Origin of the sequence: Siminovitchia jepli (assembly GCF_047228825.1) — a bacterium.
Taxonomy (GTDB): Bacteria; Bacillota; Bacilli; order Bacillales; family Bacillaceae_C; genus Siminovitchia.
Map to the genome: position 1 here is coordinate 167,932 of NZ_JBFEGN010000002.1, position 48,070 is coordinate 216,001.

General features: G+C 34.4%; 75 protein-coding genes and 1 pseudogene (1 of these 76 cut by a window edge). 75 read left to right on the top strand and 1 reads right to left on the bottom strand.

Annotation, left to right across the window (positions count from 1 at the left end):
* From AB1L08_RS02410 to AB1L08_RS02565, 32 genes are all read left to right on the top strand, one after another.
* A protein-coding gene (locus AB1L08_RS02410; protein ID WP_413063150.1) for a DHH family phosphoesterase crosses the window boundary here: on the top strand, nt 1–175 show its end. 1,316 nt of this gene lie to the left of the window's left edge; the window shows 175 of its 1,491 coding nt (coding positions 1,317–1,491); the start codon falls outside the window, past its left edge; it ends in the stop codon at nt 173–175.
* Between the two features lie 40 nt (nt 176–215).
* The gene (dcm, locus tag AB1L08_RS02415) at nt 216–2,237 is read left to right on the top strand and encodes a DNA (cytosine-5-)-methyltransferase (protein WP_413063074.1); all 2,022 of its coding nucleotides are present in this window, start codon (nt 216–218) and stop codon (nt 2,235–2,237) included.
* Between the two features lie 12 nt (nt 2,238–2,249).
* Nucleotides 2,250–3,461, top strand: a complete 1,212-nt coding sequence (dcm, locus tag AB1L08_RS02420; protein WP_413063075.1) for a DNA (cytosine-5-)-methyltransferase — start codon at nt 2,250–2,252, stop codon at nt 3,459–3,461.
* A complete protein-coding gene (locus AB1L08_RS02425; RefSeq protein ID WP_413063151.1) occupies nt 3,409–4,701 on the top strand; it encodes an RNA-guided endonuclease InsQ/TnpB family protein in 1,293 nt (430 codons plus the stop codon). The genes dcm (AB1L08_RS02420) and AB1L08_RS02425 overlap by 53 nt, the downstream gene beginning before the upstream one ends.
* Nucleotides 4,702–4,792: 91 nt before the next feature.
* On the top strand, nt 4,793–5,050 hold the full coding sequence (locus AB1L08_RS02430) for a hypothetical protein (RefSeq protein WP_413063076.1): 258 nt from the start codon (nt 4,793–4,795) through the stop codon (nt 5,048–5,050).
* Between the two features lie 12 nt (nt 5,051–5,062).
* Complete coding sequence (locus AB1L08_RS02435; RefSeq protein ID WP_413063077.1) at nt 5,063–5,377, top strand: hypothetical protein; 315 nt, start codon at nt 5,063–5,065, stop codon at nt 5,375–5,377.
* Between the two features lie 22 nt (nt 5,378–5,399).
* Nucleotides 5,400–5,984, top strand: a complete 585-nt coding sequence (locus AB1L08_RS02440) for a hypothetical protein (RefSeq protein WP_413063078.1) — start codon at nt 5,400–5,402, stop codon at nt 5,982–5,984.
* 197 nt (nt 5,985–6,181) lie between these two features.
* On the top strand, nt 6,182–6,994 hold the full coding sequence (locus tag AB1L08_RS02445; RefSeq protein WP_413063079.1) for a DNA-methyltransferase: 813 nt from the start codon (nt 6,182–6,184) through the stop codon (nt 6,992–6,994).
* A 66-nt stretch (nt 6,995–7,060) separates the two neighbouring features.
* On the top strand, nt 7,061–7,888 hold the full coding sequence (locus AB1L08_RS02450) for a DNA adenine methylase (RefSeq protein WP_413063080.1): 828 nt from the start codon (nt 7,061–7,063) through the stop codon (nt 7,886–7,888).
* Between the two features lie 19 nt (nt 7,889–7,907).
* Nucleotides 7,908–8,636: a DNA-methyltransferase gene (locus tag AB1L08_RS02455; RefSeq protein ID WP_413063081.1), complete on the top strand. Its 729-nt coding sequence runs from the start codon at nt 7,908–7,910 to the stop codon at nt 8,634–8,636.
* Between the two features lie 301 nt (nt 8,637–8,937).
* A complete protein-coding gene (locus tag AB1L08_RS02460) occupies nt 8,938–9,126 on the top strand; it encodes a hypothetical protein (protein ID WP_413063082.1) in 189 nt (62 codons plus the stop codon).
* A 19-nt stretch (nt 9,127–9,145) separates the two neighbouring features.
* Nucleotides 9,146–9,493: a DUF3307 domain-containing protein gene (locus AB1L08_RS02465; RefSeq protein ID WP_413063083.1), complete on the top strand. Its 348-nt coding sequence runs from the start codon at nt 9,146–9,148 to the stop codon at nt 9,491–9,493.
* Nucleotides 9,494–9,709: 216 nt separating this feature from the next.
* Complete coding sequence (locus tag AB1L08_RS02470; protein WP_413063084.1) at nt 9,710–10,354, top strand: HNH endonuclease; 645 nt, start codon at nt 9,710–9,712, stop codon at nt 10,352–10,354.
* A 48-nt stretch (nt 10,355–10,402) separates the two neighbouring features.
* Nucleotides 10,403–10,633, top strand: coding sequence for a hypothetical protein (locus tag AB1L08_RS02475; RefSeq protein ID WP_413063085.1), 231 nt, complete (start codon nt 10,403–10,405; stop codon nt 10,631–10,633).
* A 79-nt stretch (nt 10,634–10,712) separates the two neighbouring features.
* Nucleotides 10,713–10,922: a hypothetical protein gene (locus AB1L08_RS02480; RefSeq protein WP_413063086.1), complete on the top strand. Its 210-nt coding sequence runs from the start codon at nt 10,713–10,715 to the stop codon at nt 10,920–10,922.
* 136 nt (nt 10,923–11,058) lie between these two features.
* Nucleotides 11,059–11,232: a hypothetical protein gene (locus AB1L08_RS02485; RefSeq protein WP_413063087.1), complete on the top strand. Its 174-nt coding sequence runs from the start codon at nt 11,059–11,061 to the stop codon at nt 11,230–11,232.
* Nucleotides 11,233–11,235: 3 nt separating this feature from the next.
* Entirely contained in the window at nt 11,236–11,418 is a 183-nt protein-coding gene (locus AB1L08_RS02490; RefSeq protein WP_413063088.1) for a hypothetical protein, read from the top strand.
* Nucleotides 11,415–12,215 carry a DNA adenine methylase gene (locus AB1L08_RS02495; protein WP_413063089.1) on the top strand — a complete coding sequence of 267 codons (801 nt, stop codon included), beginning with the start codon at nt 11,415–11,417 and terminating at the stop codon, nt 12,213–12,215. Before AB1L08_RS02490 ends, AB1L08_RS02495 begins: the two co-directional genes overlap by 4 nt.
* The gene (locus AB1L08_RS02500) at nt 12,212–12,385 is read left to right on the top strand and encodes a hypothetical protein (protein ID WP_413063090.1); all 174 of its coding nucleotides are present in this window, start codon (nt 12,212–12,214) and stop codon (nt 12,383–12,385) included. The genes AB1L08_RS02495 and AB1L08_RS02500 overlap by 4 nt, the downstream gene beginning before the upstream one ends.
* A 361-nt stretch (nt 12,386–12,746) precedes the next feature.
* Nucleotides 12,747–16,622: a DNA polymerase III subunit alpha gene (gene dnaE / locus AB1L08_RS02505; protein WP_413063152.1), complete on the top strand. Its 3,876-nt coding sequence runs from the start codon at nt 12,747–12,749 to the stop codon at nt 16,620–16,622.
* Between the two features lie 88 nt (nt 16,623–16,710).
* Complete coding sequence (locus AB1L08_RS02510) at nt 16,711–17,424, top strand: 3D domain-containing protein (RefSeq protein ID WP_413063091.1); 714 nt, start codon at nt 16,711–16,713, stop codon at nt 17,422–17,424.
* A gap of 12 nt (nt 17,425–17,436) precedes the next feature.
* Entirely contained in the window at nt 17,437–18,003 is a 567-nt protein-coding gene (locus AB1L08_RS02515) for a guanylate kinase (protein ID WP_413063092.1), read from the top strand.
* Nucleotides 18,004–18,214: 211 nt separating this feature from the next.
* The gene (locus AB1L08_RS02520; RefSeq protein ID WP_413063093.1) at nt 18,215–18,424 is read left to right on the top strand and encodes a hypothetical protein; all 210 of its coding nucleotides are present in this window, start codon (nt 18,215–18,217) and stop codon (nt 18,422–18,424) included.
* 72 nt (nt 18,425–18,496) lie between these two features.
* Nucleotides 18,497–18,703, top strand: coding sequence for a hypothetical protein (locus AB1L08_RS02525; RefSeq protein ID WP_413063094.1), 207 nt, complete (start codon nt 18,497–18,499; stop codon nt 18,701–18,703).
* Nucleotides 18,704–18,778: 75 nt separating this feature from the next.
* A complete protein-coding gene (locus AB1L08_RS02530; RefSeq protein ID WP_413063095.1) occupies nt 18,779–18,931 on the top strand; it encodes a hypothetical protein in 153 nt (50 codons plus the stop codon).
* A gap of 32 nt (nt 18,932–18,963) precedes the next feature.
* On the top strand, nt 18,964–19,272 hold the full coding sequence (locus AB1L08_RS02535; protein WP_413063096.1) for a hypothetical protein: 309 nt from the start codon (nt 18,964–18,966) through the stop codon (nt 19,270–19,272).
* A 211-nt stretch (nt 19,273–19,483) separates the two neighbouring features.
* The gene (locus AB1L08_RS02540; RefSeq protein WP_413063097.1) at nt 19,484–19,717 is read left to right on the top strand and encodes a hypothetical protein; all 234 of its coding nucleotides are present in this window, start codon (nt 19,484–19,486) and stop codon (nt 19,715–19,717) included.
* Between the two features lie 124 nt (nt 19,718–19,841).
* Nucleotides 19,842–20,027 (top strand): hypothetical protein, encoded by a 186-nt coding sequence (locus tag AB1L08_RS02545; RefSeq protein ID WP_413063098.1) that lies wholly within the window; start codon nt 19,842–19,844, stop codon nt 20,025–20,027.
* Nucleotides 20,028–20,053: 26 nt separating this feature from the next.
* A complete protein-coding gene (locus AB1L08_RS02550; protein ID WP_413063099.1) occupies nt 20,054–20,239 on the top strand; it encodes a hypothetical protein in 186 nt (61 codons plus the stop codon).
* A 20-nt stretch (nt 20,240–20,259) separates the two neighbouring features.
* On the top strand, nt 20,260–20,424 hold the full coding sequence (locus AB1L08_RS02555) for a hypothetical protein (protein ID WP_413063100.1): 165 nt from the start codon (nt 20,260–20,262) through the stop codon (nt 20,422–20,424).
* A gap of 162 nt (nt 20,425–20,586) precedes the next feature.
* The gene (locus AB1L08_RS02560; protein WP_413063101.1) at nt 20,587–21,816 is read left to right on the top strand and encodes a DNA polymerase IV; all 1,230 of its coding nucleotides are present in this window, start codon (nt 20,587–20,589) and stop codon (nt 21,814–21,816) included.
* Nucleotides 21,817–21,830: 14 nt separating this feature from the next.
* Nucleotides 21,831–22,175, top strand: coding sequence for a YolD-like family protein (locus tag AB1L08_RS02565; protein WP_413063102.1), 345 nt, complete (start codon nt 21,831–21,833; stop codon nt 22,173–22,175).
* A gap of 27 nt (nt 22,176–22,202) precedes the next feature.
* Here AB1L08_RS02565 and AB1L08_RS02570 read toward each other — a convergent pair whose 3' ends face one another.
* Nucleotides 22,203–23,027 (bottom strand): ATP-dependent DNA ligase, encoded by an 825-nt coding sequence (locus tag AB1L08_RS02570; protein ID WP_413063103.1) that lies wholly within the window; start codon nt 23,025–23,027, stop codon nt 22,203–22,205.
* A 155-nt stretch (nt 23,028–23,182) separates the two neighbouring features.
* On the opposite strand from AB1L08_RS02570, the gene yyaC reads away from it, so the two are divergent.
* The 43 genes and pseudogenes from yyaC to AB1L08_RS02785 form a co-directional block, all read left to right on the top strand.
* A complete protein-coding gene (yyaC, locus tag AB1L08_RS02575; protein ID WP_413063104.1) occupies nt 23,183–23,740 on the top strand; it encodes a spore protease YyaC in 558 nt (185 codons plus the stop codon).
* Between the two features lie 63 nt (nt 23,741–23,803).
* A complete protein-coding gene (locus tag AB1L08_RS02580) occupies nt 23,804–23,950 on the top strand; it encodes a hypothetical protein (RefSeq protein ID WP_413063105.1) in 147 nt (48 codons plus the stop codon).
* Nucleotides 23,951–23,956: 6 nt separating this feature from the next.
* Entirely contained in the window at nt 23,957–24,313 is a 357-nt protein-coding gene (locus AB1L08_RS02585) for a DUF2493 domain-containing protein (RefSeq protein ID WP_413063106.1), read from the top strand.
* Between the two features lie 50 nt (nt 24,314–24,363).
* Nucleotides 24,364–24,708 carry a hypothetical protein gene (locus AB1L08_RS02590; protein WP_413063107.1) on the top strand — a complete coding sequence of 115 codons (345 nt, stop codon included), beginning with the start codon at nt 24,364–24,366 and terminating at the stop codon, nt 24,706–24,708.
* Nucleotides 24,709–25,178: 470 nt separating this feature from the next.
* Nucleotides 25,179–25,553 (top strand): hypothetical protein, encoded by a 375-nt coding sequence (locus AB1L08_RS02595; protein ID WP_413063108.1) that lies wholly within the window; start codon nt 25,179–25,181, stop codon nt 25,551–25,553.
* 73 nt (nt 25,554–25,626) lie between these two features.
* Entirely contained in the window at nt 25,627–25,872 is a 246-nt protein-coding gene (locus AB1L08_RS02600) for a hypothetical protein (RefSeq protein ID WP_413063109.1), read from the top strand.
* A 122-nt stretch (nt 25,873–25,994) separates the two neighbouring features.
* Entirely contained in the window at nt 25,995–26,441 is a 447-nt protein-coding gene (locus AB1L08_RS02605; protein ID WP_413063110.1) for a hypothetical protein, read from the top strand.
* 77 nt (nt 26,442–26,518) lie between these two features.
* Entirely contained in the window at nt 26,519–26,707 is a 189-nt protein-coding gene (locus AB1L08_RS02610) for a hypothetical protein (RefSeq protein WP_413063111.1), read from the top strand.
* A 26-nt stretch (nt 26,708–26,733) separates the two neighbouring features.
* Nucleotides 26,734–27,171, top strand: coding sequence for a hypothetical protein (locus tag AB1L08_RS02615; RefSeq protein WP_413063112.1), 438 nt, complete (start codon nt 26,734–26,736; stop codon nt 27,169–27,171).
* A gap of 107 nt (nt 27,172–27,278) precedes the next feature.
* Nucleotides 27,279–29,216 (top strand): ribonucleoside-diphosphate reductase subunit alpha, encoded by a 1,938-nt coding sequence (locus AB1L08_RS02620; RefSeq protein WP_413063113.1) that lies wholly within the window; start codon nt 27,279–27,281, stop codon nt 29,214–29,216.
* A gap of 193 nt (nt 29,217–29,409) precedes the next feature.
* On the top strand, nt 29,410–30,360 hold the full coding sequence (locus AB1L08_RS02625) for an HNH endonuclease (protein ID WP_413063114.1): 951 nt from the start codon (nt 29,410–29,412) through the stop codon (nt 30,358–30,360).
* A gap of 85 nt (nt 30,361–30,445) precedes the next feature.
* Nucleotides 30,446–30,835 (top strand): glycyl radical enzyme family protein, encoded by a 390-nt coding sequence (locus tag AB1L08_RS02630; protein WP_413063115.1) that lies wholly within the window; start codon nt 30,446–30,448, stop codon nt 30,833–30,835.
* A gap of 21 nt (nt 30,836–30,856) precedes the next feature.
* Nucleotides 30,857–32,089, top strand: a complete 1,233-nt coding sequence (locus AB1L08_RS02635; protein ID WP_413063116.1) for a ribonucleotide-diphosphate reductase subunit beta — start codon at nt 30,857–30,859, stop codon at nt 32,087–32,089.
* Nucleotides 32,079–32,492 (top strand): flavodoxin family protein, encoded by a 414-nt coding sequence (locus AB1L08_RS02640; RefSeq protein ID WP_413063117.1) that lies wholly within the window; start codon nt 32,079–32,081, stop codon nt 32,490–32,492. The genes AB1L08_RS02635 and AB1L08_RS02640 overlap by 11 nt, the downstream gene beginning before the upstream one ends.
* On the top strand, nt 32,479–32,718 hold the full coding sequence (locus AB1L08_RS02645; RefSeq protein WP_413063118.1) for a thioredoxin domain-containing protein: 240 nt from the start codon (nt 32,479–32,481) through the stop codon (nt 32,716–32,718). Before AB1L08_RS02640 ends, AB1L08_RS02645 begins: the two co-directional genes overlap by 14 nt.
* 157 nt (nt 32,719–32,875) lie before the next feature.
* Nucleotides 32,876–33,283 carry a hypothetical protein gene (locus tag AB1L08_RS02650; protein WP_413063119.1) on the top strand — a complete coding sequence of 136 codons (408 nt, stop codon included), beginning with the start codon at nt 32,876–32,878 and terminating at the stop codon, nt 33,281–33,283.
* A gap of 71 nt (nt 33,284–33,354) precedes the next feature.
* Nucleotides 33,355–34,074 (top strand): pyrophosphohydrolase domain-containing protein, encoded by a 720-nt coding sequence (locus tag AB1L08_RS02655; protein WP_413063120.1) that lies wholly within the window; start codon nt 33,355–33,357, stop codon nt 34,072–34,074.
* Between the two features lie 118 nt (nt 34,075–34,192).
* Nucleotides 34,193–34,816 carry a sigma-70 family RNA polymerase sigma factor gene (locus tag AB1L08_RS02660; protein WP_413063121.1) on the top strand — a complete coding sequence of 208 codons (624 nt, stop codon included), beginning with the start codon at nt 34,193–34,195 and terminating at the stop codon, nt 34,814–34,816.
* Nucleotides 34,817–34,878: 62 nt separating this feature from the next.
* Nucleotides 34,879–35,139, top strand: coding sequence for a hypothetical protein (locus tag AB1L08_RS02665; RefSeq protein WP_413063122.1), 261 nt, complete (start codon nt 34,879–34,881; stop codon nt 35,137–35,139).
* A 14-nt stretch (nt 35,140–35,153) separates the two neighbouring features.
* Nucleotides 35,154–35,468 carry a hypothetical protein gene (locus AB1L08_RS02670; protein ID WP_413063123.1) on the top strand — a complete coding sequence of 105 codons (315 nt, stop codon included), beginning with the start codon at nt 35,154–35,156 and terminating at the stop codon, nt 35,466–35,468.
* A 13-nt stretch (nt 35,469–35,481) separates the two neighbouring features.
* Nucleotides 35,482–36,318 (top strand): thymidylate synthase, encoded by an 837-nt coding sequence (locus AB1L08_RS02675; RefSeq protein ID WP_413063124.1) that lies wholly within the window; start codon nt 35,482–35,484, stop codon nt 36,316–36,318.
* 1 nt (nt 36,319) lies between these two features.
* Nucleotides 36,320–36,838 (top strand): HNH endonuclease, encoded by a 519-nt coding sequence (locus AB1L08_RS02680; RefSeq protein WP_413063125.1) that lies wholly within the window; start codon nt 36,320–36,322, stop codon nt 36,836–36,838.
* Nucleotides 36,835–37,110 (top strand): hypothetical protein, encoded by a 276-nt coding sequence (locus tag AB1L08_RS02685; RefSeq protein ID WP_413063126.1) that lies wholly within the window; start codon nt 36,835–36,837, stop codon nt 37,108–37,110. The genes AB1L08_RS02680 and AB1L08_RS02685 overlap by 4 nt, the downstream gene beginning before the upstream one ends.
* Before the next feature lie 60 nt (nt 37,111–37,170).
* Nucleotides 37,171–37,689 carry a dihydrofolate reductase gene (locus AB1L08_RS02690; RefSeq protein ID WP_413063127.1) on the top strand — a complete coding sequence of 173 codons (519 nt, stop codon included), beginning with the start codon at nt 37,171–37,173 and terminating at the stop codon, nt 37,687–37,689.
* Between the two features lie 11 nt (nt 37,690–37,700).
* Nucleotides 37,701–37,868: a hypothetical protein gene (locus AB1L08_RS02695; protein ID WP_413063128.1), complete on the top strand. Its 168-nt coding sequence runs from the start codon at nt 37,701–37,703 to the stop codon at nt 37,866–37,868.
* Between the two features lie 88 nt (nt 37,869–37,956).
* Nucleotides 37,957–38,280: a hypothetical protein gene (locus AB1L08_RS02700; RefSeq protein ID WP_413063129.1), complete on the top strand. Its 324-nt coding sequence runs from the start codon at nt 37,957–37,959 to the stop codon at nt 38,278–38,280.
* A 541-nt stretch (nt 38,281–38,821) separates the two neighbouring features.
* Entirely contained in the window at nt 38,822–39,082 is a 261-nt protein-coding gene (locus tag AB1L08_RS02705) for a hypothetical protein (protein ID WP_413063130.1), read from the top strand.
* 14 nt (nt 39,083–39,096) lie between these two features.
* On the top strand, nt 39,097–39,228 hold the full coding sequence (locus tag AB1L08_RS02710; RefSeq protein WP_413063131.1) for a hypothetical protein: 132 nt from the start codon (nt 39,097–39,099) through the stop codon (nt 39,226–39,228).
* Nucleotides 39,225–39,551, top strand: a complete 327-nt coding sequence (locus tag AB1L08_RS02715; RefSeq protein WP_413063132.1) for a hypothetical protein — start codon at nt 39,225–39,227, stop codon at nt 39,549–39,551. Before AB1L08_RS02710 ends, AB1L08_RS02715 begins: the two co-directional genes overlap by 4 nt.
* Nucleotides 39,551–39,688 (top strand): hypothetical protein, encoded by a 138-nt coding sequence (locus tag AB1L08_RS02720; RefSeq protein WP_413063133.1) that lies wholly within the window; start codon nt 39,551–39,553, stop codon nt 39,686–39,688. The genes AB1L08_RS02715 and AB1L08_RS02720 overlap by 1 nt, the downstream gene beginning before the upstream one ends.
* A complete protein-coding gene (locus AB1L08_RS02725) occupies nt 39,685–40,434 on the top strand; it encodes an ATP synthase subunit B family protein (protein ID WP_413063134.1) in 750 nt (249 codons plus the stop codon). The genes AB1L08_RS02720 and AB1L08_RS02725 overlap by 4 nt, the downstream gene beginning before the upstream one ends.
* Nucleotides 40,434–40,571, top strand: a complete 138-nt coding sequence (locus tag AB1L08_RS02730) for a hypothetical protein (protein WP_413063135.1) — start codon at nt 40,434–40,436, stop codon at nt 40,569–40,571. Before AB1L08_RS02725 ends, AB1L08_RS02730 begins: the two co-directional genes overlap by 1 nt.
* Nucleotides 40,568–40,789 carry a hypothetical protein gene (locus AB1L08_RS02735; protein WP_413063136.1) on the top strand — a complete coding sequence of 74 codons (222 nt, stop codon included), beginning with the start codon at nt 40,568–40,570 and terminating at the stop codon, nt 40,787–40,789. The genes AB1L08_RS02730 and AB1L08_RS02735 overlap by 4 nt, the downstream gene beginning before the upstream one ends.
* Complete coding sequence (locus AB1L08_RS02740) at nt 40,780–40,968, top strand: hypothetical protein (protein WP_413063137.1); 189 nt, start codon at nt 40,780–40,782, stop codon at nt 40,966–40,968. The genes AB1L08_RS02735 and AB1L08_RS02740 overlap by 10 nt, the downstream gene beginning before the upstream one ends.
* A gap of 220 nt (nt 40,969–41,188) precedes the next feature.
* Nucleotides 41,189–41,569 (top strand): hypothetical protein, encoded by a 381-nt coding sequence (locus AB1L08_RS02745; protein ID WP_413063138.1) that lies wholly within the window; start codon nt 41,189–41,191, stop codon nt 41,567–41,569.
* Entirely contained in the window at nt 41,566–41,928 is a 363-nt protein-coding gene (locus AB1L08_RS02750; protein WP_413063139.1) for a BC1872 family protein, read from the top strand. The genes AB1L08_RS02745 and AB1L08_RS02750 overlap by 4 nt, the downstream gene beginning before the upstream one ends.
* Entirely contained in the window at nt 41,921–42,340 is a 420-nt protein-coding gene (locus AB1L08_RS02755) for a hypothetical protein (RefSeq protein WP_413063140.1), read from the top strand. Before AB1L08_RS02750 ends, AB1L08_RS02755 begins: the two co-directional genes overlap by 8 nt.
* Nucleotides 42,341–42,355: 15 nt before the next feature.
* Complete coding sequence (locus tag AB1L08_RS02760) at nt 42,356–42,505, top strand: hypothetical protein (RefSeq protein WP_413063141.1); 150 nt, start codon at nt 42,356–42,358, stop codon at nt 42,503–42,505.
* Between the two features lie 302 nt (nt 42,506–42,807).
* Complete coding sequence (locus tag AB1L08_RS02765; RefSeq protein ID WP_413063142.1) at nt 42,808–43,344, top strand: GIY-YIG nuclease family protein; 537 nt, start codon at nt 42,808–42,810, stop codon at nt 43,342–43,344.
* Between the two features lie 288 nt (nt 43,345–43,632).
* A pseudogene (locus AB1L08_RS02770) lies at nt 43,633–44,739 on the top strand (recombinase family protein); the annotation flags it as partial.
* Nucleotides 44,740–45,069: 330 nt separating this feature from the next.
* Nucleotides 45,070–46,299, top strand: coding sequence for a thymidine phosphorylase (locus tag AB1L08_RS02775; RefSeq protein ID WP_413063153.1), 1,230 nt, complete (start codon nt 45,070–45,072; stop codon nt 46,297–46,299).
* 85 nt (nt 46,300–46,384) lie between these two features.
* Entirely contained in the window at nt 46,385–46,939 is a 555-nt protein-coding gene (locus tag AB1L08_RS02780) for a nitroreductase family protein (RefSeq protein ID WP_413063143.1), read from the top strand.
* A 688-nt stretch (nt 46,940–47,627) separates the two neighbouring features.
* Nucleotides 47,628–48,070: transposase zinc-binding domain-containing protein (locus AB1L08_RS02785; protein WP_413063144.1), on the top strand; the 443-nt coding region annotated here is incomplete at its 3' end.

Consider the following 48,070-nt stretch of genomic DNA (forward strand, 5'->3'; position numbering starts at 1 on the left):
CGTGTTATTCAATGGACACAAAGAGATTAATAAACTGATAGGACAGAATAAAGTGGCTACGTTAGATGTTGTCGGAAGTGTGAAGGAGAACAATTGGCAAGGAAGGAAGTCTTATCAGTTTGTGATTGAAGAGTTGCAGGTTAAAGAACTGAAAAATGTAGGCTTTGTTTTTTAATTCAACAAGAGTAACTTAAAATTATACAAGGGAGAACTATATGAAATTTACATATTTTGAACTGTTTGCTGGTAGTGGTGTTGGTGGTATGGCACTGGATAGATATGGTGGAGAATGCATTGGCTACTCTGAAATTGATCCATATGCCATTAAGAATTATAACGCAAATTTTCCAGGGAGAACAAACTTCGGAAGTATTACTGAGATTAATGAAAAGGAGCTTCCTGACTTTGATTTAGTTATCGGTGGAAGCCCTTGTTTTGAAGCAGGAACATTAGTCATGACAGACAAAGGTTATAAAAAGATAGAAGATATTAAAAAAGGAGACCGTGTACTCACACATTCAAACACATTTCAAAGAGTGGTTATACCTATGATGAAGTACACTGAAGAAATCTACGAGGTGAAAACCTTTGGCACTCATGGATTTAAGGTTACAGAGGAGCATCCTTTTTATACTAGGGAAAGATACACAGAATGGAACAATACTAATCGTACATATGAACGAAAATTTCATGAACCAAAATGGATTAACACTAATGAATTAAATGAAAATCATTATATAGGAGTTGCAATAAATAATAAATCTGAAATACCAAATTGGAGTGGAGTTGTATACGAACAGAATCAATTCACAAATAAACTTCGTAACAACTTAGACTTATCAAATGAAAAGTTTTGGTGGTTTGTAGGCAGGTTCATAGGAGACGGGTGGCTGTCCTTGCATAAAAGAAAGAATAGACAAAATTCATTTATATATAAAACAGTATTATGTTGTGCAAAAAGTGAGATTGATGAAGTAAAGCCTATATTAGATGATTTATTTAATTATACATTAGTAGAAGAAAGAACAGTATATAAATTTCAAATTACAAACCTGGAGCTTTTTAAGTATCTAGAGCAGTTTGGAAAAGGAGCCAAAAATAAAAAGTTAACATCCGATGTTTTTAACTTGCCTATTGATTTACTTAAATCTTTTTTGGATGGCTATATTAGCGCTGATGGCAGCAAGAAAGAAAAACACATTTCAGCTACAACTGTAAGTAAAGAACTAGCGTATGGAATTCAGGCGTGTGTTAATAAAGCATATAAAAGACCTTGTTCGCTGTATGAGTATACACCCCCATCAACAACAGTTATTGAGGGGAGAGTTGTGAATCAAAGCCCCGGATATATAGTGAGATTTAAACAAGAAACAAGTAAGCAAGATAAGGCGTTTTATGAGAATGGTTTTATTTGGATTCCATTTAAAGAAAAAAGAAAAATTCCTTATGATGGCTATGTGTACAACATGGAGGTTGAACATGACAACTCTTATACAGTTTACAATTTAATAGTTCATAATTGTCAAAATATCAGTATAGCCAATAACACAAATGGTGTCACTGGATTAAAAGGAGAAGAGTCAAAACTGTTTTATGACTATTTGAGAATACTAAACCACAAGAAACCTAAGTGGTTCATTTTCGAGAATGTAAGAAACCTCTTTAGCTCAAATGGCGGAGAAGATTGGAAAATAGTCAAGCAGTCCTTTGGAGAAAACTACAACATTAAATTTAAATTGATGAACACTGCTGATTATGGACTTCCTCAAACACGCCAAAGAATTTATGTCGTAGGACAAAGAAAAGATTTAGGGGAGTTTAATTACACTTTTCCAAAAGAGGAAGGTTTAACAATTACAGTCTTTGATTTACTAGAAAATAAGGTTGATGATAAATACTATTTATCAGAAAAAATGTACAACTATGCAATGGGAACTGGCACTAAGAGCTTTAAACATAAGCCGAAGACTGATTTAGAGATTGCATGTCCTCTGCTTGCAACCATGCACAAAATGCACAGAGCAGGAATCAGTAATTATTATCACACTGACTATAGACCCCAAAATAAAACAAATCTTAGAAAACTAACTCCGAGAGAGTGTGCAAGATTGCAAGGTTTGCCTGATACATATGAATTTGTTGTAAGTAACACACAAGCCTATAGGCTCATGGGGAATGCAATGAGTCTGAATGTTGTTGAAAAAATTGTTAAACAGCTCTTCAAGAGCAACTTATAATTATATTTGAGGGTGATTAATATAGAAAAACTAAGAGTGCTCTCCCTGTTTAGCGGGATTGGATCATTTGAGAAGGCCCTGACTAACCTGGGGGCAGATTACAATATAGTTGGTTTTAGCGAGATTGATGAATATGCAATTGAAGCCTATTGCGCCATTCATAAGGGGGTAAAAAGAGAGTTAAATTTAGGAGATATTAGTGCAATTGAAGCGAGCGATATTCCCGATTTTGATTTAATGACATACGGATTTCCTTGTCAAGATGTGTCTGCTGCTGGTCTACAAAAAGGATTCTCAGAGGGAAGTGAGACAAGATCAAGTCTGCTATGGGAAGCAATGAGAGTTGCGAGAGAGAAAATGCCTAAGTATATGATTGCTGAAAATGTAAAGAATCTTGTCAGTAAGAAATTTAAGCCTGACTTTGATAAGTGGTTAGAAGAATTAGATGGAATGGGTTATAACTCATATTGGAAGGTATTGAACGCCAAGGACTACAAAATCCCTCAGAATAGAGAACGTGTTTTTGTGGTAAGCGTGAGAAAAGATGTTGACCAAGGATTCGAATTTCCTAAGCCGTTTTCAACCACAGGAAACTTAGCGGATTTTCTTGAAGAGGATGCAACACTACCAATCTTACATAATATTTATGGTGGGTTTAAAGAATCGAAAGCAAGAGTGTTTAATGAGTATTCTCCTACTATTAGGACATCATCAGGAGGAGGTCACATCCCATCTGTAGTCGTTAAAGGATGTAGCTTGAGAACAAGAAGTTACATGGGCCAGCCTCAGAAATTAGAAGTTAGAAAAGATGACTTTAGCAATACAGTTACTACAGTGCCTAAAGATTTTATGGTAGCTGTCTTCAATGGCAAAGACCCTGTTGAATTGAGCGAGATAATTGAAAATGCCTCAAAGATTGACATTAAGGGGTTAAAACTTGCTGTTAAAGCCGATGGAAACTATAGGTTGGTTAAAGATGAGTCAGACTTGATTGAGAATGGGGAATATCTTTTTATCAGAGAAATGACCAATAAGGAAGCTTTTAGGTTGATGGGTTTCACAGATGAGGACTATGAAATAGCAAGAAAAGCAGTAAACGATAAATTTTATAAAGGCAGAGACAGATCAAAGACTAGGCTTTATGGTATGGCTGGTAATTCTATTGTGGTCAATGTATGCGAAGAGCTTTTTAAAAGCTTGCTTGATTTTTATCCACATAAGTAACTTAGAATTATTGAATTATAACAGAGAGGAGGTGAGAGCTATTCAAATTCTTAGATCGGAAATTCATATTATCAACAAAAAACACAGGTTATTCAACTACTGTGATGAAGTGTGTCTTCACTCAAAGAATTTATACAACCATGCTAACTATCTTATGCGAAAATTATTTATAAGTGAAGGCAGAGCACTTAGTGCGTTTGATTTAAACAAAATCCTAAAGGATGAAGAAGTTTTTAAGGCATTACCAGCAAAAACATCGCAGCAAATTATTATAGCACTTGGGCGCAATTGGAAATCATTCTTTATTTCTATAAAAGACTGGTCTAAAAATAAGAGTAAATATACTGGAAAGCCGAGACTGCCTAGGTATAAAAAGAAAGATGGACGGAATATTGTGTTCTATGACTACCAACAAGGAACTTTAAAAGATGGGAAATATAAGTTTCCTAAAACAGATTACTTTATAGAAACAAGTGTTACAAAAGATATGTTTAGACAAGTTCAAATCATTCCTTATGGATCATGTTATAAAATTGCTGTGGTGTATAGAAAAGAATTAGAAATAAAGAAAAATATAAACAGCAGTTATCTTTCGATTGATTTAGGAATAGACAATCTTGCTACGTTGACTAATAACATAGGAAAGCAATCTATTGTTATAAACGGCAGGATATTAAAATCCATTAATCAATACTATAACAAGAAATTGGCAAAATTGAGATCATATGTAGGTAGAAGAACCAGCAATAGAATAAAGAAGTTAAACATAAAACGGAACAATATTGTTGAGACTCAATTTCATAAGATTAGCAGACATATTATCAATTATTGCCTGAAGAATGATATTGACAACATTGCAATTGGAAGGAATAAAGATTGGCAAAGAAACAGCAAAATGAGCAGAAAGACCAATCAAAAATTTGTCCAAATACCATTCGAAAAACTGATAGATCAATTGAAATACAAGGGAGAAGAATGTGGCATTAAAGTGATAGTCATTGAGGAGCAATATACAAGCGCAGCAAGCTTTATAGATAATGATTTTCTCCCATTTAAATTTGGTAATTATGAATTCAGTGGAAGGCGAGTTAAAAGAGGATTATATAAAAGTAAAAACGGAACATTGATCAACGCTGATGTAAATGGAAGTTACAACATTCTCAGAAAATGTAATCCTGAATTTTCGTATGACAGGATAGAGGGTGTATCATTGCACCCAGTTAGGATAAATATTGCCTAGTAAAGATTTTAAATCACAATGCAAGATAAGTTTTATCGCAATACCGAAATTAAAAAACGAAAAGAATATATGAAATAAAGGAGGTGACTCCATGAATTCAATTCCTGGAGTTTATAGATACGAGTCATCTAGAAATAGAGAAACTGGAGAACCAACAGAAAGAGAGTATAGACGAAAGGGACACTTACTAACTATCGCTTTACTAAAAATTGATTATTGTATGCTTATTGAATATGTAGATGGTAGTGGTGTATTAAGAACAAGTGCTGTTGAAAGTATTGATGAGACTGATGATCTTTTAATTGTTACTACACTGAATACTATTTATACATTTGAAAGAGTTGGATAAAGGAGAGATATCATGAAAGAGAAAGACTACATCAATCTAATAAATATTATTCTAATGCTCGTGTTGGCCTTTGTAGCGACACCATTTACAATTATGTTTGTTTGGAATGTACTGGTTACATATCTAGTTCCAGTTGAATCTATTGGATATGGTGGTGCGTTTGCAGTGATTTTTGTGAGAGCTTTGTTTATGAAAACGGGGAATATGAAAGAGGCTATGAATAAAACTCCTAAAGAATCACTTATGGATACCATAACAAGTTTTGTGAAATTAGGAACTTTGGCTTTGGCAACATTGATTGTCGGATACTTTATTGGTGCATTATAAAAATCAACAAGGATGTGATCACATGAAAGGCAATTTCTTTGAAGGATTTAAAGAGTATTTGTTGAGTCGTCACAAAGATAATATAAAAACATTTATACCCTATTATGAGACCTTAAAGCAAATAGAAGTTTCATTGAAAGAGTTGATTGATGACACTGAAAAGTATCATTGGGATATTGATTATGACGCAGATAAAACTGGTGGGTACACTAACGGAATTTTTACAGTCAACTTATATAATGAAGACCCCTCTAATGATTACGGATGGCAATCAATACTTGATCATGAATATAAGATTGATTTACTTACGGATGAAAGATATTGGGGATATTGCGTTTGTACTCCTGAAATGAAAGGTTATGATCCTGTACATAGATGCTGTGGCGATGGATGTGATTGGATTGCTCCAAGTATTTATGTGACTAAAATAAGAAAGGTTGCCTCTCATTCATTTGATGGAGTTGAGCGTGATATGTGGAAACTAGAAAGAGAATGGATTAAAGAGGGCATAGATCATGACGAAGAATTAAAGAAAAGAAGATTGCAAGAAATTGAAGAAGAACTTGAGCGCTTGAAAAATGAGAAATTAAGACTTTTAAATACTTAAATAAAATCACCGTTTTATCGTAAAAACGGCTTTGAAAAACAGAGTAAACAAGAGTAAAACAGAGAAAACGAGAGATTGATTTTAGGAGTGATGAAGTTGTATAAAGATAACGTTAAATGTTGTAATTGCAACTTTGATGGACTGGTAAGTGTTGGAGAAGAAAAGTGTCCTGAATGCAAATCCGTTGGAGTATTGGCATGGAAAGAGGGGCAAGATCAAGAGGTGTTAGATTGCTAACAAACAAGATATACAATGTAGACTGCATAGAGGGCATGAAGGAACTGTATGAAGAGCATGGTGAGTGTATTGATTTATGTGTAACCGATCCTCCATACGGTATTGACTATCAGAGTAATGGAAGTTTAAAAAAGAAAAGTAAATTAGTAAATGATGATATACCTAATTATAAGACATTCGGAGGACTAGTTTATAAGCTGCTAAAGCCTAATTCACACGCCTACTTCTTTACACGGTTTGATGTATATCCTGAGCACCATAAACAGCTTACAGAAGTTGGTTTTAATATTAAAAATTTGATTGTGGCAGAGAAAATGCAAGCAGGAGGACTAGGTGATCTAAAGGGTTCGTTTGCTAACAATATAGAAATGGTAATTTTCGCACATAAGGGAAGACGAATTTTTAATAAAACTAAATTAATTAAAAATGAAAAACCTGCTGGTAAAAGACTAAATAGATATGCCAATCCAACAAATGAATACAAAACTAGGTTTCCAGTATTGTGGAAGGTTTCAGATGGATATCCGCCAGCAGTTTTAAATAGCTCACAAAATAAAGGAAACCCACATCCAACCCCAAAAAACCCTAAGTTCTTAGAATGGCTACTACAGCTTTCTAGTGATGTAGGGGATGTAGTTATTGATCCTTTTATTGGTGGAGGTAGTTTGGCAGAAGCATGTGTCAATACAGGACGAAACTACATAGGGTATGAGCTAGATGAAAGCTTCTACAATTATGCTAATGAGCGTATTAGCAACTTATTAGTAAATTAAATACATATTAATAAATTTTAGATTTTATCGCAACAAAAGTAAAATAAAACAATATGAGGTGATTAATTGCCAGCGTTACAACCAGCAATTAAATGGAGTGGAAGTAAGAGAAGTCAAGCCAAAAACATTGTGTCTCTCATGCCAAAGAAAATTGATACATATTATGAGCCATTCGTAGGTGGAGCTAGTGTATTGTTCCGCCTACTACATAGTGATATTAAGGTAAATAAATACATATGCAGCGACATTAATGGTGATCTAATTGCGTTGTGGAATGAGATTAAAAGCAACCCAGATAGTTTGCTAGAGACTTATGAGAGACTATGGAATGAACTTAATGCAGATGATGATGTTGAAAGAAGAAAAGAGTATTTTTACACAATTAGAGCAAGATTTAACAAAGAAAAGAATCCTCACGACTTTCTGTTCTTGTCTAGAACCTGCACAAATGGATTGATCAGATATAACTCTAAAGGAGAATTTAATACTTCATTACACTTTAGCAGAAAAGGAATTGTACCTAACACATTAAAGAAAATCATCTTTGACTGGTCTACTAAGTTAAATGAGAATAACGTGCAATTTATTCAACAAAGCTATGAAGAGATTGAATCTAAAGAAGGTGATTTTATTTATCTCGACCCTCCATATGCAAACACAAAAGGAATGTATTATGGTCAGTTGGATTATGATAATTTTTTTGAGTGGCTAGGAAAACAAAACGCTGATTATTTATTAAGCTTTGACGGCAAAAGAGACGAGATTGATAATACATACGAAGTACCAAAGGAACTATACAGCAAGCACATATACTTGCATAGTGGAAGAAGTAGCTTTAAAGATTTAAAGAATCAAGTAGTACAACAGGTTCAAGAAAGCTTATATATAAAATAAATTAATACGAGGTGACATATTGGTTAAGTTAAATCAAATTTATAATGAAGATTGTTTAGAGACTATGAAGAGGCTGCCTACAGGAAGCGTGGATCTGATACTTGCTGACCCTCCGTATTTTGGAATTGTAAAAGATAGTTGGGATAACCAATGGAGTACAGAAATTCATTATCTAGAATGGTTTGAAGAGAGAATCAAAGAATTTAAAAGAATTTTAAAACCAGATGGTTCAATCTATTGTTGGGGGTGTTTTGGAGAAAATAATTTAGTTTTTGCAAAATTAGCACTGATATTTGATAAATATTTTGAATTTAAAAACTGGATAAATTGGAGAAGAGAGTATGGTTTTAGAGGAAAAACAAACTTCTCATATAAAAAAGAAGAACTGCTGTATTTTGTCAATGATAGAAAAAACTATAAATTTAACCATGAAGACATCAGAGAGCAAGCAACCAGACAAGGGGCAAAAGAAGGAGACACTAGAATTCCTTCAAATATATGGGAGTTTAAATGGAATAATATGAGCAAAGAAAGAATAAAGGGGTTTCCGTCACAAAAACCATTAGCAAGCTCTAATAGAATAATTAGAGCGAGTAGTGACATAAACGATTTAGTTTATGTGCCTTTTGCTGGCTCTGGAACTGATATAGTTTCATGCATAACTAATAACAGGAATTATATTGCTAGTGAATTAAGCACTGAGTACATAAGAGAAATAATAGAACCTAGAATAAAAGAATTGGTCTAAATACAATAAATTTTCAGTTTTAATGAGAAGGGGAGATGGTGTTTTAAATGTTTACTATATGTATTAAGAGTGGCACATGTGGCTATTTCGATCATGATGGTTGTGATATGGAAGTCGCAGAAATCAATAGCAGCAACATACCAAGAAAAGATGACGTTCTAGTAATTTATGAAAACGGCAAAAGTAAGAGATTGTTAGTTACAGAGGTTGAGTACACTTACACAGAGAGAAAAAATGAATGGATAACAGTATATGTAATTTATATTTAAAATAAAAGCTGAATTTTATTGAGGTGAGTACAGTGAAATATATTGATATACGATTAACTAAATCAAAAGCAAAAGAAATTATTGACATGTTTGAAGATTGGGATAGCGAGTTTGCGGTGGACGATCCTGATTACAAACAAGGCTACATAAACTCTACAAAAGATTTTCTATCAATATTGCAGCTGTCTAGATGGGAAATTGAGGCTATTGCTAACCAATAGAAATGACAGGAGGAATTAAATGGAGACTACAATTTTAATATTTTTAGGGTTAATGTTTGCACACTTATTAGCAGATTATCCCTTGCAGGGAGATTTTCTAGCCAACATGAAAGGTAAGAATCATATTATCCTAGTTTCACACGCAGGGATTTGGACAGGTTGCATTGCAATTGCTGGAGTGTTATTAGGCTTAGATATTGGTTTGATTGATGTAATATTGCTTTTTGTTGTCCATACAATTGCTGACTATCTCAAAGCAACAAATAAACTTTGGTATAAGAAATTGGATGCTTTAAAAGGTGGATTGCTTTCAGATCAATTGATTCATGTGGGGCAGATTGTTGTGTTAATGACAATGACATATTGATAAAGGAGAGATGAAATGGAATCAACTTCAATTATGGAAGCAATAGATGTAATAGAAAGGATTCTCGAACAACCAAGCTTGCTAGATGAACATCGTATTTACCTAGAATCTTTGCTAAAGGTTTATAAGGCAACTGAGATTATGAACTATTCAATTAGTCGATTAAGTGGGAATGTAGAGCACTAAATAAATGTTTGATTTTATTGATATTGAGAGGTGAGAAGAATAGATGTAAAAGAGTGCAATGAATGCGGAGAGGAAAAGACGCTAGAGGAATTTTACTCTCAGAACAAAACAAATAAAAATGGAAATAGCTATACATACTATAACCCAAAATGCAAAGATTGCGTTAAAGAAAATGTTCAAATATGGAGAGACACAAATCGAGAAAGGTTCAGAGAGTGGGATAACAATTATGCAAAAACCCCAAAGAGAAAAGAAACTTTGAGAAAAATTTCAATAAATCAAAAACTAAAAGGCAACGAGCGAAGATGGAGACAAAACAACAAAGATAAGTTAAAACTATATGCCCAAAGATACAATAGCAAGAAACACAATATTTCTGAAGAAGAATGGGATCGCTGTAAGAAATATTTTAACCATGAATGTGCTTATTGCGGGATGAGTGAAGAGGCCCATAGGTTAACTTATAAGCAGCAACTACACAAGGAGCATGTCATACACGATGGTAGAGAAGACATAAAAAATTGCGTGCCGAGCTGTAAAAGTTGCAACTCAAGCAAACGCACATCAACGCTAAACCAGTGGTACAACGTTGAGCATCCTAATTACTCGAGAGAAAGATATTTAAAAATTTATTACTGGATGAGGTATGACTGTAAGAACAGTAATGCGATATAAGTTCTGATTTATTACATATAAGACACAAAAAGCGAAGGAGTGAAGATTGTGGATTTGGATAATTTTATCAAAAACAGTATCAAAAATCCCAAACAAGTCGGAAGTAAGGTCTTTGTTTATAACGGCAACGGTGAATTAGTAGAAACCTATGATGCTGTTGAGTTAGGGAAAGCGTACTTTTCAATGAGTAACGATATTTTCTTCGATATTTACGGATTCAACTTTGTTCCAAAAGGGATATGGTGGGAGCGTTCTAAAAGAGCCGCAGGGAAAATGTAATGGCACAGTACGAAAATTAAATGAAATAAAAGAAGAGTTTTAATGAGTTAAACTTAATAATTATAAGGAGGAACAAAAAATGGGCAATAAAATTGATATAGATATTCTTAATGACAAAATTAACGACCTTCAAGGTCAAATCAACACTTTAACATCGGAGATGCAGAGTAAAGCTAGTAAAGATGACATCATTTCAGTTATTAATGTTAGTGAAGAAGGTGTTCGTATCAAAGGAGATAAAATTAATATATCATCTGAAACCTTAATTGAAAAAGATGCTATTAAATAAAATTATGTTTTTATGGGTATGCAACTTTCAGGGTGGTAGAGTAAGAAGTTTATAAATAGATAGACAAGTAGTTTCTTTAACTTTCAGTGTGAAAATAAATTAAAAATAAATTAAACAAATATGAGGAGAATCAAATGTGAGAGATGATTTGTTTGAAAAAATGACAATGTTGAAAGACGAAGAAAAAACAATGCTCCTATGTAGGCTTTTTGGTCTAATGGAAACTTACGAGTCAGATAGCAAAACACTAACTCCAAGCGTATTCTTCGAGATGGTTGAAAGTAAATTATATAAAAGTTCGGGTGGGTGAATTATGAATAAACGAATTAGAAAAAAGAAAGAAAAACAGCTCTATAAAGGTGAGAATTTCTTCTGCGATAAATGTGATTGTTTCACAGAATGGTATAAGGAAGTAGATACAATGGAACTTTGTCCGAGTTGTTTTGCTGAATATGTTGGATTGGATACAGAAGAAGTTTGGAGGTGTATCGGATGAAAACTCCTCTAAGATGGGTCGGCGGAAAAGTTCGACTTTCAAAAGAAATTGTCCAAATAATGCCTGAGCATAAGTGCTATGTAGAGGTATTTGGTGGAGGATTATCAACCTTATTCTCCAAGCATAAAGCTACACAAGAAGTAGTAAATGACATTAATTCAGAGTTAATAAACTTTTGGAAAGTAATTCAAATTGATTTTGATAATTTTAAAGAGAAATGTAACTATCTGATACCTTCAAGAGAAATTTTTATGGAGTATAAACTCCAAAACGTAAGCGAACTAACCGATTTGGATAGAGCTGTAAGGTTTTTTTACCTAAATAGAACTTGTTTTGGTGGAGATATGAACAATCCAAGGTTTGGCACGAGTAATTCAAGAAGAAATAGACTTTGCTCTTTAACGGATGATTTTCAAGGTTTTATGACTCCAATTTATGAAAGATTAAAAGACGTTACGATTGAAAATTTAGATTGGAAAAATTGTATAGCAAAGTATGACCAAAGAAAAACATCTAAAGAAACCCAAGAAGTGTTATTTTATCTTGACCCACCGTATTTAAACCAATATGGATACGAAAGTGAATTTACTATTGAAGACCATATTAAATTAGCTGATACATTATCAAACATTAATGGTAAATTTATTTTGAGTATAAATCAAGATACTCAAATTACAGAGCTATATAAAGGATATTACTTCATTGATAAGGAACTTAAATGCACATTAAACAAGGATTCAGATAAAGTGTCCAGTCGAAAAGAATATATAATAACAAACTTCGAGGTGAAACAATGATACATTATATGCTTGAACACGAGATGGAAAAGTTTTTAATAATGAATGGTTATGATATATATGATTCGGAAAAATGTGTTGATTCGGTTAAAGTTAGTGATTTAGCGATTGAAGAATTTGGATTTAAAAGTCAAATGGATGCTAATGGAACAATAACTTATTTTAAATAGAAATAATTTCACCCTGATAGTTCATACGAACCACACATTTTAAATTTTAATAGATAGGGTGTTTTGAATGAAAAATTATCAAGATTTCACACTGAAAGTTCAATACCCGTTTTTATTGAAAAGCAAATTTTAATTTTTATTTGACATAAATAATCTAATAACATATAATAAAAGGGTGTAGAGATTAATCTGCATCCTTGTTTTGTAAGGATGAGGAGAATAGATTGGAGAGCTTATTAAAATATGGAGGAGCATGTGGCTAGTGGTATACTATTGATCTACCAAAGTAGACAAAAGACTTCTGGGGGCTATAAATGGTTGTATATAGAGGACTATGAAGGGAGGATTGGTAAACTTGTGCATGATTGAGCTACATAATCATACTGATAGATCGAACATTCGACTTCTCGATAGCACCAATTTTGTAGATGAGTTAATTTTAACAGCAGCTAAATTGGGGAAGAAGGGTGTGTGTATTACGGATCATGAGTGCATTTCGGCTCACCCCATCGCAGATAAGTATGTAAAACAATTTAAAAAAGAAGAAAAAATACCAAGCGACTTCCGCCTTTTATACGGGAACGAAATATACCTTGTAAATTCCTTAGAAGAAGTAAGGGACAATTACAAATCAGGAGAAACAAAATTTCCCCATTTTCTTTTAATAAGTAAGTCAAAATTAGGTCATGAGTGCTTGCGTGTTTTAAGTTCACAAGCTTGGAGTCAATCATTTTATACAGGACTCATGGAGCGCACACCAACAACAAAGAAGCAATTAGAAGAAGTATTGCAAAAGTATCCTAATACACTTATAGGAACAAGTGCTTGTCTCGGTTCGGAAAGTTCAATACATATTTTAAATGGTGATTATGATAAAGCCCGTGATTTTCTCAGGTGGTGTTCCAATATTTTTGGAAAAGGAAATTTCTTTTTGGAGTTACAACCTGGTGCAGATGGAGAACAGAAAATAGTCAATGAATGGCTAGTTAAGTTTTCACAGGAGTTAAATTTACCATTGGTTCTGACATCAGATACACATTACCTGAGACCCGAAGACGCACCAATACATGAAGCTTTCTTAAATGCTAAAGAAGGTGAAAGAGAAGTTGCAAGCTTCTACGCTAACACGTATCTTCACACAACAGAAGAAATTTACGAGAAACTTTTTTATTTAAATAGTGAAATTATTGATGAAGCTATGCAAAACACTCTAAAAATTGGTGACATGTGTGAAGATTATAGCTTAGAAAACCCAACTATCATTCCACGTATAGAGCTGCCTGAGTTTAAATTAAAGCATTTATTTGAGCCAGGATATGAACAATATGAATATATTAAATTAATTAGTCAATCTGAAAGTGAACAAGATCGCTATCTTCTTCATTTAATTGAAGAAGGGTTTATTGAATTAATCTACTCACCTGAAATGTCAAAGGAAAAATTTCACGAAGTCCTTGCTCGAATAAACATAGAGCTTGAAGAAATATGGCATATCTCCCAAGAATTAGGACAGTCAATGTCCAGTTACTACAATACTATGCAAAAAATTGTTAGCCTAATGTGGGCAGATGAATGTGGAAACGATAGTCTAACTGAAGGAAGTGTAGTGGGCGTTGGACGGGGTAGTGCTGCTGGATTCTTAATTTGTTATTTATTGAAGATAACAATGATTAATCCTTTAGAGATGGGTGTTGAAATGCCTCATTGGAGACATTTGCATAAGTCACGAGGGGATATTTCAGCCATTGATATTGACGTTGATCAATCACCTGAAAAACGTGCACACACGTTTCAGCGTATGCGAGAAGAATTTGGTGAGGATAGGGTTGCACAAGTAGCAACATTTGGAACAACTGGATCAAAATCAGCAATTAAAACTGCCTGTCGTGGTTTAGGGATTGATCTTGAAACTGCAAATTACATAGCCTCTTTAATACCAGTGAGCAGGGGTCAAAACTATTCAATCTCTGATTGCTTATATGGGAATGAAGAAGAAGGACGCAAAAAGGTTCCTGAGTTTATTCGTGAAATTGAAAAATATCCAAGACTACGTGAAGTTGCAGAAAAAATTGAAGGTCTTTGTGATAAGAGAAGTATCCATGCTGGTGGAGTGCTAGTCGGTGATGAAAGCTTACTAAAAACAGGCGCATTCATGAGAGCACCAAATGGAACTCTTATTACTCAGTATTCACTCGATGATGCTCAATACTGCGGAAATATTAAATACGATATTTTGGGTGTCAACAACATCTCAAAGATTCAAAAATCTATGGAGATAATGTTAGATGAAGGATTAATTGAATGGCAAGGAACACTCAGAAAAACATTCACAAAATACTTTAGTCCTGACAATATGAATTTAAATAAACCAGAGTATTATGAGTGGCTTTCGAGTGGAAAAATTCCTGATTTATTTCAGTTTGATACTAGTGTAATGACACAGGCGTTATACAAGGCCAAACCTTCTAATCTCGTTGAAATGGCTACTGTGAACAGTTTAGTCAGACTGATGACTGAAGATGGCGAGTCTCCAATTGATGCCTTTGTTAAGCATAAGCAAAACATTGATACATGGTACGAGGAAATGAAAAAATGGGGCTTAAATCAAGAAGATATTGCGATTATGGAAGAACATGTCCAACATATTGCAGGTGTTGCTGCTGAACAAGAGACAGCAATGAACCTTGCTATGGATGAAAGGATTGCTGGTCTATCAGTAGCAGGAGCGAACAGGCTTAGGAAATCAATTGCCAAGAAGTCTCCAAAGGCATATGAATCAGCAAAGAAGGAGTTTTATGAAGGTGGTAAAAAATTAGGAACACGAAAAGAACTTCTTGATTATGTGTGGAATGTGCAAATAGGGAGAATGAGAGGGTATGGTTTTAGTGTGCTTCACACGATCTCATATTCTGTTGTAGGACTCCAGAATATTCTAATATGTGCAGACTATTCACCTATTATTTGGTACACAGCTTGTCTTACAATCAATAGTGGATCAACAGAGGTTGAAGAAGGAGAAAAAACTAAAAGTACAGATTATGGAAAAATCGCTACGGCTATTGGTGATCTTAAAGGTTACGATGTAAAAGTTGAACTTCCTTTAATTAATAGTGCAAACTTTGATTTTACTCCTGATATTAATAATAATCGTATCATTTATTCACTAAAAGGCATCGTAGGTATCGGTGACGACATAGTACGCACAATCATTACCAATCGTCCATACACGTCATTTGAAGATTTCTATGAGCGTTTATACAAAACTAAATTAATCCAACGTCAACATATTTTACAGTTAATTAAGGCAGGGTGTTTCAATGAATTCGATACACCTATTGAAATCATGAAACAATTTTTGGTCAAAGAAGTTGATGTAAAGGATTCACTTAATGGACAGAATCTTTCTAGAGTGATTAATCTAGGACTACTTGATACGCCTGAGTTAAATAAGTTTAAGGAGTATTATAACTTTAGAAATTACATCAAGAAACATGTTCATCAAAAAGTTGATAAGCCAAAGAATAGGATACTCATTCTCAATGAAAGTTTCGCTAAGGAGTTCTTCCAAAATGAGTTTACAGATGAATGTATTCATGACTATTTAGGTAATCATATCTTAGTCGATGAGAAGAAATTTGAAAAAGAATACAAAGAAAAAATGGCTCCCTTGATGGAACTATTAAAAGACAAAGATTTTGTGAGACGGTTTAACATTGCCCAATTTCATGAGTTGTGGAATCAACACGCACAAGGTACTAAAGAAAGTTGGGAAATGGACTCAGTTTCTTTTTACAGTGAAAAACATGAACTCGAAGATATTGATTATAAGCGATATGGGATAAGCGATTTTAATGAATTGCCTGAAGAACCTGTTGTGATCAATGAACGTGAATGGCAAGGTAGAATAATTAAAGATTATCAATTGCACACAATTGTCGGTACGGTAATAGATAAAAATAAAAACTCTCATACTATTACAGTTTTAACTCCAACAGGGATTGTGTTAGCGAAGACATACGCAGGATCGTTCGCTCATTATGATAAACAAATCAAGATTAATGGAAAAATCGAAGAAAAATCTTGGTGGAGTCGTGGAAATTTAGTCTTAATGCGTGGATTTAGACGTGGAGATCAATTTGTTTTAAAAGCACCAAAAGGCCAACACACGGTCAATTTGATCACAGAAGTACGCTCAGATGGCAGTATCGGAATCCAATCAGAAAGAGCAAAAGTGTAAATAAATCTAACAACGAAAGGATGGTAGCTTTGGACTGATTGCTAGATGTACACACTATTCAGCTAGTAATAGTCGAAGTATTAACTTTATGAATTTACCTAAAATAAAAAACAATAAAAAACACTTTCTTGTTATATCGCTGGTTATAGCAGTGTTGCTATGTGGAATCATCCAACAAAGACAACTTAATGTTATTAAAAAGGAAAAAGAGGAAACCGAGCAACAATCAAGAAAAACACAAAGAAAAAACGAGTCTTTGATGGATGAAATATTTGATAAAAACAACCAACTGGAGAAGCAAGAAGGTGAGTTAAACAAACTTAAAGAGAGTGAGAAAATACTAAACAAGAAGAACAGTGATCTGCAAGAACAGTTAAAGAAAAAAGACACTGAGATTAACCAACTAAACGACAAAATTAAAAAAATGAGTAGCAAACCTGAACAGGCTGTTGCTCAGTCTGACAACAGTAAAAACAACAATCAAGAAGAATGGATGACATTTGAAGCAACTTACTATGACGCATTTTGTAATACCGGCTGCACGGGAAAAACTGCTCTAGGATGGAATGTAAGCAATACAGTTTATCATCAAGGACATCGGGTTGTGGCAGTTGATCCAAATGTAATTTCACTAGGATCATTATTAGAAATTAAAACACCTTATAAATCATTTACAGCATTGGCTGGTGACACAGGTGGTGATATTAAAAATCACAGAATTGATATTCTTGTAGAGAGTAAAAGTAAGGCATATAAGTTAGGAAGACACAACGTTAAGGTAAGAGTTATCAAAGAAGGTTAAGGAAGTGATTCAATGAAGTTATTCATTTTCATGGGAGCCAGTGGTTCTGGCAAATCATCAATTCAACATTCTCTTCCTATTAGTTTTATGACAAATTACACCACAAGACCTCTTAGAGAAGGAGAAATTGATGGATACCACATTAACCAAATCAGTCACGAAGAATTTATTAAATATCAACGAGAAGGTCTTTTTTATGAAACAACAGAATATGCGGGAAACTTGTATGGCACACCACAACACTCCATTGAAAACCTGTTAAGTGGCACTCCTTATCATTGCACAAAGGATATTAATGGTGCTAAGACATTAAAAGAAGGACTTGGAGATAGATCTGTGATTATATACATAAAGCCACCGAGTCTAGATGTATTTGCTACGAGAATGTTAAAACGTGGAGACAACGAATCAAATATCAAAAGAAGGCTAGAGTACCTGAAAAAAACGAATGAGATTGAAAATGAAAAATATGCTGATTATGTAATTATTAATGATGACTTGAAAAAGGCACAGATTGAAGCACATCAAATAGTTATTAAAGAATTACTTAAAGCAAAGGGAACTTATCATGAACAATAAAATTCAAAAGCAAGTTAAATATATATTAGACAATTATGGAAATAAGATTAAAACAGAAAGGCAGGTAGTGCTACTTTATTGGAAAATATTTGACAAAGTGGAGATGAATAAAGAAAACATCTCTACACCTGACTTTCTTAATAAGGCCACTAATATGAGTGACATAACCAATGCAATATTTTTAATAAAAAACTATAGGAGATGATTGTTAATGAATGTATTTGAGGCTGTAAGTAAATGTGAGGAAATAAAAGATATTATTGCTGCACTTAATTTAGCGAATGCCAGGTTAGATCCTCATGAGTTTTCTCAAGAAAAACAAATCCTTGCTAAAGTTGAACAAGGATATGTCAAAGAGTTAAAAGAACTAGAAGATCGCATGAAGAATACTCATATTAAACCGCAAGTAGCTATTAGATAAAACAGGGATTTTATTGAGAAATAGTTGATACAAAAGAAAAATAAATAAACTAAATTAAAGGAGAGTGTGCACATGGGTATTTTAGAAATATTAACAATTGTATTTATTGTACTGAAGCTTATCGGAACAATTGATTGGAGTTGGTGGTTAGTATTATTACCAACTATTGTCTCACTATCAATTTATATTATTTGGTTTGTATTTGCCAGTTCTATTATTGGAAGGACAAATAAGAAGATAAGTAAAGGTTTTAATGATGACTTCTTCAAAAGATTTTAATCACATTGATGAAGGCATGTGATAAAAGGATAATTTTATTGAGTAATTAATACAAAATTCGAAGGAGTGGGAATTGTGAGTGCAATGAAAAGAATGATAGAAAAATTTTGTAAAGTAAATAAAGCTAAGTTTGTCGGGTACTCTGGAACATACAATTTTGTTGACGAAAACGGTATGACTTATTTCCTAAGTCAAAGAGATTTAGTCGATTTTATGAAAAGACAGTAGTTCGCAGTTCGGAGATGAAAGGTGATAACATGGTGAAAGTTATAGAGACAAATATTTCTGTAGATACAGGTTTTCAAATATATCTTGAAGAGATGGAGAGGCATTTTGATTTTCAGTCAAGAGTAATCGAAGTTGAAAGTTGGGACAAATATATTAACGAAGCAAAGGGAAGAAGGTCAATTACTAGAAATAGTATAATCGGAAACTTATATGGAGAGTCTTTCCCAAGATATGCAAGTGAACTATCTGATTTAAAATATGATAATTCACATTTGTCATATTCATTCACAAATGGAGCAGGGTTCAGAATGATTAAGTTAGCATATTTAGTTAATGAATAAAATGAATAATTTATAAAACAGAGGAATGATTCATTGAGAATAAATGACGGAAGTATATGCTCAAGTTGTAGACATTTTGAACATAATTTGTACTGAATATGGATATATAAAGAATTGGCTAAATGAAATGGAAAGTATTTGGGACAAATTTTTATGATGATAGCTTAATTTTAAAATACATTGGCTTTTAAAAATTGAGGAAGTGAAGGAATTGACTTTTGGATACTATCTTGGAATTAGCTTAATAATTTGGTTGGTCGTAGGATTTACTGTGGGGTTAAAAACAGTTTATATAGACAAAGTATTATTTAAGGTTGATCCAAATGACTATGATGAACCATATGCAATTAGAGATTTTATCGAAAATCAGTGGTTATATATAGCAATTTGTACTTTATTGGGACTGATAGCATTAATTGCTGATTTGTATGGTTCATCTAAATAAAAAATATAGACACAATGGCACAGGCTTATATGGAATGAGTAAACATATAAGCCTTTTTTAAAGATTATTGTTTACATTAACAACATAATGTTATAAAATATAATTAATGGTGAGGAGAATAAACATGACAAAAAAATTAAAGTATTCAATTGAATTTATTGAAGAAGTAGCAGATGACATTAATGAACTTGATGATAGTGAATTGGGGGGAATTAAGAAAATCATAGACAAAGAGATTGAGTGGATGTTAAGCAAACATATTAAGATTGAAGATAAAAGCTTTAACTTATTACTTGAACTTATTGATTAAAAAGAAAAAGGAGATGAACAGAGACAATGTATGCATTTGAGGCTGTCGAACGTATTAACAAAATTGATGAATTAATAAATCTTTTAAGTGTAAGAAGGACAGAGGGGGTTATTACATCTAAAGAAGTGGAAGAAATTACCCAAGAGTATCAAGAAGAGAAGAGAACATTGGTTGATGCATTATATAATACAAAACTGATATTTGAAGAATGAACAGGACAGGAGGAGTTTCTGTGAAATCTAAAAAATTTAAAGTTAATGGAGAAATGAATGTTGATGAAAATATTGAGTCTGAATTATTTATAGTTAGACTTATGAGAGCATTAAAAAGTGAAGGTATACACTATGAAGGATCAACAGAACCAGAAAAGACAATTGAAAATGATAAACATGAATGATTTTGAACAGCAGGTAAATTTAAACACATTATAAGTAACTTAAAGTCATTATATGTTAAACAAGACATAGATTTTATTTCCAGTTAAAATCGCCTTGCATAAAAATATTTGCCTCGTGTATAATATATAGGGAACAAGTGTTCCGATTAGAGGTGATTAAAATTGGCAAATAAAGTGATTTTCTTAGTTGACATGCAGTCTTTTTATGCTTCAGTTGAAAAAGTCTGTAATAATTCATTAAAAAATAAGCCCGTGATTGTTGCGGGAGATCCTGAGCGCAGAAGTGGCATTGTCCTTGCTGCATGTCCATTAGCAAAAAATTATGGAATTACCACCGCCGAGACTTTAGGATCTGCAAAAATAAAATGTCCACATGTTGAAGTAGTACGACCACATATGGAATTATATATTGAAGTATCAATACGGATTAAAGAGATCATGGAGCAATTTACTGATTTAGTTGAACCATTTAGTATTGATGAGCAATTTATGGATGTTACTGGAAGTCTAAAGTTGTTTGGAAATCAATTTGAAATTGCTCAGAAAGTCCAAGCAAAAATTATGGAGGATACGGGGATATATGCTAGGATTGGAATTGGCCCTAATAAAATACTTGCAAAAATGGCATGTGATAACTTTGCTAAAAAGAAAAGAGACGGCATATTCCGGTTAGATCATAGCAACATAGACCAACTTTGGAAGTTGCCAGTTGGAAAAATGTTTGGTGTAGGAAGTCGAATGAAACGAAATTTAAATGGAATGGGAATTTCCACAATTGGAGGACTGGCTAAATTTCCAGTTGAATCACTGAAGAAAAGATGGGGAATAAACGGAGAAGTCCTTTGGCAAACAGCAAACGGGATAGATTATTCACCCGTTACCGTCAAGACGCATAATCAACAAAAATCAGTTGGCCATCATATGACTTTGCCCAGAGATTATATGGATTTAGACGAAATAAAGGTTGTACTATTAGAACTATGTACCGAAGTTGCTAGAAGATGCAGAAAGAAAGGCTATATGGGAGTAACAATTTCCTGTGGCGTCAGAGGTGCAGATTTTGATTATCCTACTGGTTTTAATCGTCAAATTACTTTATCAGTGCCGACAAATTATGACCTGGATATTTTTAATGCGGCTTACAAATTGTTGCTACAATTTTGGAATGGAGAACCAATACGCAGTTTAAGTGTTGGTATTTCCAACTTACAGCCAGCAGACAATTATCAGATTGATTTATTTAATAATTACTTGCGTAGAGAGCAATTAAACAAAGCTATTGATTCTATTTGGGATAAGTATGGACGCACTGCATTATATAGAGCATCATCCTTAACTGTTGCTGGTCAGGCTACAGAAAGAGCCTCAAAAATTGGTGGTCACTATAAATAAAGGAGACTTTAGATATGAAAATCAATAAATTAACAAAAAATCAAAATCTAAGGTGGGAATCAAGCAGGATGATGTTGCCTGAGCACACAGAGAAAATTATTTCCCATAACTCCCGTAAAGAGTTGATTGATAAGCCAATTTTAGATGAACAAAAATGGATGGAAATAAATGATTTATTGACAATTGCCATTGAAGACTATGTTCCTGTATATTTGTCCATTTATCATTTGGGGAATGTTATTGAGAAGAAGTGTTATATTAACAAATTTAATCCGATAACCAAGAACCTGAGTGTGATCTTAGATACAGATACCGAAGAAATTTCAATAAAAAATATTGTTGATGTAAGGATGGCTTAAGCAATGACTTATTATGTATGTGAGGGGTTATGATACCCACTCCACGAAACTAGGAATTCTAAGCAAACCTTTACTTGTATAATTACGAAACTTGACCTTTATCTTAATTTTTGGATCTAAGTAAAGATACTTGTCATTTTCTTTAATAATGTAATCTCTATAGATTCTATAAAATTGTTTCCGGTTTTGCGGTGGCATGAACTCTAATAAGCCAGCATATTTACCATTCTCATAACTCAACAGAAGTCCAAATTTATCCTTTCGCAAGCCGGAGATTAACACATTTCCATATTTGTAATTAATTATTTTTATCCAATCTTGCGAACGTCTGTTTATTTGGTAGGTTGAGTTTGACTTCTTGAGTACAATACCTTCAAGGTCATACTGTTTTATTAGGTCAAAATAAGCAACACCATTACCATTTAGCCAGCTAACTTTTGTGAGTAACTGTGTATCTTCTGCGATTAAACTATCAATGATTTCCTTCCTTTCAATAAGAGGGAGTTTACATAGATTATCTTTATTTAAATAAACAATATCAAACACGCAAAATGTTATTCTATGTTGTGATTTTTTGGATTTGAAACGCTCCATAACATACTCAAAGTTCGGTTTACCTTGATGATCTGTAACAACTATTTCACCGTCAAGGATAGTATTATCAGGGATAGCAAGAGTGTGAAGCTCAGGAAACATTGCAGTTATCTCATTGTTGTGTCGCGTATAAATTTTTACTTTGCCATTAAATTTAGTCCAAATGCATCGAAAACCATCTAGTTTGAGTTCAGTGATCCATGAGTCGTCATCAAATGGTAGGTTAGATTTATGTAGCAGCATTGGAGAAATGAACATATTTAACACCTCAAATAAATTTTAGCATGGTGAGATTAGCCGAGTCATGTGTGGTGAGGTTGGTAAGTCTTGTAAAAGAACAAAAAACAAGCATAAGGCATAAATAACATAAATAACATAAAACAATTATTTAATTAAAGGGAGGAAGATCAGAGATGGCAGGAAACGAAGAGATTTTTGAAGGTGTAAGACTGGGAAGATATAGTAATGAGCCAAATAAGTTGGCAAAAGATTTAAGTAAATACATAAATGATGAAGTGTTTTTCGTTTGTATAGGGACAGACAGGAATATAGGAGATTCATTTGGGCCATTTGTTGGAACGTTTCTTAAAGAGAAAGGCTACGACAATGTAATTGGAACAATAGACGATCCTGTTCACGCAAAAAACTTAGAAGATAGAATGAAGGAGGTTCCGAAAAATAGGACTGTAATAGCTATTGACGCGAGTGTAAGTAGTGAAAAAAATATTGGATTACTCTCTTTCCACAGTGGAAAATTGTTTCCAGGGAGTGGAGTAGGAAAAAATTTACCGTCTGTTGGGGATTTTCATATTAATGGAATTGTGAGCGGTGATACGAAGGACTCTTATATGAATTTAATGAGAATGGCAAATTTAAGATTATCTGATGTTATTGAGCTTTCTAAACAATGTGTAGCGGCTATTGAGAGTGCCTTTCCTTTAAAGTGTAACAATATTGTAGCAGTAGTATAAGAATAAAAATTGTAAGCATATATAACTAAATAAAAGACCGGGTTTATAAGGAGGAATTTAAAAATGGAAGATGTAAATACCCTTCTTCATCGAAGACTAATTGCATGTTATAAGACACTTGGTGATATCGGATTTTTAAGACACACAATCAAAGATGAAAAAGTAAAAAGAGGTTTGAAGACATTTTTAAAAATCATCATGAGGATATGAGTAAAATTGTATAAAGTTATTGTAGCTGGTAGTAGAGATTTTGACGATTATCCATTACTAGAACGAGAGTTAATTCACTTTTTATTTGGTAGACATCCTAATGAAGTTGAAATTATTTCGGGAACTGCCAGGGGAGCAGATCAATTAGGTGAAAGATTTGCTAAAGAAAAAGGATGTGCATTAAAACTGTTTCCGGCTGATTGGAACAAAAATGGGAAAGCAGCAGGTCCAATTAGAAACAAAGAAATGAGTGAGTATGCTGATGCATGCGTAGTTTTTTGGGACGGAGTGAGCCGTGGAACAAAGAATATGATAGACAATGCAAAGAGAAAAGGATTGAAATTGAAGATTGTTAGATATTAAATAAAATATGGAGTTTATTGCGAGAAATATACTTAAAAAGGAGTGATTTTGTGAATTTAATGGAATTGAAAACAATAATTGACACAACAATAGAGCATTTATGCTATGAAAAACCTGAAAATGTGCCAGTTTTAATTACACTTTCAGAAAGTTCAGTGGGTGCAAGGGCATCAAGTGCTGTTAGATATGCAGGTCTTGGTTTTGACTGGGAACATAACCAGTTTCGAATTGAGCCAAGTAAGACTTTAGTTACTAAAGGCAACAGTCTTACTGACGTAAAAGAAGTTACATGCAGACAATACGAAGGTAGGAATTATTATTTTTGCTCAAGATGTCAGCAGAAAATATCAAAAAATGATTCTTTTTGCAGATATTGCAGCCAAAAATTGAAATAAATTGTAATAAAATCATTTTACTTGAAATGAGGTGGATTTATTTATACTGAAGGGATAATTTTTATAATTGAAGGCCAGGAATATAGGTTACGTTTTATTAATGAATATGGTACTTGTTGGCTGGAACCAGTTATACATAGAGAAGGTACTTATTGCGTATCAGGTGGATTGAACAAGATTTACCATTTGACAGATTTAGATGACCTAGAGGAAGTAATTATTGAATAAATCTCTTGTTTCATTGATTGTGGAGGAGAGAGGAAGAGTGATGAAAAAATCAGAGTATTATTAGTGAAGATTCTTGTTTTTTCATTCACCTATATCAAAAAGGATAACCAATAAGTCATCCTTTTCCCTCTTTTTCCTCTCTCGTGTCAATAGTATGACCAAGTTTAAAAAAATAATGCGTATGATTATAAATTTTTAATAAGGAAATTAGAACCAAATTTAGAACAGGGAAGTGAAGGTGAATGGATAAAGTTTATCCAGATACATTTTATATGACAGTATACGAGGATTTTAAAAGAAAAGATGGGTCAGGATCTCTTTACTCAAGAATGATGTTCAATCCATCAACATGGAAAGTAATGGATGGTTGGCGGACAACTAGAAAAGAAGAATTAAAAAAGAAAGTAGAAGAAAACTTATCTCGTTTCATCAACTTAAATGATTTTACAATAACTGAAACAAAACACGGTTGGAAGTACGAACGATTTGTTAAATGGTTAGATGAGGAAGACAACTATGAGCTTGTAGAAGAAGGTCAACATACTGACCATGAAGTCTACACTGTTGATATTAGCTATTACGAGGATGTCACAAATATCTTTGAAAAGTTGGGCTAATTCATATTGCAAACACACTATGAAATAAATAATAATGAAACACTCTTTTTAAAATAAAAGGAGGCGACAGTCTATGTTAAAGGCTATTTATATTGGAGATGTAAATTATAAAGAAGCTCCAGTATTTACATTTGATCAAAAGAGTGGATTCTTTGTTCATGAGACAGAAGAAGACATACATGAGTACAAATACAGTTTTTATATTGTCATGAATGATCCTGACTGGATTGTGTTTGCCACAAATGGAGAATCAGTATATCCGATAGAAAATAAAAATCGAGTTCCTGAAGATCAAATATATAATCTAAATAACAATTAAATAAAAGTCTAATTTTATTTAGATAAGAAGGGGTGAAAAATGAATAATGGGTTGGCTTTACTAGTCCTGTTTCTCTTATGTTTTTTGCTTATGTTATTTACCAAGGTTTTATTGCACCGAAGATGATTGAACGACAAAAGGAATTGGCTCACAATAATACACTTTATGAATGTCATAGCTGCTCAAAATTACATAGAAAGTATCAGTTCGATTTGTACAAAGAGCTACATGAAAAAGAAGCATGTCCTCATTGTGAAAAAGAAATATCTTATGAAGAAATGAGATGGCTACAGATAACCACTTTAGCTCCCGAATATAAAAGCATTATACATCACAAGTTCACTATAGAAAAATTAATACAAGAGGATAAATGGATGGAGACTCATCCTGATTGTCCAAAACTAAGTGCAAAACAGTTCAAAGATATCAAGAAGACGATACAGACTATTAGAAAGAATAAAGAAGAACAAGCAGCAATGGATAGGTTTATGGAATACAACAATTTAAAAACTGATCTTAGTTGGGTCGACAATTTAAATAGTTCCTTTTACAAGAGTAACATAATGTAATAATATAATTAACAGGAGTTACATATGCAAATTTTTAGAAGGGATTGAGAGGTGAACATGAGATGTGGAGAAGTGCAATGAATGAAGAAGTAAGAAGTGATCTTTATTACTTATCTGATGAAATTTCAAGTTGTGTGGGTAGCTTACATAGAGAATTAGAAGATTCTGAGAGTCTTAGTACAGAAGAGTGGGAAAACCTCTCAAAATTGCTGACAAAAATTCTTCTTAAAATAGATGATATGAAATCGAAAATAAGTCTAATTTAACTTATTGCTGAGGGGGAGAAGAAAAAATGAAACCAAAAACTATAAAAGATGAAATCGTTGATTTTGAGTCAAACCTACAGAAAGTAAGAGATTTTTTAGTTGAACTTCCAAAATTGAGAAATCACCTAAAAGAAGAGCTGAAGCTACTTGAAGACGAGAGACAGGACTTACTCCATTATGCTGAACTGGGCAGATTTAATGCATGTGAGGGATTTAAAATTGCCAAAGACATACAAGAAGTGCAACTAAAAAGAAGAGACGTGAAAGATCTTTTGGAGTTAGTTCAGCTAACTTGTAATAAAATCGAGGGTAAATATAACACTAATTTGTTAAATGAAGCTTTGGGCGAAATTAGGAAAGCAAGTAACTATCGGAGAAATAGAACATATCGAACAAGAATAAGAGAAGATTTAAAAGACAAAATCAATACTGGAAACAAAAATCGGCTTACAAAAACAACATAAAAATATATAATAATAAGTGTGATAAAAATATGGAGGTGAAACTTAGCTATCGAGATTAATCTCTCTTAAATGAAATTAAAATAATAAAATGAAAAGGGTGGTATTAATTGACGATTATTACTAAAGACAGAAAGTCGCACATACAAAAATCAGAATTCATGGAGGAAAGATTCGATAGATTCTTCAATGAGATTATAATCGACTCAGAAAAACAGTATGACAAAGAGCTATTAAAAACAATTAGAGACAATGTTTTTGACTATGTATACTCTAGAGAAGAATTAGAAGCAGACCGTTTATTTGATTTAATTATACGCTATTCAAACGATTGCATTTCTCCTAAACATCCAGACTTTACCTATTTAAGTGCTTCAGCATTAAGGAGAAAACTTTATAAGCAAGCATCTAAAAATAGAGGATTTGATTACAAACAAGGATATGGTGATTACTATTCATTCGTAGTTCAAATGGTTGAACAGGGTATTTATGATGAAAGTTTGTTAGAAAAATACACTGAGCAAGAAATTAGAAAAGCAGGAAGAATGATTGATAAAAATAAGGATAAAAAGTTTAGCTATGCAGGATTGTATATGCTTGTGAATTCTTATCTTAAAAAAGGCTACAATGGTGAGATTTTAGAATTACCACAGGAAAGATTTTTATCGACAGCGCTGTATCTCATGAAAGATGAAGTAAAGTCTAGACGTATGAAGCATGTCGAAGAATCTTATTGGGCTTTATCTAATCACTATATTGGATTAGCTACACCAACACTAATGAACGCAGGTTCTCCACATGGGACATTATCATCTTGTCATATTGTAACACCAGATGATGATTTGATCAGTATAATGAAATCTCTAGAACAGACAGCAAGATTTTCTCAAAACGGTGCTGGCATCGGGATTTTTCTTGGCTTCCTTCGTGCCAGTGGTTCGTGGATTAGAGGGTATAAAGGAAGAGCAACAGGAATTTTACATCCTTCACGTCTTAATAGTGTTTTAGCTGAGTATGTAAATCAGCTTGGAGCGAGGGTTGCTGGAATAAGTTTGTATTTACCTGTATGGCACTATGATATTTTTGATTTCTTAGATTTACGTTTAAAGACAGGCTCACAAGAGCTTAGAGCACACTCAATTAAAACTGCTGTAACATTGCCAGATGAGTTCATGAGAAGATTAGAGTCCAAGCAAAACTGGACAATCTTTGATCCTTATGAATTTAGGAAGAAGATGGGCGTTGATTTGAATCGTCTTTATGATAAGAAAAAGTTGATGGCTGACGAAGAACCGAATGAAGAAGATCATGCTTTTACATATTGGTATCGGAAAGCTGAAAAAGATATGTCTTTTGAGATTAAAAGAGTAGTAAATGCTACAGATGTTTATCGCTCTATTTTTACATCTAGAAAAACAGGTGGTACACCTTATCTATATTTCCATGATACGGCAGCAAGATATAATCCTAATCCACATAAAGGGATGCCGTTTGGATCGAACTTATGTTCTGAGATAATCCAGAATATGGACGTAGATAAGCACATATCAGAAGATTTAGATGAAAATGGTTTTGTAGTGACAAAGGTTCAAGGTGAAGGATTAGTTACATGTAACTTGTCATCCTTAGTACTGAACAACGTATTTAATGAAGAGGAGAGTGTTGATCTGCAACGTGTGGTAGATATTCAATTCCGTATGCTAGACAATGTAATCTCTCTTAATCGTACAGTTGTTCCTCAAGCCACTTATACAAATCAGCAGTATAGAGCTGTTGGAGCAGGTGCGATGGGGTTAGTTACACTAATGACATCAAGAGGAATTAGATGGGAATCAGAAGAGGCTTCTGAGTTTACAGGAAATATATTCAAACAATATCTTAAAGCTATGATTAAAGCTTCCGCTAAATTAGCGCAAGAAAAAGGGTCATATCCTTTATTTGAAGGATCAGATTGGCAAACAGGAGAATTCTTTGATAAACGTGGCTTTGTTTCAGATGAGTGGAATGAAGTGAGAGAATTAGCAAGTAAAGGTATGAGAAATGCATAAATAATGTGCCGTATACTAGCGATAGTGTACTGAAAAGAGATTTATATGCTGGAACACCCTAAAGCTGAACGCACCAAAACAATTGCTCGTAAGAGAAAGTGGAAAGGTTGTCGAAAGACAGAAAGAAGCGTTTAGATGGTATATGCTGAAAAAAATCTTGTTTAATAACTTATAAGCAAGGCGCTAAGTACCGTTGCAATGGGCAATCAGCAGGGAAACTATCTTAAAAAAAGATAGACCCTCAACGACTACCATATCTCGATCTGAAAGTGTCCAATTAAGTTTGGGGATGGTTAGATTACATTTATTTGATACATTTGAGGGAGAAGAATTTAAGATCTACTCTAAAAAAGGTCAGTACAAAGACAAACCGCATCTATGGATGACAGCAGAATGTATAATCTGCTATAGAGAATACCATAAACTTAAAAAATATAGAGATGAAAAAAGAATGACGTGCTGTGATTATTGCTCAAAATATATACAAAGCCTAAAAAGAACAAAAGGATATTACTCTCTTTGTTTGGTGTGTGATAAAGCAATTTGGAATATTCCTTCTGCACCAAAAAAACTTTGCAGCAAGGAATGTGCTAACTTAGCAAATTCAATATTCGCCCATAAAAGAAACGTAAAAAACAAAGCACTGCAAACTGGAAGAAAAAAATATTACGGATCAAACTGGAGAGCACAAAGAAACAAAAGAAGAGAGATTGACAATTACACTTGTCAAAGATGCGGAGTAACCGAAAAGGAGTATGGTAAAGAATTGTCTGTTCATCATGTAGAACCATTTGTTTATTTTGATAGCTATTTAGAAGCAAATAAGACAGATAATCTACTTTCTCTATGCGAACCTTGTCACAGGAAAGAGCACTCTGGAGATGAGCATCATTACAATTTTGACAAAAGTAAAATAAAATATGAAAAAGTTTTATCACCCACATACATCAAACAAATCAATAATGCAAAGAAAATTGTAAATCTCCTTCTTACGACTGACATGTCAATGAGACAGATTTCAATGAATTTGGGCGTATGTCATGGAACTATAAGAAATATATACCATGGTAAAACATGGAAGAGCTTATATGATAAACCAATTAAATACATAAGACCAAGAAAACATTGGAAGAAAAACAATTAAAAATATAATGGACACTTTCAGATTATTGTATAGTCTACTCCGACTTCTAAAAGAAGTGTTAAAGTATCTCGAAAGAGACGGTAGAATGGATATCTCAGCAATTGCTCCTACAAGCTCAAATTCGTTAATTATGAACTCTTCACCTTCTATTGATCCACCTTATGAAGTAATTTATCGTGAAGAGAAGTCTGGACTTAACGTAATTTATGTTCCATCAAACTACAACAATCAAACAAAATGGTTTTATAAATCGGGATTTGAAATGGATGAAATGTGGGCTATCAATGTTATTGCTGCTGCTCAAAAATATATTGACCAAGGAATTAGTCACAATATGCATGTACCTAAATCAATCAAAGGCTCAGAGCTTCTTAGATTAGACTTAGGCGCATGGAAAAAACAACTTAAAACAATATACTATACTTACACTGAAGAATATGAGCGTAACGAGGATTGTGTAATGTGTGAAGCATAAAGAAGGGAATAGATAGAAGCAATGGCAAACTTTCGGATTTATGATGGGGAAGCAAACAATGTAGCAACTAAAGTGTTTGGAGGGAAATCAAGTGGGATACGAGATTGGGACAATATCAAGTATCCCAGCATGCTTGATTTCAACAAAGCATTATTTGCAGAATACTGGAATGAAGATGAAGTAAAACTTGGAAAAGACGTAGAAGAATACAGAGAGAAACTAACACCTAGAGAAAGAGAAGTTTACAATATCATCTCTGGGAAATTAAATTGGCTTGACTCAATTGCTACCGATTTTAACTTTGTTTTGGGGTATTTATGCACTGACTCATCTGTAAGATCGGTAATTTCTATGATTGCATCATTTGAGCAATTACATAATCGTAGCTACCAATACCTAACATCAACTGTTTTGAATCAACAAGAAAAAGAACAAGCATTTGAGTACACAAGAAGAATTCCTGAACTAGTGCATCGAAACGAGCATGTTATCAAACCAATTCAAGAAATGGTAGATGCTGCTAAGGACTACATGCTTCAAATGGACAGTGATGGTTACAAAGCATATGCAAGAGATATGTTTAATTTGGTTCAGAAATTTAACAAAAAAGAACAAACAGCAGAAAGTCATACAAAGTTTATCCAAGATATTATTGATCTTACTTACAAATACTCCGTTCAAGACAGGGACATCAAAATTTCAGATGAATTGTTGTTGACAATCCTAAAAGGGATTGTTGGAAACATTGTCTTAGAGGGTCTGTATTTTAGTGGTGGGTTTGTATATTTTCATTCATTGGCTAGAGATCAAAAAATGATTGGGTCAAATAACATGATTTCACTCATCAAGACTGATGAGAATATGCATTCAACTTTCTATGGAATGTTAATTCAAATTATCATGAAAGAAGAACCTCAATTGGCTACAAAAGAAAACTATGATTATATTATGGCTTATATAAAAGAAGCGGTTGCTCGTGAAAAAGATTGGGCCAACTACATATTTGAGGGAATCGATACATTGTCCATCAAAGAGTACCACGACTATGTAGAATACCTGGCTAATTTAATTTGCAGAAATGCGGGACTTGAAGAACCCTATCCTGAGAATCAAGAATTAAAATCAAAGTGGATTGCCACTTATGGAAGCAAGAAACGCACAGGTGGAGAAGACGAAATTGTAACAAGAACAGATTTCCTTCAAGGAAATGCTATTAATTACACTCATGAAAGTGGCGAGGATTTTGACCTCTAAAGTTATTGTTTACTACTCTGCTACTGGAAATACAAGTGCAATGCTTAAGTGTTTCAATGAAGATGAGTTTGACATTATAAACATCAGAAAAGATAAAACTGTTGACTTCGACAAGTACGACATAATAATTTTTGGAACATCTACTTGGGGGAGAGGTATTCCCCCAAGACCTTTCTTTAATATTAGAGATGACTTAGTAAGAATTAAAAATAAAAAAATAGGCTTGTTTGGAAGTGGAAGGACAGAGTTTGAATTCTTTTGTGGAGCATTGGATTTACTTGAAGAGTTGCTTAAGAAAGACAATGAAATAATCTTCAAGTTTAAATACGAAGGCTACCCTAAAGATATTGATTTTGACAAATTCAGTAAATTAGTAAAGGAGACTTTTTATGAAACTAATTAAATTCGAATTACCAGGATGTAATCCATGTCAAATGGTTCAAAACTTTTTAGACAGCAAAGAAGTTAGAGTTGAAAAGATCAATCCAATGGATCAACCGGAAACGGCTGCTAAGTTTGATATCGCCTCTGTTCCAGTGACAATTTTGCTAAATGAAGAAGGAAGTGAAGTAGATCGCTGTGTGGGTTTTAATCCTGAAAAACTAGATGAATTAATCTCAAAACTTTAGAGGTGAAATATGACATACGAAGTCTTTGATGACCGTACGAATGAAGTTGTTTTTTCAAGTGAAGATAAACAGGACTGTATTAATTTCATGACTAAGACAGCAATTGACGATGAGAAATTTTTACACTATTGGTTAAGAGAAGTAAGGAGGAGTAAAAATGAGCCAAACACCAACTAAAGAACAGTATAAGACTGCATTAGAAACTGTAAGAAAATATGAAAAGCGTCAACGACAACTGAATGCATTAGGAGAAGAGTTGTCAAAGAAACTACAGAAATTTGATCAGATCAAATTTGACATCAACAAAGATGTTAAAGAGATTATTTTTACTGGTCTACACAAAACTAAAGGTAAATTGATGATCGGCAAGTCTGTGTGCCAAAGAGGAGATAAATATGAACCTGTAATTGGTAAATTGATTGCCGTAAAAAAAGCATTGAACGAGAATGTTGAAGATGTAGTTAAGCTTGTTGAATCAGATGTTCACACTCTTATCTTAAATGGCACTATATCAGGTATTACCAGTGATAAGATTAATAGTCGCAGATGTCCAAACGGTTGCTAAATAAAACAACGATTTTATAAGCTCGTAATTTAACAAGAAAAATAGACTAAAAAATGGGAGAGAAACAATAAATGACAACCTTTGTAAAAATCAATGTGAATGATATTGTTTACGACAAACAAGCTAAAGTTGAAGGAAAAGTTAAGTTTATCGACAACCGTACAAAAACTGCAAAAGTAGAGGTGATTATACATTTTAATGAAGAAACATCCGAACGTACAACTAAGTTAATTGAATCAAAGCTATTCAATCTTCTTGTTGTTAAGAAAGCGAAGCAACAACCAACACATGATCCAAATAAATGGTGGTCAGCAGTAAGAAAGTTTCATTTAGCGTTTGGTCATCCGGTTGCAGATAAACCTACATCACTTACCTTAGAGCGTATGACTTCCAGGAAGGTTTGGGAAGCAGAAGAAAGTGTTGAGGCTATTCATGCATCCTGTAGTAACGTGGATGAGTTTAATTGGGCCGTAGACAAACTTATTCAAGGAATTGAAAATGCCCGCAAAAAGTCTCTAAAAGAAGAATTTCCAACTGACGACCTGTCTCGTATTGTGGCCCAAGCAGATGCAATTACAGATGGCACATACTTTCTACAAGGTGATTTTGTGGAAATGGGGATTAAGCCTGATAAAGTGTTTGATGCAGTTCAAGCAAGTAATCTATCAAAACTGTTTAGCGATGGAAGACCAAGATACCGTGAATCAGACGGCAAAATTATTAAATCTGAAAACTTCTTTCCGCCTGAAGAAAAAATCAAAGAGGAGATTCAACGTCAATTAGATCAATAGGCATCAAGGGAGATTTTATTCTCCCTTTTCCTATACCTAAAAATTTTTTTAAATAATCCTTGACGACATGAATAACTTATTGTAATATTTAATTACAACATTGAAGGGAGTTATGAAATTGAAAAAATTTAATGCAGAAGCTTTTAAAAACACTGAGCTTGAAGGACTAACAGAGGATGAAATTATTGAGAAATACTTTCACTATATACCAGCAACAATCAATCGTAGGTTTCCGAACAATGAAAAATTTTTAGAATTTCATGGACTAGAACTTGATGATTTAATTCAATTTGGTCGTATTGCGTTAATGAAAGCTATTCGGACTTTTGATCCGAACAAAAGCAACTTTAAAACATATGCCATTAATTATATTTATTGGGATATAAATATTGAGACTAACAAAAATTCTTTATACAGCAAAACCAACAATTCTTTTGAGTTAGCAGAAATTTGCAGTTTAAATCGTGAATTTCAAAATGAAAATGAAGAAGGAGGGATTGAATTAACCGATCTGATAGCGTGTGAAAGAGACCACATAAAAGAAAAGGAAGAAGATCTATTAATTCAATCTCTTAAAAACTATTTACCTAAAAAGATTTACGATATTATTGAGTTAAGAGTTCAAGGCTATACATTACAAGAAATTGGTGAAAAATATGGAGTAACAAGACAATATATACATTCAATTATAAAAAGTCATGAGAACAGAATCCGAACGCTTATTGACTCATTAAGAGGATAGGCTAACAAAAAATCCACAAAAGTAATTTAGAATAATATTTTCGCAAAAAAGGAGTTACCTGTATGTTTGATCAGCTTCCAAAATATCCTAATGATTTTTTTAGATATGGCGGTGATTACCGATATTCTTATGAGTTATCAAATAAAGAAGTAAATCAATTAATTAAAAAAGCAATGGACACTATGCTTAGCAATATTGAATGCGAGACAATTTCAGTGTCAAAAGGTGATACAAAAGTTATGGTCAAAAAAGGAGAGTTAGAGGGAGACTATTTCATTGAAATATATAAAGGATATTATAGTGAATTTATCAGTTTCAGATAAGAGGAGTGAAAACTATGCGATTTGACTTGGGTGATGAAGTTATTGTTAAAAAGACTCTAGAAACTGGAAGAATTAAGCACTGTAGATTTGAAAAATATGAAGCAAATGGACAGATTATTGAAAAGACTACTTATGCAGTGTCCACAGGGAAATATTATAGCGACTGGCATGAGGAAAGCTCTTTGCGACATGTTGATGATTATAAATTGGAGTTTGAAATTGGACTTTTAGATTTGCGAATAAGTGCTGCTATAAACGAAAATAAACCAGACGTAGCAAAGAGATTATATGAGGAGAAACAAAAAATATTAAACAAAAAGAATATATAAAAGGGTGATTTTATTGAGTTATGTTGATGAGATATTCATTAGTGATTTAAAAGAGATTTTGAATGAGGACTGGGAAATTGATAATCGAGCAAAATGGGATGGAAGCAAGAAACCGCAGACGAAGCGAATTTTACAAGTTTCTCATAAGTATGATCTATCCAAAGGATTTCCAATTAATACTTTGCGTGAGATTAATTACAAAGCAGCCATTGAAGAGATGCGATGGATTTACATTCAAATGTCCAATAATATTCAAGACTTTAAAAGCAAGATTTGGAATTCATGGGCAAACGAAGAAGGGTACATAGAAAAAGCTTACGGATACCAAATAGCTAAACCGACAATGGGGTTTGAATCACAGGTTCACTATATACTAAATGAAATTAAAACAAATCCAACAAGCAGACGCATACAGATGAACATGTTTAACGCAAAAGATCAAGAAACTAAATCTAAAAAATCATTGATTGAATGTGCTTTTGGTACAATTTTTTCAGTAAAGAATGGAAAATTACACATGACATTAACTCAAAGATCAGGCGATAAAATTACAGCAGCAGGAGCTGGTGGGTGGAACGTTGTACAGTATGCTGCTTTAATGCACGCAATCGCTATGGAATGTGGCTTAGAGGTTGGAACATTAAAGCATGACATTCAAGACTTACACGTTTACGACAAACACTTGCATCAAGCAGAAGAAATGATTAGACGCTATGAAGAGCTAGGTTCATATGGCTTACCACAATTAAAAGTAAATAAGAAACCATTTTTTGAATTAACTGCTGATGATTTTGAGTTAGTTGGATATAAGAATCATGGAGGAATTGGTCGAATTGAGGTGGCGACTTAAGATGGCAAGAAGAGTTAGAAATATATACATAGAGAAAGAAAATCATGTCGAGATTTTAATATTTGACAAAAAAGACAACTATAAACACACGGTTTTCATATCGAAAAACAGATTAAACGATGTTAAGAAATATAGCTGGTCAACTTACAAAAGTAGAAAAAGACATTATGCTCATGCTCATATTGGTGAAGGTAAATATATAAAAATGCATAGACTAATAGCAGAGAAACTTTACGGAAAGTCAAAAAAGACGGTTGATCATATCAATAAAAATGGACTAGATAACAGGGATGTCAATCTTAGGTATGCTTGTAATAGCACACAAGGACACAATAAGGGCATGTTTGGACACAACACATCAGGGGTGAAAGGAGTCAATTTTAATAAGTTAAATAATAGATGGAGAGCTGAAATAGACTACAAAAAGAAAAGATACTCAAAATCATTCAAAACATTCGAAGAAGCGGTAAAACAAAGAAAAGAGTGGGAAAGCAAAATACAAAAGGGAGAATTTTTATGAGTGTTTACTTTATATCTGATACACACTTTTCGCATAGAAAAATATTAGATTTTGAAAATCGACTTTATTCATCAGTAGAAGAAATGGATGAATGCATGATTGAAAATTGGAGTTCTACAATCACAGACAATGACATTGTATATCATCTAGGTGATTTCTGTTTGAGTAATCAAGACCTAAATCAATTAAATGTAGGTGTTGATAGTGACTTAATGTTAAATACATTTAAACTGAAGTATGGTCAACCTACTTCCTTAGAACAATTAATTTAAACACATAGATAAGATCAATCCATTACTAGAAGAAATATTTATTAGAGAAAGAGGTAGTAAATGAGTATCAAGATTATAGCATGTTTTGATAGAAGTCGTGCCATCGGTTACAAAAATAAACTATTATACAAACTTCCGAATGACTTGAAGAGATTTAAGGAGTTAACAACAGGACACTTTGTTCTCTTTGGAAGGAAAACTTTTCAGAGTGTCTTGAAATATAACAACGGAAACCCTTTATCAAAAAGAGAGAGTATTGTGCTAACTAAAAATGAAAATTTTGAAGCGCCTTTAGGTGTCCATGTTTTTAATAATATAGAGAGTATAATCAATCATTACACAAAAACAGGAAACCAAGATAGAGACCTATGGATTTGTGGTGGAGAGCAGATATATAGACAAGCGATGCCGTATGCAGATGAAATCTATGCAACTCTTGTTGATACTGTTGCACCAAAAGCAGATTCTATGTTTCCTGTTATTGATGAAAAACACTGGGAGCTTGTTGATAGTATAACTAATAAAGCAGATGAAAAACACAAATATGACTATGTTTATTTAACTTATAGAAGAAGGTGAGTGTGAATAATATGGACACAATTCAAGAAATGAACTGTATCACAACTGAAAAAACAATTAAAGACATAGATGAAAGAGAAGGAGAGTTAGTGCTGGTATTTAAAGATGGGTCAGAAATTCATATAGATAAAAGAAACAATCACTGGACTTATCGTTTCTTTATGAGGCCATGTGGATAAATAAAAGGAGGATTTTATTTAGATTTAAATCCTGAAGAAAGGAATAGTGAATAAGATGTCATTAAATTTCAATGAAGTAGTTGAATTTATGAAAGAATTTAAGGTTGATTTATTAAATAGATTTGGTGAATTAATTATTGATGAACCAACAAATACCTATGTATCCATTGACAATTGTAAAGACATAGACGATGTAAAAACATACGTAGTGTATGCTCTTTGTCGCCCTATTTATAAAGGATTAGACGATAAACCTGCGTCCCGATTATTAAAACGAGTAAATGACTATTTCAAAGTGAGTCTAACCAAAGAAGATGTGGGATTAATGTATCGAGAGCTGTGCTACACAACAAAACTAGAAGAATTTAAGGGATTTATAAAGCGTGGTTTTCCAATTAATGAATTAAAATAAGTATTTTAATAAGAAAGGCAGGTGTTCAATATCAACTTATATAGAGAGGTTGAGTTAGAAGAAGTAGAAGAAGAGATTAGTAGGCAGGTGAATACGGTTATGCATTTTATGAGCGCAGAAAAAGAGAAATTCTTGAATCTTTTTGATCGTGGGTTTTACGAAGAAGCACATAGAGTCGCGTTAAGTAATATAAATTTACACTATTCTTATCTATCGTATGAACTACTTAAATTCATCGAGGCAAGAGACATAATTGCAAGTGGAGAAAAAGTATATACCGACTTGGTAATTACAAATTACTATTAGAAAACCTCAAGATTGGAAGTGAAATTATGAAAGTAAGGGTAATATTCATTCATCCAACAAAAGGGATTAACGATGCAACTATTGAATATGCATCTTGCGTTGAAGATGTAGTCAATAAACTTAACGAAGTTGGTTGCTCCGTCCTATCAGTAGAAGAAGAAAAGTAGTTCACAGATCGAGAAAATAGTGAAATAAATTATGTCTTTTATTATGAGCAATAAAGGAGAGCGAATAAATGAGATATTTCGAAGTACACGATCCATACTATGCTTTAATTAAGGCTGAATGTAAAGAAGACGCTATGAAAAAGTATATTAAATATGTATGTAATGAAGAAGATGGTTGCGATTTAAAAGAAGTCAGTAGAGATTATGCCCTTGCTGCTTTCTCCAGAGTTCCAAGCGAGAACAGAGTTTTGTTGCCGATAAGTCAGGTAGTAGATGAGTTTTTATGCCAAGAAAACGAGGTTCTTATAATTGACGGAGCCTTACTTTAAAGGAGAGTGAAGGTGTGACAAAAATACACGTACTAGCCGACGAAACATTAGGTGGAGTCGAGCGCGAGTATGTTGAAGCAAACTGCAAAACGGAAGTCGGCGACAATAGAGATTTTAAGCGAATAGCCGGAGGCGATAGCGAATGATTAACGAAATTATCGAAAGGTTGTGCATGGAAATCAGAAGAAGCGACGGTGACTTATGGACGTTCGATGTTGAAGATGTTTCGAAAGTTTTGGCGGAGATTGAACGACTCCAATCCGAAGTAACATATTGGCGAATGGAACGCAATCATGAACGAAGGCAAGCGGACTTATACATCGAAAAGTACAAGAGGGAACGTGCGGAGGTTGTTAAACTCGAAGATTTTCTTCAAGAGATCGACACGCACCTACGGTCGACACCGGACGCATTGCCGCATGTTTTCGGAACTATACGTAAGTATTGGAATTATCGGGAGGCGGAGTAATGAACTCCGCAGAATTACGTAAGCAATACGACGAAGGTAAACTGACGCCCGAGCAATTTCTTGACAGGTTATTTGAATCGGAAGAAGCGGACAGAGTTCGAAGAAGAATAATTAAAAAAATGGAGGATACAAAATGATGAAAGAATTAAACGAAATGTCTTATGACCAATTAATCAAATATTCGTTGCAAGTATTTAAAGAAGTAAGGCGGAGGGCATACGAAGAAGGATATGAACAGGGCAAATTTTCCGCTGAAATGATGGGGAAGACCAAGGGGCTTGCAGACGATGTTTTAAAAGAAATACAGCAACAATCTATCGGTTTTAAAACACTTGACAGATCAAAACCGTTTATTGAACGCTCACGTAAAGTGGCTCAAGAGCAGCGTGATCGTATCATTGAGCAGGCGAAGGCTGATATTACCGGCCTTATACCTAGCGAAGATGAATTCTACGGAAAATACTACTGTTTAAAACTCGAACACGGAGTTAAGGTCTGCGAAGCTGAATTCGTTATAAATAAAGACAAACGTACGGTTGTCGCAATTATGCGAGGATGGGTTTCCAATGAAATTTACGCGCGAGGAATCGCCAAATGTGCACCTGACGATTGCTTTAACGTACACATCGGCAAGGCTATTGCGTTAAGGCGAGCGCTTGGACTCGAAGTGCCAGCGGAATATTTAAACGCGCCACAGCCGACGGAAGTGCGCGTTGGCGATGTAATTAGAAACGAATATTTAAATTACCGCGGAGAGTATTATTCGAGAATTGTAACGGATATTGGCGATGAAAAGGTTCGATACAGCAGCGGAGGATTCGATTATGCCGACGTATTGGAGAGCTGTGAAATCGTCGACGACAGCCGGGAGGTGTCCGAATAATGCGCCAAGACCACGAATTAAGCGTACCGGAATTGCTCGCCAAGATCGAAAAGTTGATTGGTATATTACGTGTAAAGGCATACATCGAAGGTTTTGAAGAAGGACGTGCTTTCGAAAGGGAAGGGAACGAGGAATGAGTTACGAGCAAAGTGTAAAAGGACTGACGTGGGGAACATCAAAGTTTACCGAAATAGCTAAGCGCGGCGAGTGTGAAGGCGAAGCAAAGCACGAAGTTAATCGTTTGCTGTCCGAAATCGAATTGTTAGATATGCCGCCCAAGGTTTTCGAAGAAGCGCGGGCTGATGCTGCCATTATATTCGAATTGTGCGGAGGTGAGTGTCAAAATTGGGACTAACTGAAGCAATCCACGCAATAATTGATGAAAGGACAAATGCGATCGTAAGTGTAGTAGGCAAACGATATACCAAAGCGGAATTGCAACCAAAGAAGTTATGGAAATATGCTGCGGTTATAAAAGATCTTGGTATGACAAAAGAAGAACAAAAAGGAATGTGGCGCGTTGAAAATTTGTGAACATGGCTCATTAAAAAGACAATGTTATACATGTGAATTAGAAGAGGAGGTCGATCGTCTAACTAAGGCCATAGAGTTAGTTATGGATAACACTTGGGACGATGATGCTCATGAATTCCTAAACAGGGTATTGGATTACAAAGAAAATGAAGGCCCTGATTATAGATGGAAATTAAAATAATAGTTATTTTTTAAAAAGCATAAATGGGAGGCATAGAAAATGAAAAGAGAATGGTTAACCACAGGGGAAATGATAGATAAATTGCAGGTCGGGGAAGTAGCGGAAAGCAGCAACCATGACAAGGTAACGAAAAGCAAAGATGGAGGAATATGCTTTACATCAAGTGGAATGAATTTAATCCTAAACACGCACTTTACCAATTTACGATGGCGCATCCTTCCGAATTTCGTATCGTTTGAAGAAGCTATGAAGGCTATCGTAAAAGGCAAAAAAGTTAAATTTCATATTGATAATGGTAAGAATTTTGAAATAGACCATTTTTCGGTTGGAGTTATGAGGATTGATGCAACACCATTAGGAAAATTTTCTCTACAAACATTATATAATGGCAAGTGGGCGATAGAAGGTGATTCGGAATGAGCAACCTAAGAGAAATAGACCGCCTCATCGCTGAAAAGGTGATGGGGTGGGATACAGAGGAATTTAAAAATATTTGCATTATTAGGGCTTACGCAGAAGATGAAGTGATATCTATACCCGATGACTTTTGTCCGTCAGAAGACATAAAAGATGCTTGGGTGGTAGTTGAAAATCTCAAAAGAGAGGGCACTTACTTGGTTGTATGCCCGGAAAAGGAGAAATACGCTGTCAACGTATGGGTAGATGATGGCAAGGATAGATGTATCCCATACACTTCGGTCGAAGCTGATACTGCACCAATGGCAATATGTTTGGTAGCACTAAAGGCTGTTGGGGTGGAGGTAGAGGTCGGTGAATAAGGAACACGACTTAAGCCTCAAGGTTGACCATATCGAATGGCACCAGGTTTCACAGGAGGATAAAAGAGGATGCGGGGTGAGTGGTGTGGAACGGTTGGAAAGAGCGAAAAAGATAATAAAAGACATGGTGGAATTTATAGAAAACGTATCTCACATTGGGAAAGAGGATACAGAGTATCTTGATTGGCTTGTCTCCACTGTGGAGGAACAGCAGAAGGAAATAGAACGATTGGATAACGAAATGGATGGATTGTTAACGATTGTAGAGGATAGAAACCCTAAAGCGCATGATTTATTCATTAAACTAAAGCAAGAAAACTCCAAGTTACGAAAAGCGTTGGAGGGAGTATTAAAATACAGACACGTAGATGAAGGATTAAAGGATCAGCTTAGAAAGGTGCTAAAGAAATGACAGGAGAGTAATGAAATGTGGATAGTATTTAAGAATTGGGATGGTTGCGAAGCAGATGTTAAGAAGTTTGATCAAGAAAATGAAGAAAAAGAATATTATGAATCTCAGATTGGATTTACGAGTGCAACAATGTACATGGCTAAAGTAGAAGAAAAATATGGTTAAATAAAACACTGAGTTTATTATTGTGATCGCATTTAGGTTTTCCGTCTTCTTCTCAGCGCTTTCTTATTTCTTTAGTTTCTTTGGGAGTTAGGTGATAAGCCATTTATTCTCACCACCGTTCTATCTGTTTATTACATTATACCCGTTTTGCATGATTATAATAATTGATTAAATCAGATTCATAGGTAAATAAAAAGCAAGTTTTATTGAAATTCATCAAGAACAAAATAAAACAATATATGGAGAACTGTACAGTTACATAAGCGTTGCAACGGCTCCTACTGATCATGGGAGAGATAGTTTTGATAAAATTTGAAACGCCAAAATTTACCGAGCTTCTTGCAGTAGATGACGAGACCTACAAGCGCTTGAATTTTGGAGGAATTTATAAATTTTATTGCACCAGTAAGAATTTGTTATATATAGGAAAAACCAAAAATTTTAATTCAAGGATTAGAAGCCATTTCTCGGGAACTAGTAATACATCAGGTTTTATTGATGAAGTCGCCTACTATTCGTATGCAAAGATTGATAGCCTTGCCGAACAAGACATTATAGAAACCTATTTAATAAACAAGCTTATGCCAAAATATAATTTTTATAAAACATATTTTGATTTAGATGTAAGTACATATAATGATTATTTAAAAGAAACTTTTATAGATTTCACAGTGAGGTTAATAAAGGCTAACAAGGGGATCGAGATAGGCATAGCAACACTTAAATATTTTTGTAAATTGCAGAATGTTGAATACCTAAGTGTTACTGATACATATGTAAAAGAACGTCTCAGTCAAGAGGGCATCTATTTTCAAAAGAATGCCTTAGTCATGCGATAAAAGGTAAATTTTATTCAACCAGATAAAAGTAACTTAGAATAATAAATGAAAGGGGGATTACATGTCAAAACGCAACATTCCAAAAGGAGTTAAGTTCATACAACCAACTAACGAAGATCAAGAGTCAATTGATAATCTTATGAGCCTCATTAGAGAGGCTGTAATACATAAATTAAATAATAGATAGAGACTACCGATTGATTTATTGGTAGTCTTTTCTTATAATGTTAATAACCAACAACTCCAATGAAAATAAATAATAATTAATATATGGGAGGAATATTTTTAATGAAAGATATCTATGCTGTATATGTACGTGTATCAACTGGCAAACAAGCCGAAGAAGGTGATTCAATTGAAATGCAGATTAACTTGGCTAGAAAATATGTTAAAGAAAATGATGGAATTCTACCTGAAGAAAATATTTTTATTGAGCCAGCAGTCTCAGCAAGTAAGACAGAACTAAGCAAAAGATCAGTATTACTTCAATGTCTGATAAAAGGTGAAAAGGGTGGATTCAATAAACTGTTAGCATACAAGAGAGATAGGCTTGCACGAAAAGCAGAAGACTCCCTTATAATTCGAGGTAAACTACAAAAAGCAGGAATTGATTTAATATTTACTTCAACAGGAGATGGCGGCGAAGTTGATTTAAACGATCCCTATCAGAAAATGATTGAGAATATTAGATCATCTATAGATGAGCTTGAATCTGTAAACACCTCAATTCGTGTCTCAGACACTATGAAAGATAAAGCTAAAAGAGGAGAGTTTTCAGGTGGAAATCTTCCTTATGGATATATGCTAGACAAAGACAGAAATATCATATTTATCGAGTCTCAGAGAGAATTAATCAAAGAGATAGAGGATTTATATTTAAATGGACAAGGAATTGCTGCCATTGCAAGATGGTTAAACGGTGAATCAATCAGAGGATTAGGATATAGACCAACAGGGAAAGCAGAGAAGATTAAACAATTTAAAACGAGCTCACCTGATTGGACTAGGGATGCTATAAAAGGAATTTTATTTAATCATTTTTATGCAGGATATCTTACTTACAGACCCAAAAGCAAACCAGGTGAAGAAAAAGAAGAACCAATTATTGAAAAAGGAACTCATGAAGCAGTTAGAACTGAAGAAAAACAAGCGCTTATAGATAAAACAAAAAACAAAAGAGCTAGTAAAATTGTTCCACCTAGATTTTACACCACCACTTTTTTATTAAGTGGACTTTTATTCTGTAAGGAATGTGGACAAAAGTATTATACCAGAAACTCAACTAGAAGCACTGGTTCATATAGTTACTATGTATGTTCATCTCGTCAGACACATATACCAATAGAGAGATGCCCATCTCCATCTTTTAGTAGAGAAATATTAGAAGAGTACGTAGTAAATAATATTATGCAACGGATTAAAAAAGTCGATCTTTTAGGACTGCAAGAATCTATTAAGAAAGAGTTAAACAAAAAAATTAAGAACAGAAACAGTGATTTGGAAGAAGTTGAAAAGAAAATTTTGAAATTAGAAAAAAACATGGAGGCGATACAAAGGCTTCTTTTAGAGCTAGACCCAACAGACGAGTTCTATGAAATGATGAGAGACTCTTATCAAGACAGTCAGAAAAAAATTCTAACAGATTTAAAACAAGCAAAGGTTTTAAGAGAAACATTAAAAGAAAAATCTGAAGAGACAGTTGATACTTTTCAACAAGCTAAAACCATTTACGAGAGCCTAATTCATTTTGATGAAACGTTTTATGATAATCCATTTCATAGACAAAAAGCAATCTTAGAAAGCATTATTGAAAGAATCGAAATCAATAAAGAGGGAAAGCTTGATATTATTCTAAAAATCCCTCTCGATGATAAAGTGAGTGAAGAAATTAGTGAGGTTTCATTTATTAGCTTTGGAGGAGTGGGAGATACGACCACGTTGATTTTGGCACCTCTTGTCGCAGCACTCGGCATTCCCGTTGCCAAAATGTCCGGCAGGGGTCTGGGACATACGGGTGGAACGATTGATAAATTGGAGGCAATTCCGGGATATCGTGCCGAAGTGTCGGAAGATGAATTCATCCGGCTGGTAAATAAAAACAAGCTGGCGATCGTCGGGCAATCGGGGAACCTTGCACCGGCCGACAAAAAAATATATGGACTTAGGGATGTAACGGCAACTGTAAATGCGATCCCGCTCATTGCAAGCTCCATTATGAGCAAAAAAATCGCCGCGGGTGCCGACGCCATTGTGCTGGATGTAAAAGTGGGTTCTGGCGCTTTTATGAAAACAATGGAAGATGCAAGCGCGCTTGCGGATACAATGGTGGAAATCGGCAACCTGGTGGGCAGAAAAACGATGGCTGTCATTTCGGATATGAGCCAGCCGCTCGGCTATGCAATCGGCAATGCGCTGGAAGTAAAGGAAGCCATCGAAACGCTGCAAGGGAGAGGACCCGCCGACTTGACGGAATTATGCCTCGTTTTGGGCAGCAAAATGGCCGTGCTTGCACAAAAAGCAGCGTCGGAACAGGAAGCGCGCGGAATGCTGGAAGCAGTCATTAAAAACGGGAAGGCATTTCATGTATTTAAACAGTTTTTGGCTGCACGGGGAGCCGATGTTTCTGTCGTAGATGAACCGGATAAATTTCCGAAAGCCGCCTATCAAATTCCGGTCGAGTCCCCTGAAAACGGATATGTTTCAGCGATCACAGCCGACGAAATTGGGACAGCCGCGATGCTGCTTGGTGCGGGCCGGGCAACGAAGGAGTCTGTCATTGATGTAAGCGTCGGGGTTATTTTACATAAAAAAATCGGGGATGAGGTAAGCGCAGGGGAGCCGATTGCGACAATCCACAGTAATTCGCGAGATGTTAAGGAAGTAACGGAAAAAATTGTTCGGGCGTACAGTTTTTCAAAAAAAAGACCTGCTCCCGTGCCATTAATCAGGAGGTGAATGATGGAATTTACTTTCAACATTTTCCGCTTCGTGTTATGATAATTGATAGTGATTCTCATTTATGATACATGGGGGTAAAGATATGTTGGCTGTAAACTCGATTGCCGAAATCATTCGGGAAAGAACTTCCATTAAAAAAGGTTTTATTAATAAAGAAATCAGTCGTGAGCAAATTTTATCATTGCTGGAGGACGCTGTTTGGGCCCCGAACCATGGCGTGCGGGAGCCTTGGCGTTTTATCTTTATATCCGGAGAACGGAAGGAAGCGTTTATTGAGGAGGTGCTTACATGCGTTGAACCGGCAAAGCATGAAAGCACCCGCAGCAAACTGGGGGAAGTCCCCGCAATGCTTGTTGCGGTAGTGAACGACGATCCGCGCCAAAAAATACGCGAAGAAGATGTTGCAGCTACGAGCTGCCTTTTGCAAAATTTCCAGCTTCTCGCATGGGAACGTGAAATCGGCGTCTGCTGGAAAACACCTGCCTATATTCATGATCCGCGCTTGCGTTCGGCGCTCGGTGTTGAGCCCGGGGAAAAAATTATCGGCCTCATGCAAGTGGGATATTTTGATAAAGAAACTGTGGCAAAAAGGAGCCGGAACCGGACGAATCCCGCTGAAAAATGGACGGATTATTAAGCGGAAGGGACCCATGGCGGTCCTTTATTTAAAGATAGGCGTATATCATTTGGGTCTGCCACGGTCGTTTGGATCGTGGTATTTCCATTTTGTGGAGAGGAATGTAAGTAAAGAAATCTTTTTGGAGTACCGATATATTGTGCCGCGTCCTTGATTGTGAATATGTTGTGAGTGATAGACATGTGCTGTTGATTTTCTGTAAACGATCATGCAAAGACATTCTTTTCCCGTAATCTGCATTTTTTACTTCTCTTGTGTCAATGGAGTGGCTTTCCTTTTACCGCCTGATATTTGTTTTGACTTTTACGGTTAATGGAAGGACGATGCTTTGACCGTCAACTCACATTTTCTCTGTTTGCGGGCAATGGAAAGGCGCCAATGGCACCTAAAACATATCGGCCCCTTTCATATTGTTGTATAAAGGTTGTTTGCGTGTTAAAAACAACAGGGAAAACCGGACGCTGTGAAAAAACAGATGGAGTATAAATTGACGGTTCGCCAATTTATTCCAATCCGATCTCCTACTCCTAACTTTTAAGAAAGCATAAATTGGCATGTCGCCAATTTAATCAAATCCAACCTCCCACCTCTCACCTCTAAGAAAAGACGCGCCAGCGTCTTTCTTAAAGATAAGAAAGTATAAAATTTGGGTCTACCACGGTCATTTTGACTGTGGTATTTTTGTTTTATGGAGAGGAATATTCTTAGAGAAATCTTTTTTGATAACCACCAACATTGGGAAGCCTTCAAGCGCAAACATGGAGCTAAAATCCGTCCAATCGTAATCAAGGAGGTTGAGAAGTTTCGCGATTGTGGAGATATTATGAAAGGGTTTAAACTCTTTGTGTGCGAGGGCTGCCATGACGTTCGTAAAGTCCCCTATCGCTGTAAGGGACGCTTCTGTACCACTTGCTCCGTAGGGGAGAGCGAAGAGTGGAGCAGACTGCTGACTGAAGATGTCCTTCAGGTGAATCACCGCCATGTGATTTTTACGATTGATGAAGGACTGCGTGATGTCTTTCTTCTTCATCGTCATTTATTAAAGGATTTGATGGATGAGGCTGCGAAATTAATAATGGACTTCTTTAAAAAGAAAGCAAAGGTAACTCCCGGAATCATTGCGGGACTGCA

Excerpts from the sequence above, each read along its gene's own strand:
- AB1L08_RS02565 (WP_413063102.1), top strand. The coding sequence starts at position 21,831 with ATGAAAATCAATAAATTAACAAAAAATCAAAATCTAAGGTGGGAATCA.
- AB1L08_RS02550 (WP_413063099.1), top strand. The coding sequence starts at position 20,054 with ATGTATGCATTTGAGGCTGTCGAACGTATTAACAAAATTGATGAATTA.
- AB1L08_RS02680 (WP_413063125.1), top strand. The coding sequence starts at position 36,320 with ATGGCAAGAAGAGTTAGAAATATATACATAGAGAAAGAAAATCATGTC.
- AB1L08_RS02545 (WP_413063098.1), top strand. The coding sequence starts at position 19,842 with ATGACAAAAAAATTAAAGTATTCAATTGAATTTATTGAAGAAGTAGCA.
- AB1L08_RS02615 (WP_413063112.1), top strand. The coding sequence starts at position 26,734 with ATGAAACCAAAAACTATAAAAGATGAAATCGTTGATTTTGAGTCAAAC.
- AB1L08_RS02735 (WP_413063136.1), top strand. The coding sequence starts at position 40,568 with ATGAGTTACGAGCAAAGTGTAAAAGGACTGACGTGGGGAACATCAAAG.
- AB1L08_RS02655 (WP_413063120.1), top strand. The coding sequence starts at position 33,355 with ATGACAACCTTTGTAAAAATCAATGTGAATGATATTGTTTACGACAAA.
- AB1L08_RS02510 (WP_413063091.1), top strand. The coding sequence starts at position 16,711 with ATGAATTTACCTAAAATAAAAAACAATAAAAAACACTTTCTTGTTATA.
- AB1L08_RS02605 (WP_413063110.1), top strand. The coding sequence starts at position 25,995 with ATGATTGAACGACAAAAGGAATTGGCTCACAATAATACACTTTATGAA.
- AB1L08_RS02580 (WP_413063105.1), top strand. The coding sequence starts at position 23,804 with ATGGAAGATGTAAATACCCTTCTTCATCGAAGACTAATTGCATGTTAT.
- AB1L08_RS02520 (WP_413063093.1), top strand. The coding sequence starts at position 18,215 with ATGAATGTATTTGAGGCTGTAAGTAAATGTGAGGAAATAAAAGATATT.
- AB1L08_RS02715 (WP_413063132.1), top strand. The coding sequence starts at position 39,225 with ATGATTAACGAAATTATCGAAAGGTTGTGCATGGAAATCAGAAGAAGC.
- AB1L08_RS02635 (WP_413063116.1), top strand. The coding sequence starts at position 30,857 with ATGGCAAACTTTCGGATTTATGATGGGGAAGCAAACAATGTAGCAACT.
- AB1L08_RS02650 (WP_413063119.1), top strand. The coding sequence starts at position 32,876 with ATGAGCCAAACACCAACTAAAGAACAGTATAAGACTGCATTAGAAACT.
- AB1L08_RS02700 (WP_413063129.1), top strand. The coding sequence starts at position 37,957 with ATGAAAGAATTTAAGGTTGATTTATTAAATAGATTTGGTGAATTAATT.
- AB1L08_RS02695 (WP_413063128.1), top strand. The coding sequence starts at position 37,701 with ATGGACACAATTCAAGAAATGAACTGTATCACAACTGAAAAAACAATT.
- AB1L08_RS02720 (WP_413063133.1), top strand. The coding sequence starts at position 39,551 with ATGAACTCCGCAGAATTACGTAAGCAATACGACGAAGGTAAACTGACG.
- AB1L08_RS02595 (WP_413063108.1), top strand. The coding sequence starts at position 25,179 with ATGGATAAAGTTTATCCAGATACATTTTATATGACAGTATACGAGGAT.
- AB1L08_RS02435 (WP_413063077.1), top strand. The coding sequence starts at position 5,063 with ATGAAAGAGAAAGACTACATCAATCTAATAAATATTATTCTAATGCTC.
- AB1L08_RS02495 (WP_413063089.1), top strand. The coding sequence starts at position 11,415 with ATGAAAACTCCTCTAAGATGGGTCGGCGGAAAAGTTCGACTTTCAAAA.
- yyaC (WP_413063104.1), top strand. The coding sequence starts at position 23,183 with ATGGCAGGAAACGAAGAGATTTTTGAAGGTGTAAGACTGGGAAGATAT.
- AB1L08_RS02600 (WP_413063109.1), top strand. The coding sequence starts at position 25,627 with ATGTTAAAGGCTATTTATATTGGAGATGTAAATTATAAAGAAGCTCCA.
- AB1L08_RS02515 (WP_413063092.1), top strand. The coding sequence starts at position 17,437 with ATGAAGTTATTCATTTTCATGGGAGCCAGTGGTTCTGGCAAATCATCA.
- AB1L08_RS02440 (WP_413063078.1), top strand. The coding sequence starts at position 5,400 with ATGAAAGGCAATTTCTTTGAAGGATTTAAAGAGTATTTGTTGAGTCGT.
- AB1L08_RS02780 (WP_413063143.1), top strand. The coding sequence starts at position 46,385 with ATGTTGGCTGTAAACTCGATTGCCGAAATCATTCGGGAAAGAACTTCC.
- AB1L08_RS02670 (WP_413063123.1), top strand. The coding sequence starts at position 35,154 with ATGCGATTTGACTTGGGTGATGAAGTTATTGTTAAAAAGACTCTAGAA.
- AB1L08_RS02730 (WP_413063135.1), top strand. The coding sequence starts at position 40,434 with ATGCGCCAAGACCACGAATTAAGCGTACCGGAATTGCTCGCCAAGATC.
- AB1L08_RS02665 (WP_413063122.1), top strand. The coding sequence starts at position 34,879 with ATGTTTGATCAGCTTCCAAAATATCCTAATGATTTTTTTAGATATGGC.
- dcm (WP_413063074.1), top strand. The coding sequence starts at position 216 with ATGAAATTTACATATTTTGAACTGTTTGCTGGTAGTGGTGTTGGTGGT.
- AB1L08_RS02445 (WP_413063079.1), top strand. The coding sequence starts at position 6,182 with ATGGAAAGAGGGGCAAGATCAAGAGGTGTTAGATTGCTAACAAACAAG.
- AB1L08_RS02465 (WP_413063083.1), top strand. The coding sequence starts at position 9,146 with ATGGAGACTACAATTTTAATATTTTTAGGGTTAATGTTTGCACACTTA.
- AB1L08_RS02480 (WP_413063086.1), top strand. The coding sequence starts at position 10,713 with ATGGGCAATAAAATTGATATAGATATTCTTAATGACAAAATTAACGAC.
- AB1L08_RS02645 (WP_413063118.1), top strand. The coding sequence starts at position 32,479 with ATGAAACTAATTAAATTCGAATTACCAGGATGTAATCCATGTCAAATG.
- AB1L08_RS02725 (WP_413063134.1), top strand. The coding sequence starts at position 39,685 with ATGATGAAAGAATTAAACGAAATGTCTTATGACCAATTAATCAAATAT.
- AB1L08_RS02610 (WP_413063111.1), top strand. The coding sequence starts at position 26,519 with ATGAATGAAGAAGTAAGAAGTGATCTTTATTACTTATCTGATGAAATT.
- AB1L08_RS02705 (WP_413063130.1), top strand. The coding sequence starts at position 38,822 with ATGAGATATTTCGAAGTACACGATCCATACTATGCTTTAATTAAGGCT.
- AB1L08_RS02525 (WP_413063094.1), top strand. The coding sequence starts at position 18,497 with ATGGGTATTTTAGAAATATTAACAATTGTATTTATTGTACTGAAGCTT.
- AB1L08_RS02430 (WP_413063076.1), top strand. The coding sequence starts at position 4,793 with ATGAATTCAATTCCTGGAGTTTATAGATACGAGTCATCTAGAAATAGA.
- AB1L08_RS02760 (WP_413063141.1), top strand. The coding sequence starts at position 42,356 with ATGTGGATAGTATTTAAGAATTGGGATGGTTGCGAAGCAGATGTTAAG.
- AB1L08_RS02745 (WP_413063138.1), top strand. The coding sequence starts at position 41,189 with ATGAAAAGAGAATGGTTAACCACAGGGGAAATGATAGATAAATTGCAG.
- AB1L08_RS02690 (WP_413063127.1), top strand. The coding sequence starts at position 37,171 with ATGAGTATCAAGATTATAGCATGTTTTGATAGAAGTCGTGCCATCGGT.
- AB1L08_RS02570 (WP_413063103.1), bottom strand. The coding sequence starts at position 23,027 with ATGTTCATTTCTCCAATGCTGCTACATAAATCTAACCTACCATTTGAT.
- AB1L08_RS02500 (WP_413063090.1), top strand. The coding sequence starts at position 12,212 with ATGATACATTATATGCTTGAACACGAGATGGAAAAGTTTTTAATAATG.
- AB1L08_RS02490 (WP_413063088.1), top strand. The coding sequence starts at position 11,236 with ATGAATAAACGAATTAGAAAAAAGAAAGAAAAACAGCTCTATAAAGGT.
- AB1L08_RS02630 (WP_413063115.1), top strand. The coding sequence starts at position 30,446 with ATGGATATCTCAGCAATTGCTCCTACAAGCTCAAATTCGTTAATTATG.
- AB1L08_RS02685 (WP_413063126.1), top strand. The coding sequence starts at position 36,835 with ATGAGTGTTTACTTTATATCTGATACACACTTTTCGCATAGAAAAATA.
- AB1L08_RS02750 (WP_413063139.1), top strand. The coding sequence starts at position 41,566 with ATGAGCAACCTAAGAGAAATAGACCGCCTCATCGCTGAAAAGGTGATG.
- dnaE (WP_413063152.1), top strand. The coding sequence starts at position 12,747 with ATGATTGAGCTACATAATCATACTGATAGATCGAACATTCGACTTCTC.
- AB1L08_RS02425 (WP_413063151.1), top strand. The coding sequence starts at position 3,409 with ATGTATGCGAAGAGCTTTTTAAAAGCTTGCTTGATTTTTATCCACATA.